The following is a 57,671-nucleotide window of genomic DNA, read 5'->3' on the forward strand; positions in this document are numbered from 1 at the left end:
CAAGTAAGTAAGATCCCTCAAAGACGATGAGGTAGATAGGTTCGAGGTGGAAGTGTGGTGACACATGGAGCTGACGAATACTAATCGATCGAGGACTTAACCAAAAATATGTGACAAAGACAATGAATCGTTTATCCAGTTTTGAAAGAATAAACCCTTTCAAAAAAGTCTAGTGATGATGGCAAAGAGGTCACACCCGTTCCCATACCGAACACGGAAGTTAAGCTCTTTAGCGCCGATGGTAGTTGGGGGATTCCCCCTGTGAGAGTAGGACATCGCTAGGCAATTAACCAGTTAACTTATAAAGTTGACTGGATTTTTTATTTAGCGATATGATATATGTATTCCACTTTTTGTACAAATATATTGCTTTTGTAGTTAACGAGATAAATACATATTCAGCAAGTTATCCACTGAATTTAATCAAAAACAAATATAGAGCTAATAATATATGACGTGAATGAAAGAAAATTCTCTCTTTCTTTTTTAGAAAAAGGGAATATATTTCATTTGCGTCTTTTTATTTGTTCAAATAGAACATAAATGCATAACGAACCGTGGTATTATAATCTACATTCTAAGGTGGCTTTATATTTTTGAAATGAAAACTGCTAAAGAGAAGTTATCTGTTCTAGAGTATGGCGAAAATCATATAGGCGTATTTTAGATAGCACGATATAATAAAGATAGATAAGAAAAGGAAGGGAGACAGTTTGTGGGGAAACAGCAAATTTGGTATGAAGTAGAAGAAAACGAAACGATTGAGCAATGCTTGGCTAGAATGCAGCAGGATGGCTATATGGCGATGGGAAGAAAAGAAGAGCCTGTATTTCATTTAGTCAATGGAGAACCAGCTTATTTGCGACAAAAAATCCAGTTTAAAGCGATACCATTTAGTAATCTTGAATAGATATGACTAAAAACCGAACATTGTTAATTCGAAAAAATAAAACGTTCGCATTTTTACATTGACGGCAGGAGAATCCCTTGTTAAAATGTGAACAGGAAACTAAATAAAGTCCCACATATATGCTAGAGGATAGGCTCTAGTGTCTCTACCCGGCACCGTAAATGCTGGACTATGCGGGAAAGCAACTTTTGACATATTATAGGAAGATATTATGTTCTTTCTTTTAATGAACCCTTAAGTAAACGGCTTTCACGTATAAAGTAGAGAGAAGTTTATTTAAGGGTTTTTATTTATATATCGAAGGAATAGTAATAGCAGATGTTTAGAAGGAGCGACAATTCATGAATCCGAAAATCGGCGTCATTATGGGAAGTTCAAGTGACTGGGAAACAATGAAGCATGCATGTGATATTTTAGATGAGCTACAAATCGCCTATGAGAAAAAGGTTGTATCTGCTCATCGTACACCTGATTTAATGTTTGAATATGCAGAGGCGGCACGTGAGCGTGGTATTCAAGTCATTATTGCTGGAGCAGGTGGTGCAGCCCATTTACCAGGTATGGTAGCGGCAAAAACGACATTACCAGTAATCGGTGTGCCAGTACAATCTCGTGCACTAAACGGTCTAGACTCACTATTGTCCATCGTACAAATGCCTGGTGGTGTGCCTGTAGCAACTGTAGCGATTGGTAAAGCAGGCGCAACGAATGCAGGTTTATTAGCAGCTCAAATTTTATCGATAACAAATACACAGCTTGCACAGCAATTAGGTGCTCGACGTGAAGCGACAAAGCAACAAGTTTTAGAAAGTACAGGTGACTTGTTGTGACAAAAATGATTTATCCTGGACAGACGATTGGTATTATCGGTGGTGGACAACTTGGGCGAATGATGGCACTTGCTGCAAAAGAGGCTGGCTTTAAAATTGCTGTTTTGGAGCCAGCAATGGACTCACCATGTGGACAAGTTGCAGATATCCGAATTGTTGCTCCATATGACGATGAAGCAGCGTTAGAGGAGCTTGCTGAAGTAAGTGATGTGATTACTTATGAGTTTGAAAATATTGATTACGAAGGATTGAAGCGTTTAACACAAATTGCTTACGTACCACAGGGGGCAGAATTAGTACGTATTACGCAAAATCGTGTGACAGAGAAAGAAGCTATTGTAAACGCAGGCTGTCCAGTAGCACCTTATATTGTAGCTGATACTTATGAGGAGCTAGCTGCAAATATTCATCGAATTGGTTATCCTTGTATAGTCAAAACAGCTAGAGGGGGCTATGATGGGAAAGGGCAACAGCTTTTAACATCTGTAGAAGACTTACCGTTAGCTGAAGGGCTTTTTGCTTATTCACAATGTATTGCAGAAGGATTTGTACCTTTTGTGAAGGAAATATCGGTTATTGTACAGCGAAACGGTGATGGTGAATCCTATTGTCAACCAGTTGGTGAAAATATTCATGTACATCACATTTTACATGAAACAATTGTACCAGCCCGTATAGCAGATGAAACAGCCAAAACAGCGGAGCAAGAGGCATTGAAAATTGCTGATTATCTGCATTTAGTAGGTACGTTAGCAGTAGAGATGTTCGTCTTAGAGGATGGTAGCATTGTGATTAATGAATTAGCACCAAGACCTCATAATTCAGGTCATTATTCTATCGAAGCTTGTAGTATCTCACAATTCCATCAGCATATTCGTGCTGTTTGTGGCTGGCCATTGCGTAAGCCACAGCTATGGGCGTCTTCTATTATGGTGAATGTGTTAGGGCAGCATATTGTCCCGTTAAGTAATTCAATCGCAAAACATCCTGAATGGTCATTGCATCTTTATGGCAAAGATGAGGCAAAGGTAGACCGTAAAATGGGGCATGTTACGATTATGACAGACAACATTGAACAAACATTACAACAAATCGAGAATTCTGGCATTTGGTCAGAATAGAAGGAGAACAACAATGATCGAACGTTACACAAGACCTGAAATGGGTGCTATTTGGACAGAGCAAAACAAGTATCAAGCATGGTTAGAGGTTGAAATTTTAGCATGTGAGGCTTGGGCAGAGTTAGGTGATATACCAAAAGCAGATGTAGCGAAAATACGTGAAAATGCTTCATTTGATGTGGAGCGTATTTTAGAAATTGAGCAAGAGACACGTCATGATGTAGTAGCCTTTACACGTGCGGTATCAGAAACACTTGGTGAAGAGCGTAAATGGGTGCATTATGGTTTAACGTCAACAGATGTTGTCGATACAGCCCTTTCTTATTTAATTAAACAAGCGAACACTATTTTGCGTAAAGATATTGTGAACTTTATTGATATTATTGCTGCAAAGGCAAAAGAGCATAAGCATACGGTGATGATGGGCCGTACACATGGCGTACATGCAGAGCCAACGACTTTTGGTTTAAAGATGGGCTTATGGTATGAGGAAATGAAGCGTAATCTTGAGCGCTTTGATGCGGCTGCAAAAGTAATTGAAACAGGTAAAATGTCTGGAGCTGTTGGAACATATGCCAATATTGATCCACGTGTAGAGCAATATGTTTGTGACAAATTAGGATTAGCAGCATCACCGATTTCAACGCAAACATTACAGCGTGATCGTCATGCACAGTATTTAAGTGCATTAGCATTAATTGCCACATCTATTGAGAAATTTGCGACAGAGGTTCGTGGTTTACAAAAATCTGAAACACGAGAAGTAGAAGAAGCATTTGCGAAAGGACAAAAAGGCTCATCAGCAATGCCACATAAACGTAATCCAATCGGCTCTGAGAATATGGTTGGACTATCACGTTTAATGCGTGGTTACATGGTGACAGCTTACGAAAACGTAGCATTATGGCATGAGCGTGATATTTCACATTCATCTGCTGAACGTGTTATTTTACCAGATGCGACAATTACATTGAACTATATGTTAAATCGTTTCGGTAATATCGTGAAAAATTTAACTGTATTCCCTGATAACATGAAGCGCAATATGGGACGTACATTTGGCTTAATTTACTCTCAACGTATTTTACTAGCATTGATTGATAAAGGGCTAGTACGTGAAGAGGCGTATGATACTGTACAGCCATTAGCGATGCAAGCATGGGATGAGCAAGTACAATTCAGAACATTGGTGGATGCGAGTGAGAAAATTACGTCGTATTTAACGAAGGAAGAGCTGGATGATTGCTTTGACTACAACTACCATTTGCAACATGTCGATATGATTTTTGAAAGACTTGGACTTTAAAGAACTATATCAGGGGGACGAATAACATGACACAAGGTCAACTTTTGTATGAAGGTAAAGCGAAACGACTGTATACAACGGAGGAGCCAAACGTACTTCTTGTTGAATATAAAGACAGCGCAACCGCATTTAACGGTGAAAAGAAGGAAGAGATTGCAGGTAAGGGCGTATTAAACAACCGTATCACTTCTTTAATTTTTGACAAACTACACGCACAAGGAATTGCCTCACATTTTGTCAAGCAATTATCTGATACACAGCAACTTGTTAAAGCGGTAGAGATTATTCCAATTGAGGTTGTTGTACGCAATATCGCGGCAGGTAGCTTAGCTAAACGTCTTGGCTTAGAAGAAGGCACAGCTTTAAAACGTCCAATCGTTGAGTTTTACTATAAAGATGATGCGCTAGGCGATCCAATGATTACGACAGAGCATATTGATGTGCTAGCACTTGCAACATCTGAGGAAGTAACAGCGATTTATGAGGGTGCGCTTGCGGTGAATCAAGTTTTACAGCCACTTTTCACAGATGTCAATGTGACGCTTGTTGATTTCAAATTAGAGTTTGGACGTGACACAGATGGTAGCGTGTTATTGGCAGATGAAATTTCACCAGATACATGTCGACTTTGGGATACAACGACAAAGCAAAAGTTGGACAAGGATGTTTTTCGTCGAGACCTTGGTAATTTAACAGAAGTTTATACGATTATACTTTCTAGACTCGGAGGCAAATAACAATGAAAAAAGTGAAAATTTATGTGACATTACGTGAAAGCATTCTTGATCCACAAGGTTCTGCAGTACAAGGCTCTTTAGCTAAAATTGGCTTTGGTGAAGTAGAAGATTTACGAATTGGTAAATACCTTGAATTAACAATTGGTGAGACAACTCGTGATATCGATACATTAGTAAAAGAAATGTGTGAAAAAGTGTTAACAAATGTTGTAATCGAAGACTACCGTTATGAAGTCGAGGAGGCTAACTAATCATGAAATTCGCAGTACTCGTATTCCCTGGGTCAAACTGTGACATCGATATGTACCATGCAATTAAAGATGAGCTAGGCGAAGAAGTAGAATATGTATGGCATACAGCAACAGATTTAAGTGGCTTTGATGGGATTTTAGTGCCTGGTGGCTTCTCATATGGTGATTATTTACGTTGTGGTGCAATGGCAAACCAATCGAATATTATGGCTGAAGTAAAAAAAGCAGCAGATGCTGGAAAGCCGGTATTAGGTGTATGTAATGGTTTCCAAATTTTAACGGAAGCAGGTTTATTACCAGGTGCATTATTGCGTAATACAAACTTAAAATTCATGTGCCGTACTGTACAGCTTAAAGTTGAAAATAATAACACATTATTTACCAATCAATATGAGCAAGGGCAAGTGATTAACATCCCAATTGCACATGGTGAAGGTAATTACTACTGTGATGAAGAAACATTACAACAATTAAAAGCAAATAATCAAATTGTTTTCACTTATTCAGGCGAAAATCCAAACGGTTCTTTGAAGGATATTGCGGGCATTGTGAATGAGCGTGGCAATGTATTAGGAATGATGCCTCACCCAGAGCGTGCAGTTGATGCACTAGTAGGGGGAGCGGATGGTTTAGCTGTATTTAAATCAATTGTGAAGCAGTGGAGGGAAAATCATGTCAACAACTAAGTTTGAGCCAACAGCACAGCAAATTAAAGATGAAAAATTATACGCTGGTATGGGGATGTCAGACGAAGAATTTGCATTGGTAGAAGGTATTTTAGGTCGTCTACCAAACTGGACAGAAATCGGTCTTTTCTCAGTAATGTGGTCTGAACACTGCTCATACAAAAATTCAAAGCCTGTATTGCGTAAATTCCCAACAAAAGGTCCTCAAGTATTACAAGGTCCTGGTGAAGGTGCAGGGATTGTCGATATTGGTGACGAGCAAGCCGTTGTATTTAAAATGGAATCACACAATCATCCATCTGCAATTGAGCCATATCAAGGCGCTGCAACAGGTGTTGGTGGGATTATCCGTGACGTTTTCTCCATGGGTGCACGTCCAATTGCAATGTTAAACTCACTACGCTTTGGTGAATTAAAATCAGCGCGTGGGAAATATTTATTTGAAGAAGTTGTAGCCGGTATCGCAGGCTATGGTAACTGTATTGGTATCCCAACAGTAGGTGGCGAAATTCAATTCGACCCTTGTTATGAAGGAAATCCACTTGTCAATGCGATGTGTGTTGGTTTAATCGACCATAAAGATATTCAACGTGGTATTGCAGCAGGTGTAGGGAATACGGTCATGTACGTTGGAGCAAAAACAGGTCGTGATGGTATTCATGGTGCAACATTTGCCTCTGAGGAATTAACAGAGGAATCTGAAAACCAACGTCCAGCAGTGCAAGTAGGAGATCCATTCATGGAAAAACTTTTACTTGAGGCTTGCTTAGAAGTGATTAAATCAGATGCTTTAGTTGGTATTCAAGATATGGGGGCAGCTGGTCTTACTTCATCTTCAGCAGAAATGGCTTCAAAAGCAGGCTCTGGCGTAGAGATGAACTTAGATTTAGTGCCACAACGTGAAACAGGTATGACAGCCTATGAAATGATGCTATCAGAATCTCAAGAGCGTATGTTACTTGTTGTGACAAAAGGTCGTGAAGATGAAATTAAAGCCATTTTCGATAAATATGATTTAGATGCTGTGGCAATCGGTCGTGTAACTGATGATAAAATGCTACGTTTATTACACAAAGGTGAAGTGGTGGCGGAAGTACCTGCAGATGCACTGGCAGAGGATGCACCGGTTTATCATAAACCATCAGCAGAGCCTGCTTACTATGCTGAATTCCAAGCAATTGAAAACAGTGAGCCAGCAGTAACAGATTATAAAGAAACATTACACGCACTATTGAAAGCACCAACAATTGCTTCCAAAGAATGGGTTTATGACCAATACGATTATCAAGTGCGTACATCAACAGTTGTTGCACCAGGTTCTGATGCAGCCGTTATCCGTGTGCGTGGTACAAATAAAGGTTTAGCAATGACAACAGACTGTAACTCTCGTTATATTTATCTTGATCCAGAGGTGGGCGGGGCGATTGCAGTAGCAGAGGCAGCACGTAATATCGTTGCAACAGGTGGTACGCCACTTGCAATTACAGATTGCTTAAACTTCGGTAATCCAGAAAAACCAGAAATCTTCTGGCAAATTGAAAAATCGGCTGATGGTATTTCAGCAGCATGTCTAGCTTTAAATGCACCAGTTATCGGTGGGAACGTATCTCTTTATAATGAGCGTTCAGGAGAAGCAGTTTACCCAACACCAACAATTGGTATGGTTGGTCTAGTTGAAGATTTAGCACATGTAACAACACAAGACGTAAAAGCGGCTGGCGATATTGTCTTTGTCATTGGTGAAACAAAAACAGAATTTGGTGGCTCTGAACTGCAAAAATTGTTGAATGCTGGCGTGATTTCAGGAAAAGCACCTGCGCTTGATTTAGAGGTGGAAGCGTCACGTCAACAAGCATTATTAGCAGCGATTAAAGCAGGTCTTGTACAATCTGCACATGATGTAGCTGAAGGTGGTTTAGCAGTAGCATTAGCTGAAAAAACATTCAGTGCAAATGGTTTAGGTGTGGACGTTACATTGACTGGCTCTGCAACGACAGCGTTATTCAGTGAAACGCAATCTCGTTTTGTTGTAACAGTGAAAGAAGAAAATGCAGCGGCATTTGTGGAAGCTGTTAAAGATGCGCAAAAAATCGGTGTCGTAACAAATGATGCATTGGTGAAAATTAGCGGTGACAACGGTGTGCTTGTAGAAGGTACAGTGGAGGAATTCCGTTCTAGTTGGAAAGGAGCAATTCCATGCTTGCTGAACTCAGAGGCTTAAATGAAGAATGTGGCGTGTTTGGTATTTGGGGTAACCCAAATCCAGCACACCTTAGCTATTATGGGCTTCATGCACTACAACATCGTGGGCAAGAAGGTGCTGGTATTGTTGTTTCAGATGGTCAGCACCTGCGTGCGGTGAAGGGTGAAGGACTTGTTAATGATGTTTTTAATGAAGATAAATTAAAATCGATTAATGGTAAAGCAGCGATTGCCCATGTGCGCTATGCAACTGCTGGAGGTAATGGGATTGAAAATATCCAGCCATTACTATTCCATTCTTCAACAGGTAGCTTATCGATTGCCCATAATGGGAACCTTGTGAATGCTACACATTTGAAGCAATATTTAGAGCGTCAAGGTAGCATTTTCCATTCTAGCTCGGATACGGAAGTATTGGCCCATCTTATTAAGAAAAGCTCACATTCACCATTCCGTGCGAAGGTGAAAAATGCATTGTCCCTATTAAAGGGGGCGTATTCTTTCTTAATTATGACGAAGGAAGAAATGCTTGTAGCACGTGATCCTCATGGCTTACGTCCATTATCTCTTGGAAAGTTAGGCGATGGCTGGGTTGTCGCTTCTGAAACGTGTGCCTTTGATTTAATCGGTGCAGAGTTTGTACGCTCGGTTGAACCAGGGGAGTTATTAATTATTAACGATGAAGGCGTAAAATCAGACCGCTTTGCTGATATGGCAAACCGTGCAATGTGTGCAATGGAATATGTTTACTTGGCACGTCCTGATTCAGATATTGATGGTATTAATGTGCATATGGCTCGTAAACGTATGGGAAAACAGCTTGCACGTGAATGTGCGCATATTGAAGCAGATGTCGTGACAGGCGTTCCTGATTCAAGTATTTCAGCCGCAATTGGCTTTGCTGAAGAAAGTGGTATCCCTTATGAGCTTGGCTTGATTAAAAATCGCTATGTTGGGCGTACATTCATCCAACCAACACAGGAGCTACGTGAGCGTGGTGTGAAAATGAAGTTATCACCAGTTGTTCAAGTTGTAAAAGGGAAACGAGTGATAATGGTAGATGATTCAATCGTTCGCGGTACGACTTCTCGTCGCATTGTGAAAATGCTAAAGGATGCTGGAGCGGCTGAGGTACATGTTGTCATTTCCTCACCACCAATGACAGATCCTTGCTATTACGGAATCGACACATCGACACATGAAGAATTAATTGCCTCTAATCATAGCGTGGATGAAATTCGTGAAGCGATTGGTGCAGATACATTAACATTCTTATCTGTGGAAGGTATGGTAGAGACGATTGCACGACCATATGAGGATGAAAATCGTGGATTATGCTTAGCTTGTTTTACAAGTAAATATCCAACAGAAATTTTCCCAGATACAATTTTACCACATGAAAAAGAGCTATTACGTTAAGAAGCTAAGGAGGAACGCTACGTGTCAAAAGCATATGAACAAGCAGGTGTAAATATTGAAGCGGGCTATGAAGCTGTAAAGCGTATGAAATCCCATGTAGAACGTACAAACCGTCTAGGTGTGATGGGGACGTTTGGTGGCTTTGGCGGTATGTTTGACCTGTCAGCACTAAATCTAAAGGAGCCTGTGTTAATTTCAGGTACAGACGGTGTTGGTACAAAATTAAAGCTAGCCTTTATGGTGGACAAGCACGATACAATTGGCGTCGATTGTGTAGCCATGTGTGTCAATGATATTGTAGCGCAAGGGGCAGAACCACTTTACTTTTTAGATTATGTGGCCCTTGGTAAAGCAGAGCCTGCTAAAATTGAGCAAATCGTGAAAGGTGTAGCAGATGGCTGTGTGCAATCTGGAGCAGCCTTAATCGGTGGAGAAACGGCTGAAATGCCAGGTCTTTATGAAGAAGATGAGTACGATTTAGCTGGATTTGCTGTAGGTGCTTGTGAAAAATCAGCCATCGTCACGGGTGAAAAAATCGTTGAAGGTGATGTACTAATTGGTCTTGCTTCTAGTGGTGTCCATTCAAACGGTTATTCCTTAGTGCGTAAAATTGTTTTCGCAGACCATGATTATGCAGTAGATGCTGTTGTGGAAGGCTATGAAGACCTTGGACCAATTGGTGAAGCTTTATTAGTACCAACGAAATTATATGCGAAGCCAGTGCTAGCCGCATTAAAAGCAGCAGATGTTCATGGCTGTGCACATGTAACAGGTGGAGGCTTCTATGAGAACTTGCCACGTATGATGCCAGAAGGATTAGCCACTGAAATTGATTTAGGTTCATGGCCTGTTCTGCGTATTTTTGAATTTTTGAAGGATAAAGGACAATTAGACGACAAGGATTTATATAATGTCTTTAATATGGGTATCGGCTTTGTATTAGCTGTGCCTGCATCAGAAGCAGAGAAGGTTGTTGCTGCAGTGGAAGCAAATGGTGAAAAAGCTTATACAATCGGGCGTGTTGTACAAGGTGAAGGTGTTGTATTTAATGGCTCACATGATGGGAGCTTAGTGTAATGACAGCACCAACTAAAATCGCTGTGTTTGCTTCTGGCAGTGGCAGTAATTTTCAAGCGCTTCAAGAGGCAATTGAACGTGGTGAGTTGCACGCAACGGTTGAACTGGTTGTCACAGATAAGCCAGATGCATTTGTTGTCACACGTGCAAAAAAGTTTGGCATCCCAGTACTTGCCTTGAATCCAAAAGAATTTGCATCTAAAGCAGCCTATGAAGCTACTATTATTGAAGAACTACGTAAATACGATGTGGAGTGGATTGTATTAGCAGGGTATATGCGCTTAATTAGCGAAGTGCTGTTAACGGCCTATCCACAACATATCGTCAATATTCATCCATCCTTATTGCCATCTTTCCCAGGCAAAGATGCGATTGGACAGGCGATGGCACATGGTGTAAAGGTAACAGGTGTAACCGTACACTTTGTGGATGCAGGAATGGATACAGGTCCTATCATTGCACAAGTCGCTGTTCCTGTAATAGATGGTGATCGTGAGGCAACAGAAGCGGCTATTCATAAAGAAGAACATATTTTATACACAAAAGCATTACGACAATTATTCGAGAGTTAGGGTAGCCTAGCTCTCCTCTCTCAGAAGTCAATGCGATAAACATTAGGAGGATCTTGTTGTGACAAAACGTGCATTAATCAGTGTTTCCAATAAAGATGGTATTTTAGAATTTGCAAAAGAATTAGTAGCATTAGGTTATGAAATTTTATCAACCGGTGGTACGAAAAAAATGTTACAGGACAATGATGTTGCTGTAACAGCCGTTGATGAGGTAACAAAATTTCCTGAAATTTTAGATGGTCGTGTAAAAACATTAAATCCAATGATTCATGGTGGGTTGTTAGGGAAATTTGACGATGCTGCACACCAAGCACAAATGACAGAGCATGGTATTGAACCAATTGAAATTGTTTGTGTCAATCTATATCCATTTGTTGAAACAATTTCAAAGCCTAATGTCACATGGGATGATGCGATTGAAAATATTGATATCGGTGGTCCAACAATGTTACGTTCTGCTGCGAAAAACCATCAATATGTAACAGTAATCGTGGATAGCGATGACTATGCAAACGTTTTAGAGGAATTAAAAGCACATGGCGCAACAACAATTGAAACACGTCGTAAGCTAGCAGCAAAAGTATTCCGCCATACAGCGGCATATGATTCTTATATCTCCAACTATTTAACAGAAGAGGAATTCCCAGAGAGCCTAACTGTGACGTATGAATTACAGCAAAATTTACGCTATGGTGAAAATCCACATCAACAAGCGGCATTTTATCAAAAACGACTTGGCTCTGATTTCTCATTAGCTTATGCAACACAACTACATGGTAAAGAATTGTCTTATAACAATATTCAAGATGGCAATGCCGCATTGCAAATTGTGAAAGAATTTGATATGCCAGCAGCTGTTGCAGTGAAGCATATGAATCCTTGTGGTGTTGGTACAGGTGCTACTGTAGAAGAAGCATTCGATAAAGCTTATGCAGCTGACCCAACATCTATCTTTGGTGGAATTATTGCATTGAACCGTGAAGTGGATGCAGCAACTGCTGGAAAATTAAGCCATATTTTCTTAGAAATTATTGTTGCACCTGCTTTTACAGAAGAGGCATTAGCCATTTTAACGCAAAAGAAAAATATTCGTTTATTGACGATTTCGTTTGAACAAGAAAAGCAAGATAAATTCAATGTTGTATCCGTAGAGGGTGGCTTATTAGTGCAAGAGCCAGATCGTTATGGCTTTGCTGATGCAGAAATCAAAGTGGTAACAAACCGTCAACCAACAGAGCAAGAATGGGCAGCATTGAAACTGGGCTGGGCTGTTGTCAAACATGTAAAATCGAATGCAATCGTGGTAACAGATGCTCAAATGACGCTTGGTGTTGGTGCTGGTCAAATGAATCGTGTGGGTGCAGCAAAAATCGCCTTCGAGCAAGCTGGCGACAAAGCCAAAGGAGCAGCACTTGCATCTGATGCCTTTTTCCCAATGAGCGATACAGTAGAGGCAGCGGCAGCAGCAGGTATTACAGCGATTATTCAACCAGGTGGCTCAATTAAAGACCAAGATTCCATTGATAAAGCAAATGAATATGGCATTGCGATGGTATTCACAGGCGTACGTCATTTCAAACATTAATAGTATATACGTATAGACCGAGGTGAATATAGCATCTCGGTCTTATGTACAAAGAGGAGGATTTTTTGAATGAATGTTTTAGTAATCGGCAGTGGTGGTCGTGAGCATGCGATTGCCAAACAGTTTAGTATATCCCCAACTGTAGAGCGTGTTTTTGTTGCACCTGGTAATGATGGAATGCGTCAGGATGTAGAGGTCGTGGCGATTGATACAATGGATTTTGCAGGTTTAGCACAATTTGCAAAGGACAATGCGATTGATTTAACATTCGTTGGACCTGAGCAGCCTCTTGCAGCAGGCATTGTGGATTTCTTTGTAGAGCGTGGCTTACGTGTCTTTGGACCAACCAAGGCAGCAGCACAAATTGAGAGCAGTAAATCCTATGCGAAGGATATTATGAATAAATATCATATTCCAACAGCAGCACATGAAACATTTACAGAAGCGGATAAAGCTATTGCCTATATTCAAGAGCAAGGTGCACCAATCGTTATTAAAGCAGATGGTTTAGCTGCTGGTAAAGGTGTCGTAGTAGCCATGACAGAGGACGAGGCGATTGCAGCTGTGCAAGATATGATTGGTAATCAACGTTTCGGTGAATCATCATCACGTGTTGTGATTGAAGAATTTTTGGATGGCGAAGAGTTTTCTTTTATGTCGTTCGTACATAAAGGGCAAATTTACCCGATGGTGATTGCACAGGATCATAAGCGTGCTTACGATGGGGATAAAGGGCCGAATACAGGTGGAATGGGTGCTTATTCACCAGTGCCACAAATTGCGCAATCGGTCATCAACGTTGCTTATGAAACAATTGTTGAGCCTACTGTTCAAGGCATGGAGGCAGATGGTGTTTCTTTCACAGGCATTTTATATGCAGGGTTGATTTTAACGAAAAACGGACCAAAAGTAATTGAATTTAATGCTCGTTTTGGTGATCCAGAAACACAAGTTGTCTTACCACGTATGGCGTCTGATTTTGGTGCATTTATGACCGCATTAATGGACGAGCAACCATTTGATTTGCAATGGTCTGATGAAGCGATGCTAGGTGTTGTAATTGCAGCGGAAGGCTATCCTGGTGATGTGGAAAAAGGACATGCACTGCCTAACTTGGAGGCATTATCTGCTTCACACGCTGTTTATCATGCAGGTACGAAGCTTGTAGAAGACACATTTGCTGGCAATGGTGGTCGTGTATTATTAATCGCAGCAAAGGCAAATACTTTAAAGGAAGCACAAGAAAAAGTATACACAGGTATTGCTACAGCAGAGTGGCCACATTTCTTTTTCCGTACAGATATTGGTTGGCGCACGTTTAAATAGGGGAAAGAGCCGTCTCGCATCATTGGCGAGACGGCTCTTTTTGACTAAGAAGGATTAGCTGTATTGGAGGAAGTAGATTTGTCGGATTGCTTTGTAGCTGTGGTTTCAGAAGTCTTGCCAGAGATTGCAGCCGAGAAATCCTTCATCAACTGACTAACCTGTTCTGAAGACATAAAGTTTTGACCACTGAGCATACTGGACATAGAGCCATTTGCTTCACCTTGTATATTAGCGCCTAACATGGCTTTTGTTGGACAGTATTTAAAAATACCTTCAGCCATTTTCATAGCACCCAATATAATCATCCAGCGCCCTGTCATACAATCGGGCTGTCGAGCCGCTTTTGCAATACCAAATGCCGTCATACTCGTTCCCATCGCAAAACGACAAAATGCATTTTTGTCACTTAAATTCGTTTGATGCGTCATACAAATGCCCTCCTTTAGTCATGGTGGAAAAAATAAAGCGTGGTGCACTTTGCTTTATGAAAGTGCTGTGTTACGATTAAAACAGATGAATTGCATAAAGTTTATGCAAGAAATAGTATGTGATTGTAAGTGTAAATTACACGTTGAAAAATTACGCAAATTAGGAAGGAACGAATAGCATGGAGCCGATTTGGAAAATTGCAGAATTACGTCAGCAAGTAGCGGTGATTGACGGGAAACAGGCACCACATATTGTTTTACAAAATGCACGATATTTACATAGCATGTTAAAGCAATGGGTAGTAGGGAATATATGGATTTTAGGAGATCGCATTGTTTACGCGGGTGAACGTATGCCACCAGCGTTAGAAGGAACAGAAATAGTAGATTGTACAAATAAAACGATTGTACCAGGTTATATTGAGCCGCATGTACATCCATTTCAACTGTACCATCCTCAATCTTTTGCGGATTTTTGCGGTCAATTGGGGACAACATCGTTTATTTCGGATAATTTAAACTTTGTTTTATCTTTATCAAATAAGAAAGCGTTTTCAATTATGGATGACTTGAAAAAGCTCCCGTTTACGTTTTATTGGTGGACACGCTTTGATTCACAAACAGATATGCAGCAAGAGGAAGAGATTTTTTCCAATACATCGATTGTAGAATGGCTAGAGCGTCAAGATGTATTATTGGGAGGCGAATTAACAGGCTGGCCGAGATTATTACATGGAGATGACCAAATGCTCTATCGTATGCAGCTAGCAAAGGGTTACTGCAAAAAGGTGGAAGGTCATTTCCCTGGTGCATCTGAACGCACATTAGCACGTATGAAGTTATTTGGTGCAGATGGTGACCATGAGGCAATGACGGTAGAGGAAGTAGAGCGACGCATTATGCAAGGCTATGCTGTAACATTGCGCCATTCATCTATTCGTCCAGATTTACCGAATTTATTAAAAGATATTGTGGCAAAAGAGTTGCCAATTTTTGACCACTTAATGATGACGACAGATGGCTCGACACCAACATTCCATCAAGATGGTGTGATGGATAAATGTATACAAGTAGCATTAGATGCAGGTGTTTCACCGATTGATGCTTATCAAATGGCCTCTTACAATATAGCTCGCTACTATAATATGGCTAATTTACATGGCTTTATTGCGACAGGACGTTTTGCTTCATTGAATATTTTACAAGATGAATGGCATCCAGTACCTGAGAGTGTGCTATCAAAAGGAGTTTGGTTAAAGCGCGATGGACAACGAGTACATCAATTAGCGACAATCGATTATTCAGCTATTCCTGCATTGCAATTGGATTTTTCTTTAACAGAGCAGGACTTCCAATTTTCAATGCCATTTGGAATTGAGTTAGTAAACGATGTTATTACGAAACCTTATAATTCTATGGTTCCTAAAATAGGCCAATTAGCTGAACACGATGAAAGCTATTTAATACTGTTGAGTAAAGATGGTAGTTGGCGTGTTAATACGATGATTAAAGGGTTTGCAACAAATGTACAAGGCTTTGCGTCTTCTTATTCCAATACAGGTGACATTATTTTAATCGGGAAAAACAAGGAAGCGATGACGAAGGCGTTTGAGGAAATGAAGGCGATGCAAGGTGGCATTGTCCTTGTTGATAAGAAGGAAGTGGTTGCTTCTATTCCATTATCAATCGGTGGGACATTGTATGATGGGACTGTAGAAACATTAATGCAAAAGGAACGACTGTTAAAAGAAGCGTTAGCAGAGCGTGGCTACAGCTTAGGAGATGCGATTTATACGCTGCTATTCTTGCAATCTACCCATTTACCATATATTCGTATTACACCAACAGGAATTGTCGATGTTTTGAAGAATAAATTATTATTGCCAGCTATGATGCGTTCATGATAGAAAGGGGTACGATGTATGCGAAAATCGAATAAGCTATTAATGGCTTTAGCTTTAGGTACATTACTAATTGGAGGATGCTCGAAAGATTCGTCCGAAAAAGCTATAGAAGAGCCGAAACCAGTGAAGGAGGAGCCAAAAGTTGAGGAGCCTGAAGAAGTAGTTACTGTAGCTATTCATGCACCATTAACTGGAGAAATAGTGAATGAGGAAATTACGCAGCGCCCTATTATGGTAACTGTCAATAATCATCCAGCAGCACGTCCACAGTCAGGGTTAGCTGCGGCAGATATTGTTTATGAAATGTTAGCAGAGGGCAATGTGACGCGATTTTTAGCAGTGTATCAAAGTCAATTACCAGAAAATGTGGGACCTGTCCGTAGTGCTCGTTCTTATTTCGTTGATATGGCGAAGGGCTTGGGTGCATTTTATGTCGCACATGGTTATAGCCCAGAAGCAAAATCGATGTTAAGCAAAAATGTAGTGGATAATATAAATGGTATGAACTATGACGGTACATTATTTAAACGTTCTAAAGACCGTGTTGCACCACATAACTCCTACATTACTGCTGAAAATATCCAAAAAGGTGCTGAGCAAGTAGGCGCTTCAATGATTTACCGTAAAAAAGTGGATCAGGCTTTTTATGAACCCGATGAACATGGTAAGATAGGTATTGAAACAAGTCGAGTTGACATTTATTACGGAAATGGTGAAAGTTTTCATAATTCATATGTATACAACCATCAAGATAACCGCTATGAACGACAATCTGCTGGCATCGTCACAAAAGATATGCTAACAGGTGAGGCTTTAACATTTGCCAATGTGCTGTTTTTAGAAATGAAGCATCAAACCATTGATAATGTTGGTCGGCAGGATATTAATGTAACGTCTGGCGGCAATGCCTATGTATTTCAAAATGGCTATATGAGAGAAGTGAAGTGGGCGAATATAGATGGTGTACCAACGGCTGTTGAAGAGTCTGGGGAACTTGTTAAGCTAGTACCAGGAAAGTCATGGGTTCATTTTGTGCCAGCTTCACCAGGATTACAGGGAATGGTGAAAACGCAACCTTAAAGGGAGGAAACGTGCATGCAAATCGAAAAAATTCGAGGGCATCAAACAGATCAATTATTTAAAGCAGTAATGGAGTTAAAGGACGTTGAAGAATGCTATAAATTTTTTGATGATTTATGTACAATTAGCGAAATCCAATCACTTGCACAACGATTTGAGGTTGCGCATTTATTGCGCTTGAAAAAAACCTACGAAACGATTAAAAAAGAAACAGGTGCAAGTACAGCAACAATTTCACGTGTGCGCCGTTGCTTTGATTATGGCAATGATACATATGATGAAATGCTAGGTCGTTTGTATCCCGATGAAATGCCCTTCCAAGCAGCAAAAAAAAAATAATCTATTGATATTGAACAGGCTGAGTAATAGATTGCTCAGTCTTTTTCGTGTGTTGTGATGTGTCATAGGCTATACTTGTAAACGTATAGAGTGAACAAGATAGGTGGTTGTAAGATGGATTATTTACAATGGAAACATGTCTTTAAGCTAGACCCAGCAAAGGACATTTCAGATGAAGCATTAGAAAAAATTTGTGAATCAGGTACAGATGTGATTTTAGTAGGCGGCACAGATAATGTGACATTGGATGGTGTGCTCGATTTACTTGTACGAGTACGACGCTTTGAAGTACCGATTGCACTTGAAATTTCAACAATTGATTCAGTTACACCAGGCTATGATTATTATTTCATTCCGACGGTGTTAAATAGTGATGACCCAAAATGGATTAAAAATTTACATCATGAAGCCATTAAGGAATACGGCGATATTATGGTGTGGGATGAGCTAGTAGCGGAAGGCTATTGTATTTTGAATCCTGATTGTAAGGTAGCACAGGTAACGAATGCCAAAACAGATTTATCAGTAGATGATGTGATTGCCTACGCACGGATGGCGGAAAATTTCTTTAAGCTCCCTGTCTTTTATTTAGAGTATAGCGGGACTTATGGTGATGTGAATATGGTAAAGGCTGTGAAGCAGGAGTTAAGACAAACAAAATTATTTTATGGTGGCGGTATTACTTCTGTCGAGCAAGCGGCGGAAATGGCTGCTTATGCAGATACAGTTGTTGTTGGCAATATTATTTATGAGGATTTAAAGGCAGCACTTGCGACTGTTAAGGCTGTGAAAAATACGTTATAATTTAGGAACAAACGTTTGTTAGGTGGTGCGAAATGGAGCAATTAACGAAAAATTTATTAATCGGTATGAACCCAGAGCAGGAGCGAGCTGTCAAAACGACTGAAGGACCGCTATTAATTATGGCGGGTGCGGGCTCAGGAAAAACACGCGTGTTAACACATCGAATTGCTTATTTAATTATTGAAAAAGAGGTATATCCCTCTAAAATTTTAGCTATTACATTTACGAATAAAGCTGCTCGTGAAATGCGAGAGCGACTAGATGGCATTCTTGGTAATGGTACGGGGGATAGTATGTGGGTTTCGACATTCCACTCGATGTGTGTACGTATTTTACGCCGTAATATCGACCAGCTTGGCATGTCACGTAATTTTTCTATTTTAGATACGACAGACCAGCTATCCGTTATCAAAAATGTGATGAAGGACGACAATATCGATCCGAAGCGCTATGACCCACGTAGTATTTTACATGCTATTAGTGCAGCAAAAAATGAGTGCATTGCAGCCGATGTGTATGAGGCTAATATGAATGCCCATAACCCATATGAAAAAATAGTTGCACAAGTGTATAAGGGCTATGAGAAAAGATTGAGACGTAATCAAAGTCTCGATTTCGATGATTTGATTATGACGACGATTACATTATTACAGCGTGTGCCAGAAGTGTTGGAGTATTATCAAAACAAATTTCAATATATTCATGTGGATGAGTACCAAGACACGAATAAATCTCAATATTTACTAGTGCAGTTGTTGGCACAAAAGTTTAAAAATATTTGTGTTGTAGGGGATTCCGACCAGTCCATATATCGCTGGCGTGGAGCGGATATCGGTAATATTTTATCCTTTGAAAAAGATTACCCGAACGCAAAGGTTATTATGTTAGAGCAAAATTATCGTTCTACAAAGCGTATCCTACAGGCTGCAAATGACGTCATTCAACATAACAGCACACGTTATCCAAAGGAACTGCGTACGGAAAATACAGAGGGTGAAAAAATCGTTTTATACAAAGCCTATAATGAGCAAGAGGAAGCTCAATTTGTTGTACAGACTGTGCAGCAGTTAATGAAAAAGGAAGGGCGTTCTTTGGATGATTTTGCGATTCTTTATCGTACGAATGCACAGTCACGTGTGATGGAGGAAGTGCTCGTCAAATCGAATATGGCTTATCAAATTGTGGGTGGTACAAAGTTCTATGATCGGAAAGAGATTAAAGATTTACTTGCTTACTTACGTTTGATTGCTAACAATGATGATGATTTATCATTGGCACGTATTATTAATGAGCCGAAGCGTAGTATTGGTGCTACATCCTTTGAAAAAATGGCAAGCTATGCGATTGAGCAAGATCGTTCTATTTTTGATGCGATGACGGATCTTGTTTTTATGGGGCTATCAGGTAAGGCAGCTAATTCAGCAGAGCAATTTTATGCGATGATTAAAAATTTCACTACTATGCAGGAATATTTGTCCGTGACAGAGATTGTAGAACAGGTGATTGAGCAATCAGGCTATCGCACGATGCTGCAAAATGATAAAACGATTGAGGCACAAAGCCGTTTAGAAAATATCGAAGAATTTTTATCTGTGACGAGAGGCTTTGAAGAGCGTAGTGATGATAAAAGTTTAGTCGCTTTTTTAACGGATTTAGCGTTGATTGCGGATATTGATGCATTAGAGAAAGAGGATACATCAAAAGGCAATATGATTTTGATGACAATGCATGCAGCAAAAGGTCTAGAGTTTCCCGTTGTCTTTATTATCGGAATGGAAGAAAATATTTTCCCACATTCACGTTCAATGGATGATACGGATGAGATGGAAGAAGAAAGGCGGCTCGCATATGTGGGCATTACACGAGCAGAAGAGCGTCTTTATTTAACATGTGCACAATCTCGCACGATTTTTGGACGGTCGAGCTTTAATAATTCATCACGTTTTTTACAGGAAATTTCAGAGGATATTATCGAATCTGTCTCTAAGGGTGGTAGAAAGCAGGATATCCCATTTGCAACAAATAACAATTATCCAAAACGTACACTTGGTGCTGTGCAAAAAACACAGCCTGCGACAGCTCGTCTACAAGCAACAGGTGGTGACCGCTTTGGCTGGAAGGTTGGAGACAAGGCAAGCCATAAAAAATGGGGCATAGGTATGGTTGTGAGCATAAAGGGTGAAGGTGATAATACAGAGCTTGATATTGCCTTTCCACAGCCGACAGGTATTAAAAGACTACTAGCACAATTTGCACCAATTGAAAAAGTGTAAACGGAGGGATTTGTGAATGAATGAAGTAGAACAACGGATTGCCGAGTTGAATAAGCTGCTACATGAATATGGTCATGCTTATTATGTGTTAGATAAACCTGTAGTGGCAGATAGTGTATATGACCAATTACTGCATGAGTTAATAGCATTAGAGGAAGCCAATCCGTCATTGATTTATCCAGATTCGCCAACACAGCGAGTAGGTGGAGCGGTAGTTGAAGGATTTCAAAAGGTAACACATGATTATCCGATGCTCAGTTTGTCAAACGCTTTCGATGAAGGAGATTTGCAAGAATTTGACCGTAAAGTTCGTCAGGCAATCGGCGATCATTTTTCTTATGTATGTGAGCTGAAAATCGATGGTCTTGCTATTTCCTTAAAATATGAAAATGGTGTTTTGGCACAGGGAGCAACCCGTGGTGACGGTGTGGTTGGTGAGGAAATCACCGCCAATTTGAAAACCATTCGTGCTATTCCGCTACGCTTAAAGGAGCCTGTGACGATTGAAGTGCGTGGCGAAGCCTATATGCCAAAAGCGTCCTTTGAAAAATTAAATGCCCAACGTCTTGAGCAGAACGAGGAGCTATTTGCCAATCCACGTAATGCAGCGGCGGGTTCACTCCGTCAGCTTGACCCGAAAATTGCAGCAAGTCGCCAACTATCGGCATTTATTTACGCAATCGGTGGAGACGGAGAGGCATATGGCATTGATGGGCATGCCGAGATGCTTGATTATTTAGAAGGGCTAGGCTTGCCGTCCAATAAGGAGCGTCAGCGTTGTACGACAATTGAAGAAGTAGTGGCTTTTATTAATAAGTGGACGGACAATCGAGGTAATTTGCCTTATGAAATTGATGGGATTGTTATTAAAGTTGATCGTTATGCCCATCAGGATGAGCTAGGCTATACAGCAAAAAGTCCACGTTGGGCGATTGCTTATAAATTTCCTGCCGAAGAAGTTGTCACAACATTACTAAACATTGAGCTAACAGTTGGGCGTACAGGTGTTGTGACGCCGACAGCGATTTTAGCGCCCGTACAAGTAGCAGGTACGACCGTACAGCGTGCATCCCTACACAATGAGGATTTAATTCGTGACAAGGATATTCGCAAAGGTGATACGGTTATTATTCGGAAGGCTGGCGATATTATCCCACAAGTAGTAGGTGTATTATTGGAGCAACGACCTGATGGTACAGTGCCATATGAAATGCCTAAAAACTGTCCTGTTTGTGATAGTGAGCTGATTCGTATAGAGGGTGAGGTTGCTTTAAGATGTGTTAATCCTTCATGCTTTGCCCAGATTGCGGAAAGTATTAAATATTTTGTTTCCCGCAACGCGATGAATATTGATGGACTTGGTGATAAAGTGGTTGAGCAACTACTGCGTGAAAACCTAATTGCAGACGTCTCCGATTTATATCATTTATCAATTGAGCAACTTGTGGCATTAGAGCGTATGGGTGAAAAATCAGCAACGAATTTGGTCAATGCCATTCAAGCCTCCAAGGATAATTCAATGGAGCGTTTATTAATTGGGCTTGGCATACGTCACGTTGGGGAGAAGGCAGCAAAAATCATTTCCGAGGCATTCGAGACAATGGAGGCTGTAATGGCTGTCACAGAGGAGCAGCTTGTTGCTATTCATGAAATAGGTGATAAAATGGCTTCCTCACTTGTGGAATATTTTGCGAATGAAGAGGCAAGAGCGGTTATTCAGCGTCTTGCGGAGGCTGGCGTTAATATGACCTATAAAGGTAAAAAAGTCGAGCTTATTGCAGGAGATCATCTATTTGCAGGAAAAACCATTGTCTTAACAGGGAAATTAGAGCAATTGACACGTAACGAAGCAAAAGCGAAAATAGAAGAGTTAGGTGGCATTGTGACAGGAAGTGTTAGCAAAAAAACAGACCTTGTTGTTGCAGGTGCAGATGCTGGCTCGAAGCTGACAAAAGCAGAGCAATTAGGCATTGAAATTTGGAATGAAGAACGCCTAATCGATTATTTAGCAACTTAATTAGCAAAGGAGTATTAATCAATGAAGTCATTTCGACTCATTCCAGCAATTGTAGCGGCTGCTTTATTAGTTGGCTGTGTGCCATCGATGAAAAAGAGCACAGAGCTAACGCAGGAAACGCAGCAGGAACAAGCGGAAACAACGATGATTCCAAGTGTACAAATTGATGAATCATTTTACAAATCATTAATTCCATATAAGGAAAGTGCAAGCCGAGGCTTAGTCGTATCTAATATTTATACTAAATATGATATGAAGGAAGCTGAAACAGGATTAATGCGCCTTTCTCAGCAACAATTTAATACAAAGGATTATAATTTCCAAGAGGGGCAGTATTTAGCTGAAAGCACTGTGAAGGATTGGCTGGCGCGTAGCTCACAAGTGGAAACAGGCTTAAACCCGCCAACAACTGATTCGATGTCAGCGGAGGAACGTGCAACAAAAGCACCTATTTATTTGGCACATATTATTGAGCAAAATTATTTAAAGAAATCAGATGATAATAAAGTCAAATTAGGTGGTATTTCAATCGGGCTTGCCATGAATTCGATTTATTATTATCAAAAAGAAAAGTACGGAGAATATTACGAGCAGGCAATTGATGAGGGAGCGCTTATAGAGCAAGGGAAAAAAATGGCTGCTGAAATTGTTTCGCGTCTACGTACACAAGATGAATTAAAGGATGTGCCCATCGTTGTAGGCTTATTTAAACAAAAGGCACGCAATGATATTGTGGCAGGCACTTATTTTAATGTGGGTGTGGCAAAGGCTGGTCAAAATGATGTATCAGATTGGCAGGCGATTGATGAGGAGTACGTACTGTTTCCAACAGACGATGCACAAGAAGTCTACCGAGATGTTAGTCATAAATTTAAAAACTTTAAGCTAGAGGTAGATAAATATTTCTCTAACTATACAAGTGTGATTGGCAAAGGCTTTTATCAAAATAAAAAAATTCAAAAGCTAACATTGGAAGTACCAATTCAATTTTTTAGTACAGCAGAAATTATTGGCTTTACACAATATTTAACAGGCTTGTTGCTTAATCATTTTGATAACATTCATGTAGAAGTAAGCATTACATCCGTCAATGGCCCAGAGGCGCTCATTATTAAAGATGCGAATGACAAAGAGCCATATGTTCATATTTATGAATAAAAGAATAGGTAGAGGTAGAAGTTTTTCTGTCCTCTGCCTATTCTTTTTGTATGGGCCATTCGCAAACAATCGATAGATGATTGGCTGTTAGCTGTGCATATAATTGCCCATCCATTTTAGTCATTAAGCTTTTGGCAATTGCGAGGCCTAAACCCGCACCTTGTTGTCCTGTTCGTGTTTTATCTACCTTATAAAAGCGTTGGAATAAAGAGTGCATATCTTCTTCAAAAAATGCCTCTACCTGATTACTGATAATTAAACGTACTAGCTTTGGCTGTTGCTCTAGTCGAATGACAATATCAGCTTTCGCATGTTTAATCGTATTAAGCACTAAATTTTCTACGACACGTTTCATAGCCGATGAATCAGCAATCACCGTTATATCTTCTGTTGGTATATGAATAGTAGGTTCTAAATGACTTTGCTTAAACTGCTCGTAAAAATCGGCTAATGTTTCTAAAATAAGATGATTGATTTTTATTTTTTCAGGTTGTAATAAATAATCAGGGGATTCTATCAATGATAACTCAAAAAAATCCTCTAACAAATCTTTTAATCGTCCTGCTCCACGTTTAATAATCATTGTATATTGCTGTTTAGTGTCGGTAGATAAGTCTTCACGCTCTAAAAATTGAATATAGCCTAAAATAGAGGTTAACGGTGTACGAATATCATGTGAAATATTGGCAATTGCCTGCTTCAATTCCGCTTCCTTGCGCCGTTTGATGGCGACAGCCTGTGCGGTTAAATCAATTTGATGATTAATGGCACTGGTAAGCTGCTCTAAATCTTTATCCCAAAAAATGAAATCTAACTTTTTTGCTGTCGTTTGGCGATTGACGTCCATTAATTGCTGATAGGCTCTTTTTATTTCCCTCTTCAAAAAATAAAAGCGGCAACTAAAAAACAGTGCGATGGCGATACATAGAATAACAAGATAGAGGATGTCCCACACCACCTTTGATCATTACTTAATTTCCTTGCGTTGAAAAATGATAGCTCCCATAATAGCGCATAATAAAAACGTGACAATCGGTACAATAATGATGGTTGAAAGTTCATTGTTACTTAAATTATTAAGTGGTATATCTAAAAATAATTTAAAGATAGAATGGTTAAAAAGCATATGAAAAAGCGTGAATTTTTGAGCAAGTGCATATAAAATACTGTCAATCAATATAAAGAAGAGAATCGAAAAGCCAATCGTTTTGCCGCTATCTGTAAAAATAATAGCAATCACTGCCATCATAGAGGCAAAAGCAAGGGCATATAAAATCGTCAAACATAAAGTTCTTACAACATAGAGCCATGTAGGCATTTCATAAAAACCTGACAATACCGCGCTAACGCTAAGTATAGCAAATGGGAATGTGCAGGCAATAATCACTGCACCAAGCGAAAATACCATTAATTTCACAAGATAAATACGAATTCTACTATTACCTGAGGCACAAATGCTTTTCATTGTACCAATCGAATACTCACTGGAAATAAAGAAGCCTGCAAGAATACATGGAATTAATCGAATAATATAGTTATTACCGCCAAGTGCAGAAAATGTATATAATTCCTTGACCTCTACAGCATGTGCATCAAATGTACCGTCATTAAAGAAAATGAGAAATGGATAACAAGCGCCTGCGAGTAGTAATAGCACGGTTAATAGCCAAAATATACGGCCTTTTCGTAGCTTGAATAGTTCTGTCATCATTAAATTACTCATTTAGTGCACCCCCAACTAAATTTGTGAAGTAGGTTTCTAAATCCTCACCCATTGGCATAAAGGCTTCAATCACTAAGCCAGCCTGTACTAATGCTGTCGAAACATTTCCAGGTGAATTTGTATAGGCAAAAAGCTTAATTGTGCCGTCAGGTAATACTTCGAATTGGCGGGTATTTAACTGCTGTTCAAGAACCGTTGTTGCTTTGTCTGGGTTATCCACTTTTATATGAATATATTGCTGACATTTTTCATCTAGCTCATTGGTTGTAAGTTGTTCTATTAATTGCCCCTTGTGAATAATACCGTAATGGCTCGCAAGTAAATGTAGCTCACTTAAAATATGACTAGAAATTAATATTGTAATGCCGTATTCCTGATTTAATTTTTTTAGTAATTCTCGTATTTCAACAACGCCCATTGGATCAAGCCCATTAATCGGTTCATCTAAAATTAAAAATTCAGGGTCTCCTAATAAGGCGATTGCTAGCCCTAAACGTTGTTTCATCCCTAAAGAGAAGTTTTTAGCCTTCTTATTCCCCGTATTTTCTAAGCCAACAAGTTTTAATGTTTTGGCGACACATTCTTTTCCAGGAATGCCTTTTAACAGCCGATGTGCCTCTACATTTTCTGCTGCGGTCATATGTGGATAAAGGGCAGGTGCTTCAATAATCACACCCATCCGTTTACGAGCTTGCAGTAACGCCTGCTCATGACTATGTCCAAACAGCTCTAATGTGCCAGCATTTGCTTTGGCTAGTCCTGTAACGATTTTAATAAGTGTAGATTTTCCAGCGCCATTTTGCCCAATAAAGCCGTAAATAGCGCCCTTTTTAATCGACAAATTGACTTTATTGAGTGCCAGCTGTTTTTTATATTGTTTTGTTAATTGATGTGTTTTTAAAACATACTCTGTCATCTACAATCCCTCCTTCTTATGTTACCTCCTAGTTTAAAAAGCAAAACATAAGAAAGACTTAAGTGAATTCTTAAGAAAACATTAATTTTTTAAGCGATAACCCATACCCCAAATCGTTTCGATGTATTCTTCATGTGGATTAACATTTGCTAGCTTTGTGCGCAAATTACTCATATGCACATTAATGGTATTATCATCGCCACGAAATTCTTCTTGCCAAACACTTTCAAATAAATTAGCTTTTGTAAAAACCTTGTTAGGCATCGACATGAGCAATGTTAAAATGGCATATTCACGTGCAGTTAAGGTCACAATGGTAGTGCCTATCCGTACTTCTGCAGAATCCGTATGAATGGAGAGGTCTTTATGTACGAATAATGGAGGTGCTATGGTCTGACTTAGTTTGCGCATTCTTCGCAAATGTGAATCAATGCGGGCGGACACTTCTTCAATATCAAATGGCTTTGTAATATAATCATCTGCTCCCATACGTAAAGTATCAATTTTAGTATGTTGTTCATTTTTAGCAGATATAACGATGATAGGTATTGCATACTGTTGCTCTATTTTTTCTAATAATTCCTCTCCGGTTAAACCTGGCAGCATTAAATCAAGCAACACCATATCCCATGATTGTTTTTCTAAGTAAAGCAGAGCCTCTGTACCTGAATAAGCAGGTTGAGGGTGATAGCCACTTTGACGAATAATATGGCATAATAACTCATTAATATCGTTATCGTCTTCAACTACTAAAATGTGTACATGTTGCTGCATACTCATCTCTCCGACCTTTCCATATTTTTAATGATTATAGCATAAGACATTTTTTATTGATGATTGTAGAAGTTATGATGTTTTTGCTGAAAGTTGTGATTTTTATTGTGAAAAATGGTATGATAATGGCTATGATTAACTTTCACAAGAGTATTCGGAGGTGTGAAAAATGGCAAAATTAACAAAAGAAGAAGTGAAGCACGTAGCAAATTTAGCACGTCTTGCAATTACTGAAGAAGAGGCTGAAAAATTTGCAGAGCAGCTTGGTAAAATTACAGACTTCGCAGAGCAGCTAAATGAGCTAGATACAACGAATGTTGAACCAACGACACACGTATTACCACTTGTTAACGTAATGCGTGAAGACGTGGCAGCAGAAGGCTTAGCACGTGATGTGATGATGTTAAACGTAAAAGAGCAGGAAGATGGTCAAGTAAAAGTACCAGCTATCATGTAATACTTAAACTATAGGAGGATTCCTCATGACGTTATTTGAACGTTCAGCAAAGGAGTTACAAGCTGATATTAAGGCAGGTAACCTAACAATTGCTGACTTAACAAAAGAAGCATATGCACGTGTAGCAAAGCTTGATGGTGATGTACAAGCGTTTCTTGCTTTAAACGAAGAAAAAGCAACTGCACAAGCAGCCGACATGGATAAAGTGCCATTTGCAGAACGTGGTCCATTATTCGGTTTACCAATCGGTGTCAAAGATAATATTGTAACAGAAGGCTTAGAAACAACATGTGCTTCTAAAATTTTAGAAGGCTTTATGCCAATTTACGATGCCACAGTAGTAAAAAAACTACGTGAAGCCGGAATGGTGACGATTGGTAAATTAAACATGGATGAGTTTGCGATGGGTTCTTCTAATGAAAACTCTTATTACAAAACAACGAAAAATCCATGGAACTTAAACCATGTACCAGGTGGTTCTTCAGGTGCGTCTGCGGCAGCAGTTGCAGCAGGTGAAGTACCATTTTCACTTGGCTCTGATACAGGTGGCTCGATTCGTCAACCAGCCGCATATTGTGGTGTTGTTGGGATGAAGCCTACATATGGTCGTGTATCACGTTTTGGTTTAGTGGCATTCGCTTCTTCATTAGACCAAATTGGACCAATTACACGTAATGTAGAGGATAATGCTCTTTTACTTGAAGCTATTGCAGGACTTGATGTTAATGATTCAACGTCTGCTGATGTGGAAGTACCAAGTTATGCAGCAGCTTTAACAGGAGATGTGAAAGGCTTACGTATCGCTGTACCAAAGGAATTCCTTGGTGAAGGTGTAGGCGAAGCGGCACGTCAATCAGTATTAGAGGCTTTAGAAGTCTTAAAAGGCTTAGGCGCAACAGTGGAAGAGGTATCATTACCACATTCTAAATATGCTCTTGCAGCTTACTATATTTTATCTTCATCTGAAGCCTCCTCGAACCTTTCTCGCTTTGATGGAATTCGTTATGGCTTCCGTGCAGAAAACGCAACGAACTTAATGGAGCTTTATAAAGAAACACGTGCACAAGGCTTCGGTGATGAAGTAAAACGTCGTATTATGCTTGGGACTTATTCTTTAAGTGCAGGCACGTATGATGCTTACTATAAAAAAGCACAGCAAGCACGTACTTTAATTAAAGCAGATTATGATAAAGTATTTGAAAACTTTGACGTTATCATTGGACCTACAGCACCAACGGCAGCCTTTAAAATTGGTGAAAATGTAGATGATCCAATGACGATGTATGCCAATGATATTTTAACAATTCCAATGAACTTAGCTGGTGTACCTGCTATTTCGATTCCATGTGGCTTTGAAAATGGTTTACCACTAGGCTTACAAATTATCGGTAAATATTTCGACGAAGCAACAATTTACCGTGTAGCTCATGCTTTTGAACAAGCAACAGAGTTCCATCAACAAGTTCCTCAAATTTGGGAGGGAAAATAACATGAACTTTGAAACAGTCATTGGCTTAGAAGTACACGTAGAGTTAAAAACAAACTCGAAAATCTTCTCACCAGCACCAGCGCATTTTGGTGCAGAGCCAAACACAAACACAAATGTAATCGACTTAGGGTATCCAGGTGTGTTGCCTGTCTTAAATAAAAATGTAGTGGATTTTGCCATGCGTGCAGCACTTGCTTTAAACATGGAAATCGAGCAAGAAACAAAATTCGACCGTAAAAATTACTTCTACCCAGATAATCCGAAAGCATATCAAATTTCACAGTTTGATAAGCCAATCGGTAAAAATGGCTGGATTGATATTGAAGTAGATGGCTATACAAAACGCATCGGTATTACACGTTTACATATGGAGGAGGATGCTGGGAAGCTATCTCACGCAGGCAATCATTCATTAGTAGACTTTAACCGTCAAGGCACGCCGCTTGTGGAAATCGTGTCAGAGCCAGATATTCGTACACCAAACGAAGCATATGCTTATCTTGAAAAGCTAAAATCCATTATTCAATATACAGATGTCTCTGATTGTAAAATGGAAGAGGGCTCACTACGCTGTGACGCGAATATTTCCATTCGTCCATATGGGCAAGAGGAATTCGGCACAAAAACAGAGTTGAAAAACTTAAACTCTTTCAACTTTGTACGCCGTGGATTAGAGCATGAGGAATTGCGTCAAGCCAATGTACTACTTTCAGGTGGTGTCATTGAGCAAGAAACACGCCGTTTTGATGAAAAAACAGGCAAAACGATTTTAATGCGTGTAAAAGAAGGAACAGATGATTACCGTTACTTCCCAGAGCCAGATTTAGTGCGTCTATCTATTGATGATGCATGGGTGGAGCGCGTACGTGCCTCTATTCCAGAGCTACCAGATGCTCGTAAAGCACGTTATGAAAAAGAATTGGATTTAACACCGTATGATGCGGCTGTACTTGTGATTAATAAAGATATTTCGAATTTCTTTGATGGTATGGTAGCAGCGGGAGCGGATGCAAAACTTTCGGCTAACTGGTTAATGGGTGATGTATCAGCATACTTAAATGCGGAGCAAAAAGAATTAAAAGATACTGCGTTAACACCAGAAAATTTAGCAGGTATGGTGAAACTGATTTCTGATGGTACGATTTCTTCTAAAATCGGTAAAAAAGTATTCACTGAGCTTGTAGAAAACGGTGGAGATGCGGCGAAAATCGTGAAAGACAAAGGCATGGTTCAAATTTCTGATCCAGAAGTAATTCGTGGCTTTGTTACAACTGTATTAGACAATGATGCAAAATCAGTAGAAGACTTCAAAGGTGGTAAAGACCGTGCGTTAAAAGCATTACTTGGTCAAATTATGAAGGCTTCTAAAGGTCAAGCCAACCCACAATTAACAAATGATATTTTATTAGAAGAAATTAATAAACGCTAGTCCGATAAAGCTGTCTCAATTTAGTTTGAGGCAGCTTTTTTATGAGAAAAGGCGAAGTGACGGATAGAAGGGTTGAACTGACGGATAGCGCGCGCTTTTTTATGGATAAAAATGTTTTATAGTTGTATTCACAGGCGGTTCGTAGCAAAATATAGTATATGACAAGAAAAGGAGAGACGTAGCATGAAAACAGAGCGACAATATTTCAATGAAGCGGTATCCATTCAACAATATATGGACAATATGACAACATTAAAGGAAGAAAGTTTCAGCATTTATCATAACTTTGCTGTCCCAACAACAGATGGCTTTATCGAGCTATTAAAGGAAAAACAACCTAAAATTTTAACGATTACAGAGGATTGGTGTGGTGATGCGATGCTGAACAATCCGATTATTCGTCGTGTTGCAGAAGCAGCGAATTTAGACATGCGTGCCGTTTTACGTGATGAGGATACAGATTTAATCGACCGTTATTTGACAAATGGTGGTCGTGCCATTCCAATGTATATTTTATTAGATGCTGAAGGACAAGTGATTGGCAAATGGGGGCCACGTGCACCTGAGCTACAGGAATTTGTAATGGCTAAGCGTGCAGGATTACCTGATAAAGAAGATCCTGCTTTTGAAGAGGCACAAAAAGCACTATATGGAGAAATTCGTGAGGCAAACCGTACAGAGCCAATCTATTGGACATATGTGTATGAAGCATTTAAGAAACAAGTGACAGCGATTTTGGGGTAAACTGCAACTAAATAAGCAGTGAAATCGTTGAATTAGGATAGAGACTGATGAAGCAGGAAGTGTATTGTATGAAACGAGCAAGAGTCATTTATAATCCTACATCTGGGCGTGAAGCATTTAAAAAGCATTTACCAGAGGTGTTGGAAAAACTAGAGATAGCAGGCTATGAAACATCCTGTCATGCGACAACTTGTGAGGGGGATGCAACAAATGCAGCGAAGCTCGCAGTAGAGCGTGGCTTTGATATTATTATCGCAGTTGGTGGAGATGGTACATTAAACGAAGTCATTTCAGGCGTTAGCCCATTTGAAAATCGGCCAAAAATCGGTTTGATTCCAATGGGAACGACGAACGATTTTGCTCGTGCTGTGCATATTCCACGCAATATTGAAGAAGCGGTGACGATTATTACAAACGGTGAAACATTGCCTGTGGATGTCGGATTATTAAATGGCAACCGTTATTTCATTAATATTGCCGCTGGTGGGCGTATTACAGAGCTAACTTATGAAGTGCCGAGTAAAATGAAAACAATGCTTGGTCAGCTTGCTTATTATTTAAAAGCAGTAGAAATGATTCCATCCATCAAAGCCTCTCATATGCGCATTGAATATGATGGAGAAGTGTTTGATGGCGATGCGATGATGTTCTTATGTGGTTTAACAAATTCTGTAGGTGGGTTTGAAAAGCTAGCACCAGATGCGAGCATTAATGATGGTTTATTTACATTATTAGTATTGAAAAAAGTGAGTTTACCTGAATTTATTCAACTGGCAGCAATGGCTTCAAGAGGCGAGCATTTAAAGGATGACCGTGTTATTTATAAAAAAGCAAGCTATGTCAAAGTATCGACAGAGGATGAAGTGCATTTGAATTTAGATGGTGAATATGGCGGTGACGCACCAGCCACATTTGAAAATTTAAAGCGCCATGTTGAAATATTTGTACCACTTGAAGCGATTCGTGAAGAAGATCGTATCTAAAATAGAAGCGATTTTGAAAAAGTTTGGCGATTGTGCGTATATTCCTTGAACAAAATTTGAAACCTTTATAATAAACCGAGATTTCGGGATATTATAAAGGTTTTTTTCGTTGAAATAGTGGAAAATAGAGGTATAGAGAATGGAAAGGGCGTGCTACCTTGTATAAATCACAGGAAAAAAAGTTGATGTGGTTAAGTTTTGGCGTTGCCATCATTATGTTACTATCCATACTTGGAAGAATATTTGGTAGTTAGGGGGCAAAGAAATGATTAATGAATCAGCGGTTTTTTGGAGTCGTGCGTTAACAGAGCTCACATTATCGTTCCATATTATTTATGCAACGATTGGTGTCGGCATCCCATTGATGATTATGTTGGCACAATGGACAGGATACAAAAACAATGATGAGCACTATATTTTAATGGCAAGACGCTGGGCTAGAGGCTTTGTCATTACAGTGGCAGTGGGCGTTGTGACGGGAACTGCGATAGGCTTGCAACTATCTTTACTATGGCCGAATTTTATGCAGCTCGCTGGTCAAACTATTGCTTTACCACTTTTCATGGAAACTTTTGCGTTTTTCTTTGAAGCCATTTTCCTAGGTATTTATTTGTACACATGGGATCGCTTTGATAGTCAAAAAAAGCATATGATGCTACTGATTCCAGTAGCGATTGGGGCATCCATGTCAGCCGTGTTTATCACGATTGTTAATGCCTTTATGAATGCACCACAAGGCTTCGATGTTGTGGATGGGCAGCTCGTAAATATTCAGCCATTGTTAGCCATGCTGAACCCTGCGATGCCAACAAAGGTAGCGCATGTGCTTGTCACAGCCTATATGACATCTGCATTTGTTTTAGCAGCGATTGCAGGTTATCGTATGTTAAAAGGCTCTAAGCATATTTATCATAAAAAAGCGTTATTTATGCTCATGAAAATAGGCTTAATCTTTGCCATTGCCGCAGCCATTATTGGGGACTTTTCAGGCAAATATTTGGCAGAATATCAGCCAGAGAAATTAGCTGCAGCCGAATGGCATTTTGAAACAGAGAGCAAAGCATCACTTGTTTTATTTGGTGTATTGGACGGAGAAGAAATAAAATATGCTATTAAAGTTCCTTATGCCTTGAGTATTTTAGCACATAACAATCCAAATGCAGAGGTCATTGGCTTAGACCAATTTGCGGAGGAGGATCGACCACCACTGTATATCCATTATCTTTTTGATATTATGGTGATGATTGGGATGTTTATGGTCGTCGTTTCATTGCTATATGTTGTAGGTAAAATGCGTAGCTGGTCGTTTATTCATGCACGCTGGTTTAAGTGGATTATTGTGGCAGGTGGACCATTATCGATTATTGCTATTGAAGCAGGCTGGTGGTTGGCAGAGGTTGGACGACAGCCATGGATTTTATATGGCTTAATGCGCACACCAGAAGGGGCCACAACGAGCGACCATGTCGATTTAATGCTGATGCTGTTTGCAGGTGTCTATATTGTATTAGGTATCGGTAGTATTGTGGTGTTAGTTCGTATGTTTAAAAAGAATCCAATCGAAAGAGAGATTGAAGATCGTCATGCAGAAAAGGGCGGTGACATCCTATGACATTAGAGATTTTAGGTATTTCAGTTTTATGGATTTTCCTATTTGGCTATGTCATTGTTGCATCCATTGACTTTGGTGCAGGCTTCTTTAATGCCTACAGTTTATTAATTGGTAAAAATCATATTTTAACGAATATTATTAAACGTTACTTGTCACCAGTTTGGGAAGTGACGAATGTGTTTTTAGTATTTTTCTTTGTTGGCATTGTGGGGTTCTTTCCACAAACAGCCTTTTACTACGGTACGATTTTATTGATACCAGTCAGTATTTCACTGGTCTTATTAGCGATTCGAGGCTCCTACTATGCCTTTGAATCATATGGTTCACGTGGACATATTGGCTACTCTCTCACATATGGCGTATCGGGCTTACTTATTCCTGCATCGTTATCAGTAGTTTTTGCTATTGCAGGTGGTGGCTATGTTGATATGCTCAATGGACAGCCGACATTGAACTATTGGACATTGTACACAAGTGCCTTTGCTTGGAGCATTGTTGTGTTAAGTATTGCGGCGGTGCTTTATATTTCAGCCGTATTTTTAACATGGTATGCCCATAAAGCAAATGATATGGAAGCAACAAAGCTTATGCGTAAATATGCACTAATATGGGCAATACCTTTGATGATTAGTGCGCTTGGCATTATGTACGAAATGAAATCCATCAATCCTGAAAGCTATGGACATATGGTCGATTTATGGTGGATGTTTGCCATTTCGGCGGTGCTCTTTGTTATTACGGTCGCACTATTATGGATGCGCAAAAATTACGGGCTTGCGGTAGGATTATTAATTGCTCAATTCGCCGTGGCATTTTTCGCGTATGGTATTGCACAATATCCGTATTTACTATATCCATATTTAACAATTTACGATAGCTTTACAAGTCCACAAATGGCAATTGCCTTAGTTGTTGTCTTTATTTTAGGCTTATGCTTGCTATTGCCATCATTATATCTATTACTAAAGCTGTTTTTATTTAATAAAAATTATGTGACGGGTAAAGAGGACCATCACGCATAGGGAGGATATGACATGGCAAAGTTTTTAATGTTCTATGCACCATTTTTAGTCGTTATTTTAGGGCTGGTGCTAGCCTTTTGGTGGGTGCCAAAAGATCATCATATAGAGGATAAGAGTCGCAAGTAGCGGCTCTTTTTCATTTACGTCACACATGCTACAATAAAGTGAATCTTCAAGCCGTGGGAGCTCTTCATCCTCCAAGGTTTGGTAGTTTCACCAATCGGGCTTTTACAGGCTGTTAATTCTTATTTTAATATAGGAATTTTACAGCCTGTTAATACGGGATAAAGTGATTGAAATGGGGGAATAACAATGTCAGTACCTGTGAAGAAAAATGATCGACTTACAGTTTATATAGAAGATTTAACACATGATGGCAATGGTGTTGCTAAAGTAGATGGTTATCCATTATTTATCCAAGGCGCACTGCCAAATGAAACAGCCGACATTCACGTATTGAAAACATTAAAAAACTATGGCTTTGGGAAGGTTATCGAAATCATTCAACCATCACCAGACCGAGTAGATGCACCATGTGATTATTTCAAGCAATGTGGCGGCTGTCAGCTACAGCATTTATCGTATGAGGGACAGTTGAAATGGAAGGAAAATATGGTGCGTAATGTGATGCAGCGTCTAGGGAAAATTGATGCACCTGTTTTACCAGTGAAGGGCATGCAAGAGCCATGGCATTATCGCAATAAAGCCCAAATTCCGTTTGCAACGAACGAAGCAGGACAAGCCATTGCTGGGTTTTATAAAACAAAATCGCACAATATTGTCGATATGGAGCGTTGTTTAATTCAAACAGGAGAAGCAGATGCCATTTTAGCAGGCTTGAAAAAAGAGTTAGCTACAATTGGCATTCGTCCTTATAACGAGCATACACATGAGGGTATGCTACGTCATGTGGTGATTCGCAAGGCACGTGCAACAGGCGAAGTCATGGTGGTGCTCGTCACGAAAAAGCGTAAATTCCCGCAAAAGGATGCAGCTATTGCAACGATTCAACAGCTTGTACCACATGTGACATCCATTATGCAAAACGTTAATGGTGACAAAACAAATGTCATTTTCGGCGATGAAACCATCCATCTTTGGGGCAAGGACGTCATTATTGATACGATTGGTGATGTACGCTTTGAAATTTCAGCACGCTCGTTTTATCAAGTAAACCCTGAACAAACAGAGGTGCTTTATAAGCAGGCATTGGATTATGCTAATTTACAGGGTGATGAGCGAGTAATTGATGCCTATTGTGGTATCGGAACAATTTCTTTATTTTTAGCACAAAAGGCAAAGTATGTGATGGGTGTAGAAATTGTGCCACAAGCGATTGAGGATGCCAAGCGCAATGCGGAGCTGAATGGCTTTACGAATACGTATTTTGAGGCAGGTCCAGCAGAGGAGGTTATTCCACGTTGGTATCAGGAGGGCAAAGAAGCGGATGTGCTTGTTGTCGACCCACCACGTAAAGGCTGTGATGAGGCATTGTTAAAGACCATTTTGGAGCAGCGACCGAAGCGAGTGGTGTATGTATCCTGCAATCCCGCGACATTGGCACGGGATTTGCGTGTGTTGGAGGATGGAGGCTATCAAACGCAGGAGATTCAGCCAGTGGATATGTTTCCGCATTCGACGCATTGTGAATGCTGTGCTTGGCTTGAACTAGCGGACTAATGGGAAGTAAAAGTTAATTTAATACTCTTTGAAATATAAAAAGCAGATGGTTTAGGAGTGTGATAGTGTACGTCTAAATCGTCTGCTTTCATTTTCTTATAAACAATTTAAATAGAATTAAATCTATATTTTGTATAATATCCACAGTGTAACATATACTTTTTCATGCTGTTTCTACATAATTGAATTTTATTTGTATCTATGATTTTAAAAGAAAATTTTGAATCAGTATAAGAAAATCTCTTTTTTAAGGCATTTTTATTACTATAAATTGAATATTTAACACACAAGTTATTTTCTAAAGAAAGTGAACTAACATTATTGTTGATATAAGCCCTTTACTTCCTAGATAAACTAGAAAACTGTAGAAAATAAAATTTAATTCTACATCGTTCTGAAATGTTTTGTCAATAATAAATTGTAAAAGTATTTAAAAATGTTATAATAGTCTTAGAATTATTTTTTTAAAACGTATTTCAAATTCCGCTGCCATTTTTACAGATAGAATTTGGATACGTTTTTTTTATTTCAATACAAAAAATTCAAACCTTTACAAGGAGGGCTAGCATAATGAACCTAATCAATAAGAAAGTTACACACAAACTTTTTGGCACTGGGAATGTAGTGAAACATAATGATTCGAGTGTTGAAATACATTTCGCAACGGAAAATAAAATGTTTGTTTTCCCAGATGCATTTGAAAAGCATCTAAAACTACATGATAAAAATGATGCTAATTCACTTGAGGAAATGATACAAAAAAAGGCGATTGAACGAAAAGAGGATGAATGGAAGAAGGAAGAGGAACTAAGGCTCCAACGAGAAAACCAGAAACTTCGCTTGGAACATGAAAAATTGATGAAACATCATAAACTTCATCCAGAGTCACAAATGGTTTTTTGGTGTGATATAGAGGAGCAACATAGTTCTTTTTCAGAGTGGCAAGTTTTTTCGGGCGCCATAAAAAGTGGCAATAACAAAGGTAAGCCAAACAAGCCAGTCCGTTTACATCAAAATAGCGCTGTTCTGTTAACCGCAATAGATTCCAGCATGCCTGAAAAAGACAGACGTATTTTGGGCGTCTATATGGTAAATGAAAATTTTGTTGGTAAGCTTTGTGAGGATGGAAATATTCCTGCTCACTCCAAATACAGACTCAAACTGACAGAACAAGAGTCAGATCAGTTATTTTTGTGGAAATATTATACAAATATAAAATCCCCTTCAAAAATAGCATGGAATACAGGTAAATACCGCTATTTTGATAATTTATGGATGGCTCAAATTTTGCTTGATATTATTTCATTGAAAAGCGAACCAAAAGAACGAGAGCTAGCACAGCAATTTTTTAAACATTTTTGTAAAATGAATCAAATAACAGCTCAAGAGCTACCAAAGCCTAATGGTGTATTAACACGTATTTAGATAGTAGCTCAAAGAATGGGGACTAACATGTTTTGTCCATCCTCCAATCATGTTGTTTGGCTAACTACATTTTGAAATAGTTATTAAAACATAAAAGCAGACAGTTTAGAAGTGGTATCATGCACTTCTAAACTGTCTGCTTTATAATGAAGCCAGTAAAAACATTGTGACTTTGGATGAAGTTTATGCTATTTCATCAACTTTTCATGTAAAATAAGTTTCAATCATTTATTTTGTATGTATCTTAAGTGACCAACGTCCAAATAGATTTATATTTGATAATACTCAATAAAGCATGATATAAGTGTAATCAAAGATATCCAGAGCGAGAGGATTTGAATTGACAATGAGCAATAATTTTTGGCGTGATTTACCACGACCATTTTTTGTACTGGCACCAATGGAGGATGTAACGGATGTTGTTTTTCGTCACGTCGTAAGTGCAGCGGGAAGACCAGATGTATTTTTCACAGAGTTTACAAACTCGGATAGTTATTGTCATCCAGAGGGCATGAAAAGTGTGCGTGGTCGTTTGACGTTTACAGAGGATGAGCAGCCAATGGTGGCACATATTTGGGGGGATAATCCCGATTATTTCCGTCAAATGAGTATTGGTATGGCAGAGTTAGGGTTTAAAGGCATTGATATTAATATGGGCTGCCCTGTGCCGAATGTGGCATCGAGAGGGAAAGGCAGTGGACTTATTTTGCGTCCAGATGTTGCGGCCGAGCTTATTCAAGCAGCAAAAGCAGGAGGATTACCTGTTAGCGTAAAAACACGACTTGGCTTTAAGGAGCTAGATGAGTGGGAGGAATGGTTAACACATATTTTAGAGCAGGATATTGCCAACCTTTCTATTCATTTACGGACAAGAAAAGAAATGAGTCTGGTAGATGCACATTGGGAGCTAATTCCTGAAATTAAAAAATTGCGTGACCGTATTGCACCAAATACACTCCTAACGATTAATGGCGATATTCCAGATCGTCAAACAGGACTGCAACTTGCGGAACAATATGGGATTGATGGTGTCATGATTGGGCGGGGAATTTTTAAAAATCCTTTTGCTTTTGAAAAAGAGCCAAAAGAGCATAGCAGTAAAGAGTACCTTGATCTTTTAAGGTTGCAGCTCGACTTGCAAGACCAATATGCGGAAGTATTGCCACGTCCTATCACAGGGCTTCATCGCTTTTTCAAAATTTATGTCAAAGGATTCCGTGGAGCTGGTGAATTGAGAAATCAATTAATGCACACGAAATCAACTGATGAAGTACGAGCATTGCTTGATCAATGGTCAGCTGTATATGAATAGATGATAAATCCACCCTTTCTCACAATGGGTGGATTTATTGTCATTTAGAAGTTTTTGATATTTTGATAGACAACGACCTCGTTATCTAAGGTGATTGTATTATTTTTTAAGAACTCTATATAGATATCTTCAAGCTCTTCTTTAATCAACATATACGTATCTGTATTTTCAGTGGGGATATAGCTACCAGAAAGGTTTCGTGTGATAAAAGCTTCTTTATCGTATAGTAACGGATGGTCATATACATTTGTTGTATAACCCGTGTCTTTGAAAAAATAATCTAATGAGGTCATATTACGCCAAATCCCTCCCCCAAAACCTTTGAAATCAGGACAATATTTTGTAAATAAATCTTCACAAGTCTTATTAATAGTTGTATTTTTTCGTTTGTTCCAAATTAGATGTACTTTTCCATTAGGCACTAAAATTCTTCGGCATTCTTCTAAGAACATTTTAGGGTCAAACCAATGGAAGGCTTGTGCAACTACAATTAAATCTATACTACTAGCTTTCACAGAGTTGTGTTCTGCGGATTCTTGTAATATGGTTAAACGGTGATTTTTCTGTAATTGTTTGAGGTGGACAACCATTTCTTGATTCGGTTCAATGGCAACATAATGTTTAGGGTGACATGTTTCCAAAAGCTGTTTTGTCAATTTTCCAGTACCAGCCCCAAATTCAGCAATAGTTAAATTTTGTGGCACTTGATGAATATATTCCTCCGAGTATGTCGGTCGTGCTTTTGCATATGCTGTTGCTACATGTGAAAATAGTTTATTTTCCATCACAAAACACCCCTATATATTGAATTTTGGGAATCTTATTTTAAAAGAATATACTATATACAAGAGTGGTAGTCTATGAAATAAAGAAAACTAAAAAAGGAGGATTTCAACATGATAGCTAACTATTCACTAACACTGTCAGATATATTGAAAAAGGGGAATTTTGATTTAAGACGTGTGAGATTATTACGTCACTCAATGAATCATAAACGATTTAAAATGGCGTATGATGTGGATTGTATTTTGGAGTATACAAAAATGCAGGTACCCGATTTTTATCACAATGTGGACCTCGTTTTAAATTTTGTAGGAGATCAAGGAACAACAGCTAAATTAGTAGGTTGTTATAAGCCGACACACTGTTCACAAAAGATAGAGGAGCAGCTTTTTCCAAGTAAAATGCCAAAAATATTGTTGGAGCATCCAACTAACATATATCATGAGCTGGAGCAAACAAGTTACTATCATGATTTAATAAATCGATTGTATATTGATTGGGGAAAAGGAACGGTAAATTGGAGTCAAAGTGCACTGAATGACAAGCCCATTATTGCCATAAAAAGTGTTCCAACGATTGAATTTAAAGGCTATGAGCGAGTAATGCTTATGTATGGTCAATTGGAGCAGATTATTGAAAGTCAAGTCACCTATGAGAATTGGCATGATGCTTTAAAAGCAGTTCACGCTGTGTATTTGATTACAGATTTAGCGGAAGGCAGGCAATATGTAGGCTCTGCATATGGGGCAGATAGCTTATTTCAAAGATGGGAAACATATGTAAAAACAAAACATGGAAATAATAAGAAAATCATTGAATATTTAAAACAGTATCCAGAGCGTTATCACGAATTTCAATTCTCTATTCTACAAATCATCCCTAAAAATAGTACGCAGAAGGATGTAATTGAATTAGAAAATTTATATAAGGAGAAGTTAGGAACGAGATTAGCGAATGGATTAAATGATAATTAGGTGTGAGAGCCTATCTACTACATGTTAATGTAATGGATAGGCTTATTGATTATTTCTAAAATATATAAGTGCATTATTATTGTTTGGCTCTGATAGCATAGTAGCGAGCTATATTGTATTATCTAGTTATGAAATCATTTATCTAAGGACGATGATTGGTAGCTCATTTCTTGTGTTTTTACTTATCTTTTTTAATAAAGCGGGGGACAAGAGTGAAATTTTAATGCTTTACAAATAGGTGGAGCGGCGTATGATGAGCTATTTCAGAAAAAAGTGAAAGAGAGGGATATTTGAATGATTCGATTCGGCATTATTGGTACAAATAAAATTACTGAGGCATTTTTAGAGGCAGCAAGTCAAATAGAGGATTTTCAACTAGCGGCTATTTATTCCAGAACGAATGAGCGAGCAACAGAATTTGCAGAAAAATATGGTGTGACAGTTACCTTTACGGATTTAGAAAGTATGGCGAAAAGCACAGACATTGACGCAGTGTATATCGCTAGTCCAAATGCTTGTCATGCAGAGCAGGCAATGTTATTTATGCAAAATGGTAAGCATGTACTATGTGAAAAACCAATTGCCTCCAATACCACAGAGGTACAGGCAATGGTTCAAGCAGCGAAGGCAAACAATGTACTATTAATGGAAGCGATGAAATCCACATTTGTGCCGAACTTTAAGAGCATCCAACAAAATGTACATAAAATTGGGCAAATACGCAGATATGTGGCAAGCTATTGTCAATATTCCTCACGCTATGACGCGTATAAAGAGGGGGTTGTATTAAATGCCTTTAAGCCAGCACTGTCTAATGGCGCTCTAATGGATATTGGCATTTACTGTATTTACCCACTTGTTGCGCTATTTGGCAAGCCATTGGATATTAAAGCAACGGGACTATTGCTGGAGACAGGTGTCGATGGTGAAGGTAGTATTGTGCTGAAGTATGAAGATATGGAAGCTGTTATTATGTATTCTAAAATTACAAACTCTGCATTGCCATCTGAAATACAAGGGGAAAATGGCAATATTAAAATAGATAAAATTAATACGCCAGAGCATGTGGAGATTTATTACCGAGATGGTGCTGTCGAAAATATTACACAGCCACAAAGAAGTAATTCGATGTACTATGAAATCAAGGAATTTATTAAATTAATTCAAGCAGGTAAGCGAGAGTCAGCCATTAACTCCTATGAAAATTCATTGACTGTCATGGAGATTATGGATGAGGTACGTAAGCAAATTGGTGTTGTCTATCCAAGTGATAATTAAAAAAAGTCGCCCACTTCCAGCTAAGTGGGCGATTGTTGGTGAATTACGTCTGATAAATAACAATATTACAAATCATCATACGTAATCAGTTCTATGTCAGAGTCTTCAATCCATTTTCTCGTATTTGGATCACAGGCCATCTCAACTTCCATTGGTCTTGGCAGCGTAAGTGAAGAATTTTTTAAAATATAACTATCTAAATAGCCTGGATGGCAAATAAACATATAATAGCCAGTGTCATCGGCATTTTCCATTAGTTTCTTTAATGATGCAAATGGCTCATAGTCTGGTTCTGTAGCATCCATTGACATCACAACATGTTTATCACGAATTTTCACTGATGGGCCATCTAATGGGAATGGAGAGTATTTCAATCCATATTTGTCAGCTACGATTTCTAAACCTTTAAAGAAATTTGCACTTACAATGGCATGTCCTTCAAAATAGTGTGGTTGTTCCCCAGTAAGCTCTACAAATCGTTTATATTGCGCTTCAATTTCAAGTATAACTTCATCCAAGACGACAAAATCTTCTTTAGCCTGTCGATATTCTTTCGATGATTTAAATTCTCCGTTCTCATTTGTAATACTAGGAATTAAAGCTGGGTCTGTTAAAGGTTTACCAATACAAATATTCGTATGTTGTCCAAAGCAAACAGCAGTACCTTCCAACAGTTTCAATCCATGAGCAACTGCAGGCATATTCGTCATAACGCCTACACTGCCAATAATGCCATCTTTGACACTTTTAGCAATTCCATAATTAACACCTTCTGAATATCCAAGATCATCTGCTCTTACTAATAACTTTTTCATGTTCCATCTCCTATTCTTCTGCTAATTCCATAGATTTTTATGATTGTACTTTCTGGATAAGTGGATCATCTTTCTTAAATCCAAAGAAATAAGTTACAGCTGCTGCCACAACAATTGAAATAAGGACGGAAATAATTGCGTTAACAAGATTTGCGGTAGTGCCACCAACATAACTTAATATATTCAGGAAGTTGGCAACAGGAATTAACGCATAGGCAGTAACTCCTGTTAGTCCTGCATAAAGCCCACCAGCAAATCCACCAGCAATCATACCGAGTAATGGTCGTTTGTAGCGAATACCAACACCATACATACCAGGTTCAGTAACACCACCTACTAGATTTGCAATGACGTACCCGAAGCTTAAGCTACGTTGCTCTTTATTGCGAATACGCAGTGCAGCACCGAGGGCCATACCAGCTACAGCAAAACTAGCCGCCGTTGCACCAGGAGAAACTAATGCTTCTTGTCCATTATTGGTAAACACAAGAATAAGCATTGAAATCATTACTAAGTGCATACCGCTCAATACTAAAAATTGCCAAACAGCACCAATAAGAGCAATTGCTAAGAAGCCACCAACACCAGAAAGACCTAAAATTCCTTTAGAAATATAATTCCCAAGAAAAGCACCTGCAGGACCTAACACAGTCAGTGAAATCGGCAACATAATCATAATGGTTAAACTTGGTGCAAAAATGGTCTTTAATGTGCTCGGCAAGTGTTTATTGAAAAACTTTTCAATATAGCTCATTACCCAAACAGAGAGAATGCTTGGAAGAACAGTAGATGCATAATTTTGCACACTGGTTGGGATGCCAAAAACCGTAAATTTAGTTCCCTCTGCTGCCATTGCTACAAATGTTGGGTGGAGCAAAATACCACCTAAGAAAATAGCTAGTACAGGGCTTGCACCAAATTTTCTAGCCGCTGTATAAGCAACTGCGATAGGGAAAAAGTAAAATCCAGCATCCCCAACAAAATTAAATAACACATATAAATCACTTTTGTCACTCATCACATTAAGCATACTTGGACCCAGTAGCGCCACTAAAAACTTAAACATTGATGCGGCAAGAAGCAACGGGATAAGGGGAGTAAGTGAGCCTGCTAGTCCATCAAGAATGCCACTTCCGATACCCTTTAAAGTAAGCTTCTTCGTTTGAGCTACTCCATCTGTAACCATATTGTTTTCAAATCCACCGATGTCAGCTAAGTGTTGATACACCTTGTCTACCGTCTGCCCAATAATAACTTGAAATTGCCCACCAGCATTCATCACGCCAATAACACCAGGGATGTTTTGCATTTCTTCCTTATTCGGTATACTCTCATCTTTGAGGTTAAAACGTAGTCTTGTCATACAATGTGTAACGTGACTAACATTGTCTTTGCCTCCAATTGCTTGTAGCACATCTTCGGCAATTTTTTGAAATCGTTCTGTTTTGGCCATTTGTTTTTCCTCCATCTCCCATAAGTAATTATTATATAAAGTGAAGAAAAAAATTATTTTCTTCACGTGTATCTTTGTCTTTAATAAATAAAAAACCCAAAGCTAATATGTGTTTTCACATACTAGCTTTGGGTAATGCCTCCATCACGAGTGACAATCCCTATTATTCAAATAATTGTATTTTTTATAATTCGATTAATATGCATCATCAAATACAAAATTTCGTCTTCTGTCGTTGTAGACGCTAATTTTTCATCAATATAGTTGCCAATCATAAATGCACAGTCATAAATTTTTTCATTGTTTTCTTTCATTGCTGTTAAGATAGCTGTGTTATCATTCATAAATTGTGCTTCGTCTTTGATTCTTTTTAAGTAATATCGCATATGCATGGCAAAACGATTGTAGTTGAAGCTCGTTCTATCTATCGTCAAAGAGAAAAAGTCTTCTATTTTATCAGCAACCTCCCAAATTAATGCTTCTGTATCTGGGCCTTCTGTTTCAGGCTCTTCTTCTTCCTTTGCATTCACAAAATGCATTGCAATATTAGTGATTTCACTTTCTGGAAATTTCACAAATAACCTTTTTTGAATTAAGTCAACAGCATATCTTCCCAATTCAGTTTCTTTTGGATATAACTGCTCCACATCATATGAAAAAACCATTTGCATTTTTTTATATTTTTTTAAACGGATAGTAGCAAAATTGATATGGTCTGCTAAGCTAATTAAAAGATTCGGATTAAGAGGTGAGGTTAATGTTTTCCTAGCTTTATCAGCAATAAGCGCTGTTACCTCAAAAATATTTTCTGGAATTTCTTCAATTAGATGATAGAACCTATTGTCAATTCGATAGAATGTCATAGAAATGGAACTTAAATCAGAAAGTTCATAGGGCATTGGAGGAAAACCAATCCCCTTTCCAAATGCTATTAATTCTTTATTGTTGCTATCCATACATATTGCCACATTGTTATTGATTTTTTTAATGACCTTCATAGTTTAACTCCTATATAGATTATTAAATACAAAAACTCTTTAAAGCACACCAAATAAAGATAGGTAGGTAATGCCTCAAAGAGTAACAATCCTGTTAAGTATGTCAATGTTTCCTTGATGCTATCACAAAAATTTTTGCTTAGCAATATTTTTTTAATTATTTTGAAATTTTTGAAATAATGCTTGCTTTTTCATGATAAACTTGCCTTAAAGTGAGCTCTAAGGAGTACGATGAAAGTGAAGATGAGGAGGAATGACAATGCAAACATTATATTTAATGCGACATGGTGAAACACTATTTAATCAATTACATAAAGTACAGGGCTGGTGTGATTCGCCATTGACAGAAAGAGGAATAAAACAAGCACAAATGGCCAAAGCGTATTTTGAGCAACATCATATTCTGTTTGACAGCGCTTATAGCTCCACTTCAGAAAGAGCCTCAGATACGTTGGAACAAATAACAAATTTGCCTTACCAGCGAGTGAAAGGGCTGAAGGAGTGGAATTTTGGTCGCTTTGAAGGAGAGCCTGAATATTTAAACCCGCCTTTACCATATGGCGATTTTTTTGTTCCTTATGGCGGAGAAAAGGAAATGGACTTTAGAGAACGTATAGCTCAAACATTGCTGGATATTATGAAAAATGACACGAGTCATACAATACTTGCTGTGTCACATGGCGCTGCTTGTAGACAGTTTATGAGAAATTGGAGCCATACAAGTGATGTTGACCATCAAGGGAGAATCAATAACTGTTGTATTTTGAAATTTGAATTTTTGAATGACCAATTCAAATTAGTTGAAATTATTAACCACGATTTTAGTGCAATTTAAGCGAAACATGATAAAGATGGTGTGAATGTATGTTCATACCATCTTTATTTTGATAAAAATAACTAATCCCATGTTTGATTGAGCTTATCACTATAAAATAAAATAGCTTTTTGATATTGTAAAATCCCTTCATCATTCGTTGTTTCAGCAAGCGTCGTCAATAAATACTCCATTGCCTTGTCATGCTGCTGTAAATTATAAAGTGTCATGGCATAAAATACCTTGAAATAATGAGCATTTGGAAATTGCTTTATGGCCGCTTGCAATGTTTTTTCTGCTAATTCGTATTGTCCTAATGCTCGATAAGTGCTTCCTAATCCTGCATAAGCACCTTGTAGATCTTCACCAGTCAAGCCAAGTGCAATTGCTTGTTCGTAGTGTGGAACGGCTTCCGTCTCTAACCCTAAATTATCGTAGCACCAAGCCATTTGGTATTGGTAAAGTGCATTATGGATATCTGTTTGCAATAACGTACGCATACATGCACTTGCTTCTTCTAACTTTCCTGCTTTTCGCAACGCTAAAATTTGTTGTAAATTTGTATCCATTCTGTCACCTCATTAATTGATTACTTCATTAGTATATAATATTTAAGTTACATAAAAGGTGTTGATTTTTTATAAACAATTTGATAAATTGTTTATAAAAATATAAACGATATTTATTTTTGTTTGAGAAAGAGGTTTTGGGATGGATACAAATGAATTGTTTTGGCAGGCTTCATTAGAATCGATTAAAAAAGGTTATGTAGAGGAAGAACAATACTTTACTTGTGTGCTTTGTGGGGAAAAGGTTGAAAAGGGCATTATTTATCCATATGAGGAACTACTTTATGAGGCAGAAAAATTTATGCAAAAACATATTGCTGATGCCCATCAATCTGTTTTTCATTATTTAAATGGACTCAATAAAAAAATGACAGGCTTAACAGAGCATCAAGGTCAGATTTTACGCCTTTTCTATGAAGGAAAAAGTGACCAAATGATAAAGGAAGAGCTAGCTATTGGCAGTGTGGCAACGATTCGTCACCATCGTTTTACGCTAAAGGAGAAGGAGCGTCAGGCAAAGGTGTTTCTAGCAATGATGGAATTGTTAAAGGAATCTAGTCAAAAGGAGGAGAGCTTTGTGCCGATTCACAAAACAGCGACGATGGTGGATGAGCGTTATAATGTGACGTCTACTGAGGAGCAGCAAATACTACAAAAATGTTTTTCGAATGGTGTAGGTAGTAAGCTAGTACGTTTTCCAAAGCGAGCAAAGCAACAAATTGTTATTTTACGTGCGATTACGAATTTATTAGATATCGAGAAGCATTACACAGAAAAAGAATTAAATGCTATTATTCAGCCGATTTATGAGGATTATGTGCAAATACGTCGTAGCTTAATCGAATATGGCTTTATTGACCGTCATGATGATGGTAGTGCGTATTGGGTAAAAAAATAAGAAAGTAGGGTATTCGAATGGATCATAAAAAAGAATTAAAGGAAATGTATAAGGAAATAAAAATTGAAGCAGGCGTTTTCACGATAACCAATCAACAAAACGGTAAAGTGTTTGTTGGTAGCTTCAATAACTTAAAACGATTGAACGGATTTCAGTTTATGTTAAAAACAGGTACACATATGAATAAAGCGTTACAAGCAGACTATAATACATTCGGCAAGGATGCTTTTGTCGTGGAAGTCGTTGAATATGTAAAGAAAAAAGAGGAAGGCTATTTTGATGAAAAACGTGCGCTTGAAAAGCTAGAACAGCAATGGCTTGATAAGTTACAGCCTTACGGTGAGCGTGGGTATAATTAATAAGAGATGATAGGCAGGAAAAATTTTATGAATATCGAATTAACAAGATTTAAGGTTAAAAAAGGTAAGTCTAAGCAAGTGGATGAATGGTTACATTTTTTGAATGCTAATATGGAGGACGTTCTTGTCACTTTGAAAGGTGAAAAGATGTATGTTGAAACGATTTTCAGAGAGCATGTAAATGGTGAAGAATTTCTTTATTGGTATTCGATTCGTGGAGAGGGTGGGTTGGCAGTAGAACAATCTGAGCATTGGGTTGATAAAAAGCATTTAGTTTATTGGGACGAATGTATAGATAAAACCTTTAAACCAGTGGATCTCAAGACAGAGGTAGTGATGATTCCTAATCAAGTAAGGCAAGCTATGCATGAAAATTAAAAATAGTAGGAGGTTTAAGAATGACAAATACAAAACCAAACATTGTGCCACATTTATGGTTCAACAAAGAGGCACATGAAGCAGCAGCATTTTATACTTCCGTTTTTCCAAATTCACGTATTACAAGCAATACAACACTTCATGATACACCATCAGGCGATGCACATCTTGTGTCTTTTGAGCTATGGGGTCAACCGTTTATGGCGATTAGTGCAGGGCCCTATTTTACATTTAATCCGTCGATATCCTTTACCGTTAATTTTGATCCGTCAAGAGATGCAGATGCGAGCGATAAACTAGAGGCAGTTTGGCACAAGCTATCAGAGGGTGGCACGGCTTTAATGCCACTAGACCAATATCCTTTTAGCAAAAAATATGGCTGGATTCAAGATAAATATGGACTGTCATGGCAGTTAATTTTAACGAATCCTGAAGGTGAGGAACGTCCGCCGATTTTACCAGCCTTGTTATTTGTGAATGAGCAATATGGCAATGCTGAAAAGGCGATGAATTTTTATTTATCTATATTCCACAACGCGAGACAAGGGCTTGTTTTACATTATCCTCAAGGAATGGAACCAGACAAAGAAGGCACGGTGATGTTCTCCGATTTTATGCTAGAACATCAATGGTTTACGGCAATGGATAGTGCCCATAATCATCAATTTAACTTTAATGAAGCTGTATCATTTATGGTGTATTGCGATACACAGGAGGACATTGACTATTATTGGCATAAATTATCTGCTGTACCTGAAGCCGAGCAATGTGGCTGGCTGAAGGACCCATTCAATGTATCGTGGCAAATTGTACCGAGAGCAATGGACGAGATGATGAGTAATAGCACAGCAGAACAAATAGCCCGTGTAAATAAAGCTGTACTACAAATGAAAAAGTTTGATATTGCTGAGTTACAGAAAGCATATTTAGGGGAAGAATAGATAAATGTAAGCAACAAATAGCCAGATATTTGTTGCTTACATTTTTAATTTTGTATGAAATTTTCTCCCCATTCTGTTAGCATTTCTTTCGTAATGGTAAATTGTTTATGGTCTAAGCCAAGAATAATATCTTTTCCATACCAAACTGAATAGTCACCATGTAATGTTTGTAGTTGCATATCAGGCTTGGCAGTTTGGGAAAGGCTCTCCCAAGTCGTTTGCTGAAAAAAAGCATCTACTTGCTTTTGCATGGCTGGTAATATAATTGTTTTATTTGCCGTTGCCACTGTTATATCCTGACTAACGACAAATTGCTTCCATCTAGTCTTTGTCTGTACATCTGTCAAAAAGCTATTTTGTAATAGTACCTCTGTTCCTGTTTTTAGTGATAGTGTATCTCGCTTTGGCATTATGATGACTTGTTCCTCTAATAAGCGCTTTTTTTCAAGTAACGCTAAAATTCGTGTATTGTTATTTTCGTATAAAACAATAGCGGGTATTGTTGTCACAGTCCCAAATGGCATACTTTCTGCTTTTAATTCCTCCATGGCATCAAGTAGTAGTAGCTGACCATAAATTTCATGATGAAATTGTGGATAAATTTTCTCATATTGAGGTAATAATGTATCATAGATAAGCTGAACTTGTGCTTGTAATGTTAAAAATTGTTCTCTATAAGCTGCTTTTGTGATACCTTCCTTATTTAGTACTTTATCAAAAGTAGAGGGTAACTGTGCTTCATAGGTTGTGATTAATTTGTTTATAGATTGTTTTTGGAATATAATTCCTTTTTGCTGACCGTATTTTACAAGTAATAAATCTTGCTGGTATTCTTTAGTGGCATCTCCATCTTGTAATAGACTATACATTTTTAATGTTTCTTCTGAAAAACCTTCTACAGTATAAGATGTCTGCCATTCAGTAACTAAAAAAATAATAGATAATAGCAGAAAACAGATGAATATAGCTTGTGGCCATAGCTGTTTTTTATTTTTTTGGGGGGATAGCACAGCTTTTTGAATATATGTTTTACTTTGTTGTAAATTTGGTGTTATATCAAGCAAGCCTTTTTTGATTTCATTCTTCATATAAATCCTCCCATTCACTTGATAATACAGGACGTAGTTTGTCACGAGCTCTACGCAACCGTGTTCGGATTGTGCTTTCAGGTTGCTGTAATAATGTAGCGATTTCTACTGTATGTAATTCTTCATAATAATAAAGGATAATGATTTCACGATATTTAAGAGGCAATGCGAGCACGGCCTCTCCAATAGTTGAACGCAATTCTTTTTGTGTTAGGCGATCCTTTTGTAAAAAAGGAATAAAAGGTAATTGTTCTTGAAGCTGTATTTTCGATAGGACCAACTTTTTAAATAGTCTTTACTACGATTGACAGTCATTTTCGTTAAATAAGCGTGTAGTAGTCCTTGCTCTATATAATTGCTCTGCGAAAATTTGATAAAAACATCTTGTACAATATCTTCTGCTGCGTGTAAATTTTTAGTATAGTAGTACGCTATACGTAATAAATGCTCACTATGCTCATCTACAATTTGGTGAAAACTCAGCATGAACACCTCCCTTCATTTACTATAACGAATCTACAATAATGCGCGATTCAAAATGCTTTTATCATGGTTTTTTTGAGCGAACTTGAAAAAACCAAACGTAATTACGCTGGCGTATATTGATTTTGTTAACTTTTTAGGAAGTAACTTGCCTTTTTCGGTGGTCCATATTACAATGAGCTTAAGTTAATATCAGGTTTGAGCGAATGAGAGACCATCAAAAACATATGTACATAGTCGTACATATGCTTTTGATGGTCTTTTTTTACCTTAAAATTAAGGAGGAAATGGATAATGAGTACAGCTTCAGCATTGCAAAGACAACAAACAATCGAGGAACTACAAGGTAAAGAATACGATTTATTAGTTATTGGCGGTGGTATTACGGGATGTGGTATTGCGTTGGATGCCATTGCTCGTGGACTTTCTGTGGCATTAGTAGAAATGCAGGATTTTGCAGCGGGTACGTCTAGCCGTTCCACAAAATTAGTGCATGGGGGACTACGTTACTTAAAGCAATTTGAAGTGAAGGAGGTAGCTGAGTTAGGGAAAGAGCGTGCGATTGTTTATGAAAATGGTCCACATGTGACAACACCTGTTTGGATGCTATTGCCTTTCCATAAAGGTGGGACATTCGGGAGATATTCCACAAATGTTGGTTTACGTGTCTACGATTTTTTAGCAGGTGTGAAACGTTCAGAGCGTCGCTATATGTTAAATGCGAGGAAAACGATTGAAAAAGAGCCACTAGTGAAAACAACAGGCCTACTAGGCGGTGGCGTTTATGTAGAATATCGTACAGATGATGCACGTCTAACAATTGAAGTGGCAAAAGCAGCGATTGCGAAAGGTGCTACATTAATTAATTATGTCAAAGCAGAAAACTTCCTTTACAATGAACGTCGCCAAATCAATGGTATCGTAGCGAATGATTTAATTGCCAACAGCCCATTCAATATCCGTGCAAAGGCAGTTGTCAATGCAGCTGGTCCATGGGTTGATGATGTTCGTACAATTGAAGGGAAGCAATCAGGAAAGCATCTCATTTTATCTAAAGGTGTACATATCGTGTTTGATGAGGCGAAATTCCCGTTACATCAAGCGGTTTATTTTGATACACCAGATGGCCGTATGGTATTTGCGATTCCTCGTCATGGTAAAACATATGTTGGTACAACGGATACGTTTTATGAGGGAGATCCTCGTAATATGGATATTCACCAGGAGGACCGAGATTACATTATGAAGGCGATTCATTATATGTTCCCAAATGTTAAGGTGACGGATGCAGATATTGAGTCAAGCTGGGCAGGTGTTCGTCCGTTAATCCATGAGGATGGAAAAAATCCATCTGAAATTTCTCGTAAAGATGAGGTTTGGGTATCACCATCAGGTCTTGTGACGATTGCAGGTGGAAAGCTAACAGGCTATCGTAAAATGGCTGAAACCGTATTAAATACAATAGCAAAAGATTTAGAGCAACAATTTGGTATTCAATCTTCTCCATGTACGACAAAACATATTCCGATTTCTGGCGGGGATATTGGTGGCTCTAAAAAACTCCATGCTTTCTTATATGATCGTACAAGGGTTGGAAAAAAATTGGGCTTATCTGAGGAAGAAGCGAAATTTTTAACACAACATTATGGTAGCAATGTGGATATTGTATTTGACTATGTAAAAGAAGCACATCCTGTTTTACCAGCTTGGCTCTATGCTCAATTAATGTATGGCATTGAGCATGAAATGGTTGTGCATCCAAATGATTTCATGATTCGCCGTACAGCTTATATGTTCTTTAATATGGCTGCTGTGAAGCAATATAAAGATGCTATTTTAGATGAAATGGCAAAACAGCTTAGCTGGTCAGCGGAGCAACGTGCTCAATATGAAAAAGATGTAGAAAAAGAAATTACACGCGCTACGACTGCGTTATAATAAAAAAGGTCGCCTTATTCATGGGGGGCGACCTTTTACCTTATTGAAGGAAGGAGAATGGTATGCATTTTGATAACCAGCAAATCATTCCTGCCGCCCGTACGGTTAAGCAGTTTGATGAAATATTAGAAAGTCCGTTTACTTATATTGTTTTATTAGAAGTGCATATTAGTTTACTAATATCTTTAAAGCGTGAAGCAGAACGACGAGGTAAAAAGTTAATTATCCATGCAGATTTGATTCATGGTTTAAAAACAGATAATTTTGCAGCAGATTTTTTATGTAATGATATTCGTCCTGCTGGTATTATTTCTACACGCTCTAATATGTTAATTAAAGCGAAAGCACGTGGTATTATGGCTATTCAGCGTGTATTTTTAATCGATACGATTGCACTTGAAAAAAGTTATTCAATGATTGAGGCAGCACAGCCAGATTATATTGAGCTACTACCAGGGATTATTCCTTCTATGATTCAGGAAGTACATGAACGTACAAATATTCCTGTGATTACAGGTGGTTTAGTACGTACTATAGATAATATAGAAGAAGCTTTAACTTGCGGAGCCATTGCCATCACAACATCTAATAAAAAATTGTGGGAAAATTTCAAAAAATAGTTGACTATGTATGTTTTTTTCTCTACAATGAATACAAGTTCATAAGCGCGTGGTTAGGAAAAGGAACCCACATTTATTCATCTACATGTATCTATGTAGTTTGATTAAGTGTGGGTTCCTTTTTGTTTTCCATGTGCACTATCACAAAGGGGGACTTCAATATGTCTACGTTTACAGCCGAGTTAGTCGGCACAATGATTCTTATTTTATTCGGTGGCGGTGTCGTTGCAGGCACGGTGCTGAACAAATCGAAAGGCTTTGGTGGCGGATGGATTGTTATTACATTTGCTTGGGGTCTTGCAGTAGCAATGGCAGCGTATGCGGTTGGTGGCATCAGTGGTGCTCACTTAAATCCAGCATTAACGATTGCACTTGCAACGATTGGGAATTTTCCGTGGGAAGATGTACCAGCCTATATTGCAGCACAAATGATTGGTGCATTTTTAGGAGCAACACTTGTTTATTTCATGTATTTACCACATTGGAAAGCAACAACAGATGCAGATACAAAATTAGCACCATTTTCTACAATGCCTGCTATTAAGCATCCATTATCAAATCTACTCTCAGAAACAGTAGGGACATTTATTTTAGTGTTAGGTATTTTAGCTTTAGGTACAAACACAATTACAGATGGTTTAAATCCATTTTTAGTGGGGATGTTAATTGTTGTCATTGGTATGGCTTTAGGTGGTCCAACAGGCTATGCGATTAACCCAGCTCGTGATTTAGGTCCACGTATTGCCCATTTCTTCTTACCGATTCCAGGCAAAGGCAGTTCAGGTTGGTCATACGCATGGGTGCCAGTTGTAGGACCAATTATCGGTGGGACGTTTGGTGCTTTATTTTTCCAACAAGTATTTGAAGGAAAAAACAGTATCGCATTTTGGATTTTTGCAGTGATTGTCGCTATTATTTTTATAGGGGCACAAGTAACAGTTAAAAACGTTCGTATTGAAGACTAAATCATTATTGGGGGTATATACTATGTCAGAGAAAAAATATATTTTATCGTTAGATCAAGGAACAACAAGTTCACGTGCTATTTTATTTGATGAAAATGGGAAAATCGTACACACAGCACAGCAAGAATTCCAACAATATTTCCCACAAGCAGGCTGGGTAGAGCATAGTGCAGAAGAAATTTGGTCATCGATTTTATCTTGTATTGCAACTGTTTTAACAGAAAAAGGCATACAATCAAGCCAAATTGCAGGTGTAGGGATTACTAACCAACGTGAAACAACAGTAGTTTGGGATAAAAATACGGGTAAACCTGTGTATCATGCAATTGTATGGCAATCACGTCAAACGAATGATATTTGTGAGCAATTAAAGGAAAACGGTTACAATGATTTATTCCGTGATAAAACAGGATTATTAATCGATGCTTACTTCTCTGGAACGAAAGTGAAATGGATTTTAGATCATGTAGAAGGTGCGCGTGAAAAGGCTGAAGCGGGCGATTTATTATTTGGTACGATTGATACATGGTTAATTTGGAAGCTATCTGGCGGTAAAGTACATGTCACAGATTACTCGAATGCTTCTCGTACATTGATGTACAATATTTACGATTTAAAATGGGATGAGGAGCTATTAGAAATTTTAACAGTTCCTGCTTCAATGCTACCAGAAGTACGTCCTTCTTCTGAAGTGTATGGCCACACAGAGGAATCATTGTTCTTTGGCTCTGCTGTTCCAATTGCAGGTGCTGCTGGCGACCAACAAGCGGCATTATTCGGTCAGGCTTGTTTTGAAGAAGGAATGGTGAAGAACACATATGGTACAGGATGCTTTATGTTAATGAACACAGGCGATAAAGCCGTAAAATCGAACAATGGTTTATTAACGACATTAGCTTGGGGCTTAGATGGCAAGGTAACATATGCGCTGGAGGGCAGTATTTTCGTAGCTGGTTCAGCAATTCAATGGCTACGTGATGGCTTACGTATGTTCCGCAATGCGAGTGAGTCAGAGCAATATGCAGCACGTGTAGAATCAACAGAGGGTGTTTATGTAGTACCAGCATTCGTTGGTTTAGGCACACCTTATTGGGATTCAGATGTGCGTGGGGCAGTGTTTGGTTTAACACGTGGCACATCAAAAGAGCATTTTGTACGTGCAACATTAGAGTCATTAGCGTATCAAACGAAGGACGTATTGGCTGCGATGGAAGCGGATGCAAATATTCCGTTAGCAAAATTACGTGTAGATGGTGGTGCAGTAGCCAACAATTTCTTAATGCAATTCCAAGCTGATTTGTTGAATGTGCCTGTTGATCGCCCAGTTATCAATGAAACAACGGCTTTAGGTGCGGCTTACCTAGCAGGTTTAGCAGTTGGTTATTGGAATTCAACAGAGGATATCAGCAAGTATTGGAATTTAGATCATCAGTTTACACCTGATATGGATGACGAGCATCGTGACAGTATTTATGCAGGTTGGAAAAAGGCTGTTGCAGCAGCGCAAGTGTTTAAATAAGTCTTTAGTTTGAGCGAATCTCCTGTGTGGGAGATTCGCTTTTTTTGCTGGGATGGATAGAATGGCAAATGTGACGGATAGAATGTTAAAAGTGACCGATAGAACTGCCCAAAGGCAAATGTTATAATAAAAAGAAGTTTGCAAAAAGAGAGGATTTTACAAAATGACGAATAATGATTTATTAATTCGACTGCGATATGCGCTTGATATTAAAAATATAGATATGGTGGAAATTTTTAAGCTTGGTGGCATGGATTTTACCAAAGAAGATGTATTAAATATGCTCATAAAAGTAGAGGAGCAAGAAGATGCACCTGAAGAATTTATCAAAGTCAATAATAAAATGCTGGAAGCCTTCTTAAATGGCTTTATTATTTTTAAGCGTGGACAGAAGCCAGGAGAAGAGGGACCACCACCTGCTACAGGGAAAGAAAGCCGCAACAATGTTTTATTGAAAAAGGTCAAAATTGCATTAGCTCTGACGACTGAAGATATGCTAGAGATGATGTATGAGGGCGGTATTACTGTATCGAAGGGCGAGCTAGGTGCGATTTTACGCAATCCAAGCCATCGTAATTATAAAGAATGTAAAGATAGCTTTGTTCGTTACTTTTTACGGGGCTTAACAGATAAATATCGAGGGTAGTACTCTCGATATTTAAAAATGAAAGCGCTTCATTTTTCTTGTTGACAATTGTGACGAAAATGTGTATTCTTTAATTAGACATAAAGTTGTCACAAAAGGGAAAGAAATGTTTCTTACATAGGGGTGTTTTTTATGAACTATTTTGACATTGTATTAGTTGCGATTGCCTGTGTAACAACGCCACTAATTGTTGCAGTGATTGTGGATATTTTTTATGCAGAAAAAAGAAAAGTACGTTTTTCTTTACGTCGTGCCTCAGTATGGTATGTAGGTATGTTTGCACTATCATTTATACCATCTGTTTTACTACTTACACAAAATAGTTAAATATGAAACATTAAGGGGTAACAACCACAGCGTTTGTCATGGGACGCTGTGGTTGTTTTTTATCTTGGTTAAACAAATGTTTTCTGTGCGAAAGCATAGTGTAACGTGAGCAACAGCAGCAAATATTTTCTGTGCGAAAGCGTGAGTGAAACGTAGCGACAGCAACAAATGTTTTCTGTGCGAAAATGAAGCGACAGCGTTAACAAGCCGTTGTCACAGGATGTGATGCTTTTA

57 protein-coding genes, 2 rRNA genes and 1 riboswitch are annotated in these 57,671 nt (G+C 38.5%); of the genes, 46 read left to right on the plus strand and 13 right to left on the minus strand.

Features of this window, described 5'->3' with window-relative positions:
- The 15 genes from OPF91_RS18115 to purD all read left to right on the plus strand — a co-directional run.
- Window positions 1-104: ribosomal RNA gene (locus OPF91_RS18115) — 23S ribosomal RNA — on the plus strand; the annotation flags it as partial.
- Between the two features lie 64 nt (window positions 105-168).
- Window positions 169-284: ribosomal RNA gene (rrf, locus tag OPF91_RS18120) — 5S ribosomal RNA — on the plus strand.
- A 431-nt stretch (window positions 285-715) separates the two neighbouring features.
- Window positions 716-910: an NETI motif-containing protein gene (locus OPF91_RS18125; protein WP_264990340.1), complete on the plus strand. Its 195-nt coding sequence runs from the start codon at window positions 716-718 to the stop codon at window positions 908-910.
- Between the two features lie 93 nt (window positions 911-1,003).
- Window positions 1,004-1,102, plus strand: a riboswitch (purine riboswitch).
- Between the two features lie 149 nt (window positions 1,103-1,251).
- Complete coding sequence (gene purE / locus OPF91_RS18130; protein WP_264990341.1) at window positions 1,252-1,740, plus strand: 5-(carboxyamino)imidazole ribonucleotide mutase; 489 nt, start codon at window positions 1,252-1,254, stop codon at window positions 1,738-1,740.
- A complete protein-coding gene (gene purK / locus OPF91_RS18135; protein WP_264990342.1) occupies window positions 1,737-2,861 on the plus strand; it encodes a 5-(carboxyamino)imidazole ribonucleotide synthase in 1,125 nt (374 codons plus the stop codon). The genes purE and purK overlap by 4 nt, the downstream gene beginning before the upstream one ends.
- Before the next feature lie 13 nt (window positions 2,862-2,874).
- Window positions 2,875-4,167 carry an adenylosuccinate lyase gene (gene purB, locus OPF91_RS18140; RefSeq protein WP_264990343.1) on the plus strand — a complete coding sequence of 431 codons (1,293 nt, stop codon included), beginning with the start codon at window positions 2,875-2,877 and terminating at the stop codon, window positions 4,165-4,167.
- Window positions 4,168-4,193: 26 nt separating this feature from the next.
- Window positions 4,194-4,904, plus strand: a complete 711-nt coding sequence (purC, locus tag OPF91_RS18145) for a phosphoribosylaminoimidazolesuccinocarboxamide synthase (protein WP_264990344.1) — start codon at window positions 4,194-4,196, stop codon at window positions 4,902-4,904.
- A gap of 2 nt (window positions 4,905-4,906) precedes the next feature.
- On the plus strand, window positions 4,907-5,155 hold the full coding sequence (purS, locus tag OPF91_RS18150; RefSeq protein WP_264990345.1) for a phosphoribosylformylglycinamidine synthase subunit PurS: 249 nt from the start codon (window positions 4,907-4,909) through the stop codon (window positions 5,153-5,155).
- Window positions 5,156-5,157: 2 nt separating this feature from the next.
- The gene (gene purQ, locus OPF91_RS18155) at window positions 5,158-5,841 is read left to right on the plus strand and encodes a phosphoribosylformylglycinamidine synthase subunit PurQ (RefSeq protein WP_264990346.1); all 684 of its coding nucleotides are present in this window, start codon (window positions 5,158-5,160) and stop codon (window positions 5,839-5,841) included.
- On the plus strand, window positions 5,828-8,062 hold the full coding sequence (gene purL / locus OPF91_RS18160; protein ID WP_264990347.1) for a phosphoribosylformylglycinamidine synthase subunit PurL: 2,235 nt from the start codon (window positions 5,828-5,830) through the stop codon (window positions 8,060-8,062). The genes purQ and purL overlap by 14 nt, the downstream gene beginning before the upstream one ends.
- Window positions 8,038-9,462, plus strand: a complete 1,425-nt coding sequence (gene purF, locus OPF91_RS18165; protein ID WP_264990348.1) for an amidophosphoribosyltransferase — start codon at window positions 8,038-8,040, stop codon at window positions 9,460-9,462. Before purL ends, purF begins: the two co-directional genes overlap by 25 nt.
- 21 nt (window positions 9,463-9,483) lie before the next feature.
- Window positions 9,484-10,539: a phosphoribosylformylglycinamidine cyclo-ligase gene (gene purM / locus OPF91_RS18170; RefSeq protein WP_264990349.1), complete on the plus strand. Its 1,056-nt coding sequence runs from the start codon at window positions 9,484-9,486 to the stop codon at window positions 10,537-10,539.
- Window positions 10,539-11,111, plus strand: a complete 573-nt coding sequence (gene purN / locus OPF91_RS18175) for a phosphoribosylglycinamide formyltransferase (protein ID WP_264990350.1) — start codon at window positions 10,539-10,541, stop codon at window positions 11,109-11,111. Before purM ends, purN begins: the two co-directional genes overlap by 1 nt.
- A gap of 58 nt (window positions 11,112-11,169) precedes the next feature.
- The gene (gene purH / locus OPF91_RS18180) at window positions 11,170-12,696 is read left to right on the plus strand and encodes a bifunctional phosphoribosylaminoimidazolecarboxamide formyltransferase/IMP cyclohydrolase (RefSeq protein ID WP_264990351.1); all 1,527 of its coding nucleotides are present in this window, start codon (window positions 11,170-11,172) and stop codon (window positions 12,694-12,696) included.
- Window positions 12,697-12,765: 69 nt separating this feature from the next.
- The gene (gene purD / locus OPF91_RS18185; protein WP_264990352.1) at window positions 12,766-14,022 is read left to right on the plus strand and encodes a phosphoribosylamine--glycine ligase; all 1,257 of its coding nucleotides are present in this window, start codon (window positions 12,766-12,768) and stop codon (window positions 14,020-14,022) included.
- A 44-nt stretch (window positions 14,023-14,066) separates the two neighbouring features.
- Here purD and OPF91_RS18190 read toward each other — a convergent pair whose 3' ends face one another.
- A complete protein-coding gene (locus tag OPF91_RS18190; RefSeq protein WP_264990353.1) occupies window positions 14,067-14,450 on the minus strand; it encodes a YgaP-like transmembrane domain in 384 nt (127 codons plus the stop codon).
- Window positions 14,451-14,629: 179 nt separating this feature from the next.
- On the opposite strand from OPF91_RS18190, the gene OPF91_RS18195 reads away from it, so the two are divergent.
- The 7 genes from OPF91_RS18195 to OPF91_RS18225 all read left to right on the plus strand — a co-directional run bounded on the left by OPF91_RS18195 (window position 14,630) and on the right by OPF91_RS18225 (window position 24,025).
- Window positions 14,630-16,354, plus strand: a complete 1,725-nt coding sequence (locus OPF91_RS18195; RefSeq protein WP_264990354.1) for an adenine deaminase C-terminal domain-containing protein — start codon at window positions 14,630-14,632, stop codon at window positions 16,352-16,354.
- Window positions 16,355-16,372: 18 nt separating this feature from the next.
- On the plus strand, window positions 16,373-17,434 hold the full coding sequence (locus OPF91_RS18200) for a DUF3048 domain-containing protein (protein ID WP_264990355.1): 1,062 nt from the start codon (window positions 16,373-16,375) through the stop codon (window positions 17,432-17,434).
- Window positions 17,435-17,449: 15 nt separating this feature from the next.
- Complete coding sequence (locus tag OPF91_RS18205) at window positions 17,450-17,773, plus strand: YerC/YecD family TrpR-related protein (protein WP_264990356.1); 324 nt, start codon at window positions 17,450-17,452, stop codon at window positions 17,771-17,773.
- Window positions 17,774-17,887: 114 nt separating this feature from the next.
- On the plus strand, window positions 17,888-18,577 hold the full coding sequence (gene pcrB, locus OPF91_RS18210) for a heptaprenylglyceryl phosphate synthase (RefSeq protein WP_264990357.1): 690 nt from the start codon (window positions 17,888-17,890) through the stop codon (window positions 18,575-18,577).
- Window positions 18,578-18,609: 32 nt separating this feature from the next.
- Entirely contained in the window at window positions 18,610-20,850 is a 2,241-nt protein-coding gene (gene pcrA, locus OPF91_RS18215) for a DNA helicase PcrA (RefSeq protein ID WP_264990358.1), read from the plus strand.
- A 16-nt stretch (window positions 20,851-20,866) separates the two neighbouring features.
- The gene (ligA, locus tag OPF91_RS18220; RefSeq protein WP_264990359.1) at window positions 20,867-22,867 is read left to right on the plus strand and encodes an NAD-dependent DNA ligase LigA; all 2,001 of its coding nucleotides are present in this window, start codon (window positions 20,867-20,869) and stop codon (window positions 22,865-22,867) included.
- Between the two features lie 21 nt (window positions 22,868-22,888).
- Window positions 22,889-24,025 carry a CamS family sex pheromone protein gene (locus OPF91_RS18225; RefSeq protein WP_264990360.1) on the plus strand — a complete coding sequence of 379 codons (1,137 nt, stop codon included), beginning with the start codon at window positions 22,889-22,891 and terminating at the stop codon, window positions 24,023-24,025.
- A gap of 37 nt (window positions 24,026-24,062) precedes the next feature.
- On the opposite strand, the gene OPF91_RS18230 is transcribed toward OPF91_RS18225, so the two are convergent.
- From OPF91_RS18230 to OPF91_RS18245, 4 genes are all read right to left on the minus strand, one after another.
- The gene (locus tag OPF91_RS18230) at window positions 24,063-24,908 is read right to left on the minus strand and encodes a sensor histidine kinase (protein ID WP_264990361.1); all 846 of its coding nucleotides are present in this window, start codon (window positions 24,906-24,908) and stop codon (window positions 24,063-24,065) included.
- Window positions 24,909-24,992: 84 nt separating this feature from the next.
- On the minus strand, window positions 24,993-25,748 hold the full coding sequence (locus OPF91_RS18235; protein WP_264990362.1) for an ABC transporter permease: 756 nt from the start codon (window positions 25,746-25,748) through the stop codon (window positions 24,993-24,995).
- Window positions 25,741-26,664, minus strand: coding sequence for an ABC transporter ATP-binding protein (locus OPF91_RS18240; RefSeq protein ID WP_264990363.1), 924 nt, complete (start codon window positions 26,662-26,664; stop codon window positions 25,741-25,743). The genes OPF91_RS18235 and OPF91_RS18240 overlap by 8 nt, the downstream gene beginning before the upstream one ends.
- Window positions 26,665-26,745: 81 nt before the next feature.
- Complete coding sequence (locus OPF91_RS18245) at window positions 26,746-27,438, minus strand: response regulator transcription factor (protein ID WP_264990364.1); 693 nt, start codon at window positions 27,436-27,438, stop codon at window positions 26,746-26,748.
- Between the two features lie 169 nt (window positions 27,439-27,607).
- Here OPF91_RS18245 and gatC point away from each other — a divergent pair, with 169 nt between their 5' ends.
- From gatC to OPF91_RS18295, 11 genes are all read left to right on the plus strand, one after another.
- Window positions 27,608-27,895 (plus strand): Asp-tRNA(Asn)/Glu-tRNA(Gln) amidotransferase subunit GatC, encoded by a 288-nt coding sequence (gatC, locus tag OPF91_RS18250; protein WP_264990365.1) that lies wholly within the window; start codon window positions 27,608-27,610, stop codon window positions 27,893-27,895.
- Window positions 27,896-27,920: 25 nt separating this feature from the next.
- Window positions 27,921-29,384 carry an Asp-tRNA(Asn)/Glu-tRNA(Gln) amidotransferase subunit GatA gene (gene gatA / locus OPF91_RS18255; protein WP_264990366.1) on the plus strand — a complete coding sequence of 488 codons (1,464 nt, stop codon included), beginning with the start codon at window positions 27,921-27,923 and terminating at the stop codon, window positions 29,382-29,384.
- 1 nt (window position 29,385) lies between these two features.
- Window positions 29,386-30,813: an Asp-tRNA(Asn)/Glu-tRNA(Gln) amidotransferase subunit GatB gene (gene gatB, locus OPF91_RS18260; RefSeq protein ID WP_264990367.1), complete on the plus strand. Its 1,428-nt coding sequence runs from the start codon at window positions 29,386-29,388 to the stop codon at window positions 30,811-30,813.
- Between the two features lie 183 nt (window positions 30,814-30,996).
- A complete protein-coding gene (locus OPF91_RS18265; RefSeq protein ID WP_264990368.1) occupies window positions 30,997-31,557 on the plus strand; it encodes a thioredoxin family protein in 561 nt (186 codons plus the stop codon).
- A 68-nt stretch (window positions 31,558-31,625) separates the two neighbouring features.
- On the plus strand, window positions 31,626-32,540 hold the full coding sequence (locus OPF91_RS18270; RefSeq protein WP_264990369.1) for a diacylglycerol kinase: 915 nt from the start codon (window positions 31,626-31,628) through the stop codon (window positions 32,538-32,540).
- A gap of 265 nt (window positions 32,541-32,805) precedes the next feature.
- Window positions 32,806-34,152: a cytochrome ubiquinol oxidase subunit I gene (locus OPF91_RS18275; RefSeq protein WP_264990370.1), complete on the plus strand. Its 1,347-nt coding sequence runs from the start codon at window positions 32,806-32,808 to the stop codon at window positions 34,150-34,152.
- On the plus strand, window positions 34,149-35,174 hold the full coding sequence (locus tag OPF91_RS18280; RefSeq protein WP_264990371.1) for a cytochrome d ubiquinol oxidase subunit II: 1,026 nt from the start codon (window positions 34,149-34,151) through the stop codon (window positions 35,172-35,174). Before OPF91_RS18275 ends, OPF91_RS18280 begins: the two co-directional genes overlap by 4 nt.
- Window positions 35,175-35,186: 12 nt before the next feature.
- Entirely contained in the window at window positions 35,187-35,300 is a 114-nt protein-coding gene (cydS, locus tag OPF91_RS19165) for a cytochrome bd oxidase small subunit CydS family protein (protein ID WP_373877071.1), read from the plus strand.
- A 186-nt stretch (window positions 35,301-35,486) separates the two neighbouring features.
- A complete protein-coding gene (gene rlmD, locus OPF91_RS18285; RefSeq protein ID WP_264990372.1) occupies window positions 35,487-36,854 on the plus strand; it encodes a 23S rRNA (uracil(1939)-C(5))-methyltransferase RlmD in 1,368 nt (455 codons plus the stop codon).
- A gap of 570 nt (window positions 36,855-37,424) precedes the next feature.
- Window positions 37,425-38,279 (plus strand): malate synthase, encoded by an 855-nt coding sequence (locus tag OPF91_RS18290; protein ID WP_264990373.1) that lies wholly within the window; start codon window positions 37,425-37,427, stop codon window positions 38,277-38,279.
- A 346-nt stretch (window positions 38,280-38,625) separates the two neighbouring features.
- Entirely contained in the window at window positions 38,626-39,591 is a 966-nt protein-coding gene (locus tag OPF91_RS18295) for a tRNA dihydrouridine synthase (RefSeq protein WP_264990374.1), read from the plus strand.
- Window positions 39,592-39,635: 44 nt separating this feature from the next.
- On the opposite strand, the gene OPF91_RS18300 is transcribed toward OPF91_RS18295, so the two are convergent.
- Window positions 39,636-40,376, minus strand: a complete 741-nt coding sequence (locus tag OPF91_RS18300; RefSeq protein WP_264990375.1) for a class I SAM-dependent methyltransferase — start codon at window positions 40,374-40,376, stop codon at window positions 39,636-39,638.
- A gap of 111 nt (window positions 40,377-40,487) precedes the next feature.
- Here OPF91_RS18300 and OPF91_RS18305 point away from each other — a divergent pair, with 111 nt between their 5' ends.
- Both OPF91_RS18305 and OPF91_RS18310 read left to right on the plus strand, forming a co-directional pair.
- Window positions 40,488-41,348: a GIY-YIG nuclease family protein gene (locus tag OPF91_RS18305; RefSeq protein WP_264990376.1), complete on the plus strand. Its 861-nt coding sequence runs from the start codon at window positions 40,488-40,490 to the stop codon at window positions 41,346-41,348.
- Window positions 41,349-41,642: 294 nt separating this feature from the next.
- Window positions 41,643-42,626 carry a Gfo/Idh/MocA family protein gene (locus OPF91_RS18310; RefSeq protein WP_264990377.1) on the plus strand — a complete coding sequence of 328 codons (984 nt, stop codon included), beginning with the start codon at window positions 41,643-41,645 and terminating at the stop codon, window positions 42,624-42,626.
- A gap of 65 nt (window positions 42,627-42,691) precedes the next feature.
- Here the strand turns inward: OPF91_RS18310 and OPF91_RS18315 are convergent, their stop codons facing one another.
- The 3 genes from OPF91_RS18315 to OPF91_RS18325 all read right to left on the minus strand — a co-directional run bounded on the left by OPF91_RS18315 (window position 42,692) and on the right by OPF91_RS18325 (window position 45,892).
- A complete protein-coding gene (locus OPF91_RS18315) occupies window positions 42,692-43,441 on the minus strand; it encodes a ChbG/HpnK family deacetylase (protein WP_264990378.1) in 750 nt (249 codons plus the stop codon).
- 37 nt (window positions 43,442-43,478) lie between these two features.
- Window positions 43,479-44,894: a PTS transporter subunit EIIC gene (locus tag OPF91_RS18320; RefSeq protein WP_264990379.1), complete on the minus strand. Its 1,416-nt coding sequence runs from the start codon at window positions 44,892-44,894 to the stop codon at window positions 43,479-43,481.
- A 167-nt stretch (window positions 44,895-45,061) separates the two neighbouring features.
- Window positions 45,062-45,892 (minus strand): PRD domain-containing protein, encoded by an 831-nt coding sequence (locus OPF91_RS18325; RefSeq protein WP_264990380.1) that lies wholly within the window; start codon window positions 45,890-45,892, stop codon window positions 45,062-45,064.
- 259 nt (window positions 45,893-46,151) lie between these two features.
- Here OPF91_RS18325 and OPF91_RS18330 point away from each other — a divergent pair, with 259 nt between their 5' ends.
- Complete coding sequence (locus tag OPF91_RS18330) at window positions 46,152-46,727, plus strand: histidine phosphatase family protein (RefSeq protein WP_264990381.1); 576 nt, start codon at window positions 46,152-46,154, stop codon at window positions 46,725-46,727.
- A gap of 62 nt (window positions 46,728-46,789) precedes the next feature.
- Here the strand turns inward: OPF91_RS18330 and OPF91_RS18335 are convergent, their stop codons facing one another.
- Window positions 46,790-47,275, minus strand: a complete 486-nt coding sequence (locus OPF91_RS18335) for a tetratricopeptide repeat protein (RefSeq protein WP_264990382.1) — start codon at window positions 47,273-47,275, stop codon at window positions 46,790-46,792.
- Window positions 47,276-47,417: 142 nt separating this feature from the next.
- Here OPF91_RS18335 and OPF91_RS18340 point away from each other — a divergent pair, with 142 nt between their 5' ends.
- The 4 genes from OPF91_RS18340 to OPF91_RS18355 are packed head-to-tail and all read left to right on the plus strand — an operon-like array spanning window position 47,418 to window position 49,851.
- Window positions 47,418-48,173: a DUF2087 domain-containing protein gene (locus tag OPF91_RS18340; protein WP_264990383.1), complete on the plus strand. Its 756-nt coding sequence runs from the start codon at window positions 47,418-47,420 to the stop codon at window positions 48,171-48,173.
- A gap of 17 nt (window positions 48,174-48,190) precedes the next feature.
- The gene (locus OPF91_RS18345; RefSeq protein ID WP_264990384.1) at window positions 48,191-48,532 is read left to right on the plus strand and encodes a GIY-YIG nuclease family protein; all 342 of its coding nucleotides are present in this window, start codon (window positions 48,191-48,193) and stop codon (window positions 48,530-48,532) included.
- Window positions 48,533-48,559: 27 nt separating this feature from the next.
- Window positions 48,560-48,910: a DUF6176 family protein gene (locus OPF91_RS18350; RefSeq protein WP_264990385.1), complete on the plus strand. Its 351-nt coding sequence runs from the start codon at window positions 48,560-48,562 to the stop codon at window positions 48,908-48,910.
- A 20-nt stretch (window positions 48,911-48,930) separates the two neighbouring features.
- A complete protein-coding gene (locus OPF91_RS18355; protein WP_264990386.1) occupies window positions 48,931-49,851 on the plus strand; it encodes a VOC family protein in 921 nt (306 codons plus the stop codon).
- 44 nt (window positions 49,852-49,895) lie between these two features.
- Here OPF91_RS18355 and OPF91_RS18360 read toward each other — a convergent pair whose 3' ends face one another.
- Genes OPF91_RS18360 through OPF91_RS18370 form a run of 3 tightly spaced genes read right to left on the minus strand, consistent with a single transcriptional unit; the run spans window position 49,896 to window position 51,425 of the window.
- Window positions 49,896-50,939, minus strand: coding sequence for a hypothetical protein (locus OPF91_RS18360; RefSeq protein ID WP_264990387.1), 1,044 nt, complete (start codon window positions 50,937-50,939; stop codon window positions 49,896-49,898).
- Window positions 50,929-51,219 (minus strand): sigma-70 family RNA polymerase sigma factor, encoded by a 291-nt coding sequence (locus OPF91_RS18365; RefSeq protein WP_264990388.1) that lies wholly within the window; start codon window positions 51,217-51,219, stop codon window positions 50,929-50,931. The genes OPF91_RS18360 and OPF91_RS18365 overlap by 11 nt, the downstream gene beginning before the upstream one ends.
- Window positions 51,150-51,425 carry an RNA polymerase sigma factor gene (locus OPF91_RS18370; RefSeq protein WP_264990389.1) on the minus strand — a complete coding sequence of 92 codons (276 nt, stop codon included), beginning with the start codon at window positions 51,423-51,425 and terminating at the stop codon, window positions 51,150-51,152. The genes OPF91_RS18365 and OPF91_RS18370 overlap by 70 nt, the downstream gene beginning before the upstream one ends.
- Window positions 51,426-51,716: 291 nt before the next feature.
- On the opposite strand from OPF91_RS18370, the gene OPF91_RS18375 reads away from it, so the two are divergent.
- From OPF91_RS18375 to OPF91_RS18400, 6 genes are all read left to right on the plus strand, one after another.
- Window positions 51,717-53,360, plus strand: coding sequence for a glycerol-3-phosphate dehydrogenase/oxidase (locus OPF91_RS18375; protein WP_264990390.1), 1,644 nt, complete (start codon window positions 51,717-51,719; stop codon window positions 53,358-53,360).
- A gap of 62 nt (window positions 53,361-53,422) precedes the next feature.
- Window positions 53,423-53,980 carry a glycerol-3-phosphate responsive antiterminator gene (locus OPF91_RS18380; RefSeq protein ID WP_264990391.1) on the plus strand — a complete coding sequence of 186 codons (558 nt, stop codon included), beginning with the start codon at window positions 53,423-53,425 and terminating at the stop codon, window positions 53,978-53,980.
- 161 nt (window positions 53,981-54,141) lie between these two features.
- Window positions 54,142-54,945: an MIP/aquaporin family protein gene (locus tag OPF91_RS18385; protein WP_264990392.1), complete on the plus strand. Its 804-nt coding sequence runs from the start codon at window positions 54,142-54,144 to the stop codon at window positions 54,943-54,945.
- A 22-nt stretch (window positions 54,946-54,967) separates the two neighbouring features.
- Complete coding sequence (gene glpK / locus OPF91_RS18390; RefSeq protein WP_264990393.1) at window positions 54,968-56,464, plus strand: glycerol kinase GlpK; 1,497 nt, start codon at window positions 54,968-54,970, stop codon at window positions 56,462-56,464.
- A gap of 163 nt (window positions 56,465-56,627) precedes the next feature.
- Window positions 56,628-57,110 carry a YehS family protein gene (locus tag OPF91_RS18395; RefSeq protein WP_264990394.1) on the plus strand — a complete coding sequence of 161 codons (483 nt, stop codon included), beginning with the start codon at window positions 56,628-56,630 and terminating at the stop codon, window positions 57,108-57,110.
- 132 nt (window positions 57,111-57,242) lie between these two features.
- A complete protein-coding gene (locus OPF91_RS18400) occupies window positions 57,243-57,437 on the plus strand; it encodes a hypothetical protein (protein WP_264990395.1) in 195 nt (64 codons plus the stop codon).
- Window positions 57,438-57,671: the final 234 nt, after the last annotated feature.

The sequence above is a fragment of the Lysinibacillus piscis genome (assembly GCF_026012395.1).
GTDB lineage: Bacteria > Bacillota > Bacilli > Bacillales_A > Planococcaceae > Lysinibacillus > Lysinibacillus piscis.

Coding starts and splice junctions, on each gene's coding strand:
- purS (WP_264990345.1), top strand. CDS start 4,907: ATGAAAAAAGTGAAAATTTATGTGACATTACGTGAAAGCATTCTTGAT.
- OPF91_RS18335 (WP_264990382.1), bottom strand. CDS start 47,275: ATGGATACAAATTTACAACAAATTTTAGCGTTGCGAAAAGCAGGAAAG.
- OPF91_RS18265 (WP_264990368.1), top strand. CDS start 30,997: ATGAAAACAGAGCGACAATATTTCAATGAAGCGGTATCCATTCAACAA.
- purB (WP_264990343.1), top strand. CDS start 2,875: ATGATCGAACGTTACACAAGACCTGAAATGGGTGCTATTTGGACAGAG.
- OPF91_RS18325 (WP_264990380.1), bottom strand. CDS start 45,892: ATGAAGGTCATTAAAAAAATCAATAACAATGTGGCAATATGTATGGAT.
- purL (WP_264990347.1), top strand. CDS start 5,828: ATGTCAACAACTAAGTTTGAGCCAACAGCACAGCAAATTAAAGATGAA.
- OPF91_RS18245 (WP_264990364.1), bottom strand. CDS start 27,438: ATGCAGCAACATGTACACATTTTAGTAGTTGAAGACGATAACGATATT.
- OPF91_RS18270 (WP_264990369.1), top strand. CDS start 31,626: ATGAAACGAGCAAGAGTCATTTATAATCCTACATCTGGGCGTGAAGCA.
- OPF91_RS18320 (WP_264990379.1), bottom strand. CDS start 44,894: ATGGCCAAAACAGAACGATTTCAAAAAATTGCCGAAGATGTGCTACAA.
- OPF91_RS18395 (WP_264990394.1), top strand. CDS start 56,628: ATGACGAATAATGATTTATTAATTCGACTGCGATATGCGCTTGATATT.
- purN (WP_264990350.1), top strand. CDS start 10,539: ATGACAGCACCAACTAAAATCGCTGTGTTTGCTTCTGGCAGTGGCAGT.
- glpK (WP_264990393.1), top strand. CDS start 54,968: ATGTCAGAGAAAAAATATATTTTATCGTTAGATCAAGGAACAACAAGT.
- OPF91_RS18370 (WP_264990389.1), bottom strand. CDS start 51,425: ATGCTGAGTTTTCACCAAATTGTAGATGAGCATAGTGAGCATTTATTA.
- OPF91_RS18360 (WP_264990387.1), bottom strand. CDS start 50,939: ATGAAGAATGAAATCAAAAAAGGCTTGCTTGATATAACACCAAATTTA.
- OPF91_RS18295 (WP_264990374.1), top strand. CDS start 38,626: ATGAGCAATAATTTTTGGCGTGATTTACCACGACCATTTTTTGTACTG.
- OPF91_RS18380 (WP_264990391.1), top strand. CDS start 53,423: ATGCATTTTGATAACCAGCAAATCATTCCTGCCGCCCGTACGGTTAAG.
- OPF91_RS18205 (WP_264990356.1), top strand. CDS start 17,450: ATGCAAATCGAAAAAATTCGAGGGCATCAAACAGATCAATTATTTAAA.
- OPF91_RS18305 (WP_264990376.1), top strand. CDS start 40,488: ATGATAGCTAACTATTCACTAACACTGTCAGATATATTGAAAAAGGGG.
- OPF91_RS18355 (WP_264990386.1), top strand. CDS start 48,931: ATGACAAATACAAAACCAAACATTGTGCCACATTTATGGTTCAACAAA.
- OPF91_RS18235 (WP_264990362.1), bottom strand. CDS start 25,748: ATGAGTAATTTAATGATGACAGAACTATTCAAGCTACGAAAAGGCCGT.
- OPF91_RS18400 (WP_264990395.1), top strand. CDS start 57,243: ATGAACTATTTTGACATTGTATTAGTTGCGATTGCCTGTGTAACAACG.
- ligA (WP_264990359.1), top strand. CDS start 20,867: ATGAATGAAGTAGAACAACGGATTGCCGAGTTGAATAAGCTGCTACAT.
- pcrA (WP_264990358.1), top strand. CDS start 18,610: ATGGAGCAATTAACGAAAAATTTATTAATCGGTATGAACCCAGAGCAG.
- OPF91_RS18340 (WP_264990383.1), top strand. CDS start 47,418: ATGGATACAAATGAATTGTTTTGGCAGGCTTCATTAGAATCGATTAAA.
- cydS (WP_373877071.1), top strand. CDS start 35,187: ATGGCAAAGTTTTTAATGTTCTATGCACCATTTTTAGTCGTTATTTTA.
- OPF91_RS18195 (WP_264990354.1), top strand. CDS start 14,630: ATGGAGCCGATTTGGAAAATTGCAGAATTACGTCAGCAAGTAGCGGTG.
- OPF91_RS18315 (WP_264990378.1), bottom strand. CDS start 43,441: ATGAAAAAGTTATTAGTAAGAGCAGATGATCTTGGATATTCAGAAGGT.
- OPF91_RS18300 (WP_264990375.1), bottom strand. CDS start 40,376: ATGGAAAATAAACTATTTTCACATGTAGCAACAGCATATGCAAAAGCA.
- OPF91_RS18275 (WP_264990370.1), top strand. CDS start 32,806: ATGATTAATGAATCAGCGGTTTTTTGGAGTCGTGCGTTAACAGAGCTC.
- purD (WP_264990352.1), top strand. CDS start 12,766: ATGAATGTTTTAGTAATCGGCAGTGGTGGTCGTGAGCATGCGATTGCC.
- OPF91_RS18190 (WP_264990353.1), bottom strand. CDS start 14,450: ATGACGCATCAAACGAATTTAAGTGACAAAAATGCATTTTGTCGTTTT.
- gatB (WP_264990367.1), top strand. CDS start 29,386: ATGAACTTTGAAACAGTCATTGGCTTAGAAGTACACGTAGAGTTAAAA.
- OPF91_RS18310 (WP_264990377.1), top strand. CDS start 41,643: ATGATTCGATTCGGCATTATTGGTACAAATAAAATTACTGAGGCATTT.
- OPF91_RS18280 (WP_264990371.1), top strand. CDS start 34,149: ATGACATTAGAGATTTTAGGTATTTCAGTTTTATGGATTTTCCTATTT.
- purQ (WP_264990346.1), top strand. CDS start 5,158: ATGAAATTCGCAGTACTCGTATTCCCTGGGTCAAACTGTGACATCGAT.
- gatC (WP_264990365.1), top strand. CDS start 27,608: ATGGCAAAATTAACAAAAGAAGAAGTGAAGCACGTAGCAAATTTAGCA.
- purE (WP_264990341.1), top strand. CDS start 1,252: ATGAATCCGAAAATCGGCGTCATTATGGGAAGTTCAAGTGACTGGGAA.
- OPF91_RS18375 (WP_264990390.1), top strand. CDS start 51,717: ATGAGTACAGCTTCAGCATTGCAAAGACAACAAACAATCGAGGAACTA.
- purF (WP_264990348.1), top strand. CDS start 8,038: ATGCTTGCTGAACTCAGAGGCTTAAATGAAGAATGTGGCGTGTTTGGT.
- OPF91_RS18200 (WP_264990355.1), top strand. CDS start 16,373: ATGCGAAAATCGAATAAGCTATTAATGGCTTTAGCTTTAGGTACATTA.
- OPF91_RS18345 (WP_264990384.1), top strand. CDS start 48,191: ATGGATCATAAAAAAGAATTAAAGGAAATGTATAAGGAAATAAAAATT.
- OPF91_RS18290 (WP_264990373.1), top strand. CDS start 37,425: ATGAACCTAATCAATAAGAAAGTTACACACAAACTTTTTGGCACTGGG.
- OPF91_RS18225 (WP_264990360.1), top strand. CDS start 22,889: ATGAAGTCATTTCGACTCATTCCAGCAATTGTAGCGGCTGCTTTATTA.
- pcrB (WP_264990357.1), top strand. CDS start 17,888: ATGGATTATTTACAATGGAAACATGTCTTTAAGCTAGACCCAGCAAAG.
- OPF91_RS18350 (WP_264990385.1), top strand. CDS start 48,560: ATGAATATCGAATTAACAAGATTTAAGGTTAAAAAAGGTAAGTCTAAG.
- OPF91_RS18385 (WP_264990392.1), top strand. CDS start 54,142: ATGTCTACGTTTACAGCCGAGTTAGTCGGCACAATGATTCTTATTTTA.
- gatA (WP_264990366.1), top strand. CDS start 27,921: ATGACGTTATTTGAACGTTCAGCAAAGGAGTTACAAGCTGATATTAAG.
- rlmD (WP_264990372.1), top strand. CDS start 35,487: ATGTCAGTACCTGTGAAGAAAAATGATCGACTTACAGTTTATATAGAA.
- OPF91_RS18330 (WP_264990381.1), top strand. CDS start 46,152: ATGCAAACATTATATTTAATGCGACATGGTGAAACACTATTTAATCAA.
- purC (WP_264990344.1), top strand. CDS start 4,194: ATGACACAAGGTCAACTTTTGTATGAAGGTAAAGCGAAACGACTGTAT.
- OPF91_RS18240 (WP_264990363.1), bottom strand. CDS start 26,664: ATGACAGAGTATGTTTTAAAAACACATCAATTAACAAAACAATATAAA.